Source organism: Flavobacterium ginsenosidimutans (assembly GCF_003254625.1).
Classification (GTDB): Bacteria; Bacteroidota; Bacteroidia; order Flavobacteriales; family Flavobacteriaceae; genus Flavobacterium; species Flavobacterium ginsenosidimutans.
This window is the reverse complement of record NZ_QJRJ01000070.1, coordinates 115344-173014: the sequence shown is the minus strand read 5'-3', so window position 1 is coordinate 173014 and position 57671 is coordinate 115344. Positions and strand designations below refer to the sequence as shown.

Below are 57671 nucleotides of genomic sequence, written 5' to 3'. Positions count from 1 at the left end.
ACTCTCAGCTCATAAGTAAAACCTGAGGGTTTCATCTTCTTAGCTAAAATCTTGTTTATTTCATAAGCTTGTTTAGCAGCTAATGCTCTGTTGTCATAAAGCCAACCCCCTGATGCTACTCCATATCCTACAGGTATAAGAACATCATCTACAGCTCCAAATCCCGTTACGTCATCAGCAACTAGAGCTGCTGCAAATACACTTGCTGATTTAAAAGCTCTATTATTGACCTTTTGTCCCTTAGCTGGAGGATCAATCCCTTCTTCTCCTGTCTCATTTGTTTCTCCTTGACCTTCAGGAACACTATTATGGATTTCTATTCATTTTGTTCATTTAAAGCAATATTAAAACAAAAAAGATGAGCCCTACTGCTCATCTTTAAATTGTCTATTCTTAAAATTCATTCAATCCCAAAAGGTTAGAGATCTTAAATCTTAAATCTCATATCACTAACTTTGAAACACTGCCTTTTAAATCGTGAATCTGCAAATGCAATATGGAATAATTGAGCCTCAACACATCTAATACGTTATAGACAAGCTTTTTCACCAGTCCCACGAAAAAGCAAATAACTTTATTCCAGTTAATTTACTATAATTTTATGCGTCTCTCTACTATTATCTTTTAAAAGAGTCAAAAAATACAAGCCCTTATTATAATCTCTCAAATTAAAAAGTACTATCGGATCTGAAACTTCTTGAGTATGCAATGTTTTACCTGATACATCAGTAATAATTATTTTAGAACCAATTAACGAAGAATTACTAACAACATTCAATACATCTGATGTAGGATTCGGGAAAAGTGCTATTGGTAAATTCGAAACTTCATTATAATCAACTCCAAGGGTAGTGTTTATTTTTCTAATCCTATGGTTTCCTTGATCTGCAACATACATTACACCACTTTTTAAAATACATATTCCTGACGGGTTATAAAATTCTGCATCACTCCCAATTCCATCTGAATCTCCTATAAATCCAAAGGATGATCCTGCATAATTAGAAACAGTACCATCAGGAGTAATTTTCCTAATTTTATTATAACCATTATCAGTAACATACAAGATATTATTTTCATCAATCACAATTCCATATGGATAATTAAATTTTGCATTGGTTCCTACACCGTTTGTAGAACCAGTATCTCCGGTAGGTGAGCCTGCAAATATTGTTACAACAGCATCAGGAGTAATTTTCCTAATATTATTATTATTTGTATCCGCAACATAAAGATTTCCAGCAGAATCCATGCACATCCCGAAAGGATTATAAAATCTGGCTTCGGGACCAGCACCGTTTGCCAATCCCTGATCACTACCGGCAAAAATTGATATTGTACCATCTGGTGCAACTTTATTAATTCTGCTGACATTAGTATCTGAGACATATAAATAACCTTTGCTGTCAATACAAATCCCTATTGGACTTTCAATTTCAACATATGTGCTTACCGTACCATCTGAAGTAATTTTCCTAATTTTATCATCCTCTGGATCCGTAACATAAATATTATCATTGCTATCAATACAAATTCCTCTAGGCTCCCTGAATTTTGCCTCTATACCGATTCCATCACTAAAACCATACGTTGATCCTGCAAAGGTACTCACAACCCCATCTGGCGTAATTTTTCTAATCATATAATTTGCCCAATCAGCCACATATAAATTACCTTTTGAATCAGCACAAATACCATCAGGCTGATTAAATTTTGCCGCAAGCCCGCTCGCATTTGCAAAACCGCGAGAACTCCCAGCAATGGTAGTAACTGTTTGAGCTTGCACCAAATTTATAAAGCAGATAATAGCGCCTAACAATATTTTTTTCACTTGGATTTTTTTTAATTTTTTAAAAAATAACTTATTTGTGCTCAAATATAGAAAAAAAAACAATCCGAAAACGTAATAAAAAGATTATGGAAATAAAAGTAACGCTGGTTATATTATCGTGACAATCTAGCTATGCTTTCGTTTACAAAATGAAAAAAGACAACTAAATAATACTTCCATTTAAATAAACATCATCCTTCCGAGCAACTCTCCCCTCACCGGCCAAAACAAAAACTAAAAATAATCTAAAAGAAAAAACAACTAACTAACTAACTAACTAACTAACTTTTAAACAGCCTGTCCTTTTAAACAAATTCCCTAACCTAATCAGTTTTACCGTGACCGGTCAAAATCATAATCAGAAGACATCTTTAGAAAGAAAGAAATCTTTACAGCAGAAGGCTCAGATCCACAGCGAAACGCATCGGTTCGAATCCCGTTAGGGCTACAACGATAAAAGCTTCAGAGAAATCTGAAGCTTTTTTTGTTTTCTAAACTTTAATATTCTTTATATAAGAATCAGAGGATAAAGTTAGAGCTTAGTTCTTAACTTGAAACTCGGTGTTAAATTATCGCATTAAGCTCATAACTAAAACATCTTCATAAGCAGAAAATATAAAAAATAAATAAATTTGCTTGTAGTTATTTGAAAACCTAATATTATTAATAGCTTACTATAAACTCATTAAAATAAACTCATGAATTTGAACTGTACACTTCTAAAACTAACTAATAATTCAAAGTACCATGCGTATTTTTTGTTTTTTTTCTTATTTTATAACAATCTAAATTGTTTTGCTCAAAATTTTGATCATGGTGAAATAATTAACGGGCCTGGTTTCGGATATGGGTACATTAAAACTTTTGACGCTGACCGAGATGGAGATTTAGATGTATTAGCTTTTCCATACTTGTATTTTAACGATGGTCATGGTAAAAACCAAAAAATGGAGATTATAGGAGACAGCAGAAAAGAGCATGAACACTATAGCGTTGAAGATATTGACGGAGATAAAGATCTAGACATTGTCGTGTTATATAAAAGTGGCGAAATAGCAATTTTCATAAATGGCCCGAAAGGTTTTTCTAAAAAAGAACAAAAAAACAAAATAACTTATTCCCCTTCTGAGTATGCCAAATTGTATTTATACGATGCTAATTCGGATGGTATTTGTGACATTATCATCTCTGGTTTGAAAGGGGTGCCAATTGCTTACATCGGCAATAAAAACCAACAATACAGCTATTTCAAAACTTTTATTGAATATTTCCCTAATCTAAATTTTGTTTTGGGACTTGATATAAATAAAGATGGAATTCAGGAATTGTTGGTGCCAGACTATTCAAATGAAAAAGATGAGCGCTTTTTAAAAATCTATTCTTTCAAAGGAAACAAGTATGTTTTAGTAGAAACCATTTCCATTACAACTTCTGGAATGGACAATATTAAATTATTTGATATGGATAAAGATGGTGATCTTGATTTAGTATATTCAGAAGATTATAAAAAACCTGGTATATATTGGATAGAAAGAAATAGTAAAGGCGGTTTTGATAAAATACATACACTAATTAGTTCTCTTGAAATGAGTGATTTTCAGCTTGGAGATTTTGACTCAGACGGAGATCTCGATATCGCTTATTTTAGGCGACAAAGCCAATACACCTTTGTTTTCTGGGCCGAGAATAAAGGAAATAATACTTTTATCAGAAACCAGAAAAGTTTATTACCAAATAGCAACGGATCTAAATCATTCGTTTTTGAAGATTTTGATGGTGACAAAATAAAAGATATATTGTTTTTAGATGGCGACAGAGAACATATCAGACCACGATACACCATGGTTTTACAGCAAAAAAATGGAACTGTAAAAGAAAAGAATGCATGGGTTGTAAAAGCTAATTGTTCTGGCTTTCTTTTTACTGATTTAGACAATAATGGCACCAAAGACATTGTTGGTCACTATGACAATGAATTGTTCTATATTTTGATAGATCATAAAGGAAAATATTCAAAAACATTGGAATTAGCAAGAAGTCCTTTTAAAATTGGGAGTCTCAAATGTGTCGATATTGATAATGATGGAAAAAACGATTTAATACTATCTTCTGAAGATAGCGAAAAGGGTAAACTTGGATGGTTTAAAAATGAAGGAAATATTAAATTTAACCATTTTACGATTATACATAACGAGGGAGATAGACTTATCAACTTTGAGATTATTGATTATGATAATGATGGCAATAAAGATGCGGCTGTTAACTATTGGACAGATGCAATACGAGGTTTTTATATCTATAAAAATACTGGAAATGGTATTTTCAGTAAAACCAGAACTATAGTTACAGAAACTAAAGATTCGTACCCTGAAATTGCTTTATGGGATGTGAATGGGGATAAGAAAGATGATTTACTCGATCTGAGATCAAAAACGTTGTTCAACTATTTGGGAAATGAAAAATGGGAGAAAAAACCTAGTCCGTTTGAAGGTCAATTTATCAAAGGCATTTATAAAGCAAAAATAGATGATAATAATTCATCTGATTGTATAATGCATTCAACCAGCAATCTCAAATGGTTAAAATACAGTAATGGACAATGGCAAAGTAAAGTTCTTCCTGTTGATTTTGGCATTGATATAATAAGAGTTGGTGATGTTAATGGAGACGGTTATGATGATATTGTATGCCTGGCTAATAAATATGATTTAGCCGATGGATTTAGTCAGGATATAGGTTTTAGCTATAAATATTCTATAATCTGTTTATTAAACGACAAGTTAGGTAATTTTACACCAAAAACATTATGCCTAGTTCCAGAGTTAAACAGTATCGAACTACAGGATATTGATAATGATGGCGATCTTGATGTTCTGGCTTGTGGCAAATGGGGAGGAGCTGGAATTACAGTATGGAGAAATTTACGCAATAATTAAAAGGACGATTTGCTTTTACATATTTACTTGTAAACTTGACAAGATTTGAACCCCGTGATTTATGTTAGTTTTAAAATATTAAATTACGATACTAATGCAAAATCATGTAATAATCTACAATAAACTGGTTAGATATTTGAATGCTTCCCGCTTTTACAAACCCCATGAATTTAGATTTCTTAGATTTGTATCTTATTCAGAAAAATTTATTTGATTCTAAACAAAATATTAGTGTTTTCAAGGGAGAAATGGTTTGGATTAAAATTTCATATCACTAATTCTACGCTCCCCTTTTATTACATAAGATAAGTTCTTCCAGTCTTTTCATATAGTTTAAGTAAAAAAACATTCTACATTGCCTGAAGATATTAAAATTAATTTTTATCGCTTCAAAGCAAAATGTCCTTTAAAAATTCGATTATCTTCTAATTTTATAACATACCAATAATCATCTGCTGGCATTTGGGAGCCAAGATAAGTGCCGTCCCAACCTTGACTCATTGGAGTAATTTGTTTTAATAATTTTCCGTATCTATCAAAAATCTCAATAGTGGTTTTTGAGTTTGATACTGGATCAACTCCTTCAATATTCCAATAATCGTTATAACTATCGTGATTAGGTGTAAAAAAATTAGGGATTCCAAAAACGGGCACTTCTTTCGGTACAGTTCCGCAACCATTTAGATCTTTGATGTAAACGGTATGTATACCGGCATGCACATTTTCAAATGTATTTCCTGTTTGGTAATCTCCATTTTGATCATCCAAGGCATAAACATAATCACCATTTCCTGTGGCAGAAACCGAAATCGTATTGGACTGGCCCACAACTGCTATAATATTTGAAGCGATATCAGATGCTGAGACTTTTATTGTTCTGGTTCTAGAGCAATTTGTTTGTTTATCAGTAACCTGAACAGTAAATATACCTTCTTTATTTACTGTCAAACTATAATTTGTTTGATCTGAAATGAGAAATCCATTAAAAAACCAAGTATAACCATAATCATTAACTAGACTAAGATCTAAAAGTCCGGCATCAATTTGTTTGGTAAAAGTTGTTAAATTACTACATACCAGTCCTTCTCCTTTTAAATTAATCTTAGGCACAGGATTTACAATGAAATTAACAAAGGTAGTCGCTGAACAACTAGTGTTGTTTGGGTTTATAACTTCAACTTTTACATTTTGTGAATTGGTTACAAATGGATTTGGAAGAGGACTTGACAATAAATTATTATTTGCATCATAGTATTTCACAGTCATTGCGGTTTGTCCACCTAATATAGTAGCTTCAAAAGAAGAAGTATCGAAAGCATATTTACCATCTTGTTTAAGCGGATCAGATTCATCATCACATACAGTTGTGAGCGAAGGATCAATTTCAAATACTTCCGGCAGATCATCTACAATAAAAGTAATTGTTGAATTAAACAAACATGCCGTTGTTGTATTGCTGGTTAAAATAGCTTTCACAATCTGAGAACCTGTAATAAAAGGATTTGGCAATGGACTTGAAAGTGGGGTATTATTTTGATCCAGATAAGAAACCGTCACATTAGTTAATCCATTAAGCAGCTCTTGTTCAATAGTTGAAGTATCAAACGCATATAATCCATCCTGATCATCATCACAATGGATTTTTTTTAAATTTTGTGTCACAGGAACCGGTTCGACTCTTAAAGTAATATAACCTCCTAATCCTAAACAATCATTATTTAATCTGCTGTCTACACGAATAAAGATTTTTTGACTATCAGGAGAACCTGTATTTCGATAATTAGAAATATCTGAAATAGCGTTCTTCTCTGCCAAAGCATCTTCTACGTTTTGATAATAACCGATGTCTAAAAGTTGCCCTGAAGGAAAAATAGCTTTAATTTCATTTGTTGCAGAGCTAAAATTAAACGCCGCAATACCATCTTTGTTAGTTCCTAAAACAGCATCATCACATTGTATAAAAACCTTAGAATAGGTTGATGGAATTTGTGTAGAAGAAACAATTAGATTTAATTGCGCAATTCGATAACAATTATTAGCATTTTCAACACGAACATATACTTTATCAGTACTAATAGTTTGGTTTCTATATGTTTTCGGATTTAAAATTGTATTACTGTTATTTTTAGCATCAGCAAGCGTTTTGTAAAAAGTAATAGTTTCATTTGCAGAATTAGAAGTTATTTTTGCTTTAGCTTCTTCTAAATTAAAAGCACTAAACCCATCAATATCATCATCACATTGTTTTAAATCAACTGAATTTACAATAATTGGCAAAGCAAAGACTTTTAAATTAAATGAAGTTGTAGCCATACAACTTGCGTTGTCTTTGTTTGTCACTTTTACAAAAATAGTTTCAGTAGCGGTTGCATTAGAATAACTTGTTGGCAAGACAATTGCCTGGGTAAATTCAGCATCTTTATAATAAGAAATTACAAATTGACTTGGAGATTGACCATTTAAAATACCTGCTTCCCTCTGGGTTAAATCAAAAATAATTTTACCATCTGTATCTGACCCTACAGTGGTATTATCACAACTAATCAAATCCGGAATATTGGCAGGTAAATTAGGTTTTGGACTATCAAATACATTTATATCAAATGTAGTGCTGCTTTTGCAGTCATTGTTGTTTTTATTTGAAACTTCAGCGGTAATTTTTTCTGCCTGATATGGGCTAGTATTTGAATACAATTTAGGCGAAATAATTTCAGTGCTTCCCTTGAAATAAGTCACATTATATAAAGCAGGATCCTGACCGTTTAAAACAGTAGCATTTTGGGCGGTCAGATCAAAAACAGCTATCCCGTCATTATTATCATCACAAACTAATATATTGGCTGCCTGCATTGCAACTGGTATCATTGAGATAGTGATGTCTTTAGTTTTAGTGCCTGATCCGCTGGAATTAATAGCTGTAACAGAAACAGTAAATGTTCCGGCTGAGAGATACGTATGAGAGGGATTTAAATCGGTTGAAGTGGTGCCATCTCCAAAATCCCATACCGCAGCATTAATATCTTGTGATGAATTTAATGAAAATGAAGTATTATCTCCTAAACACAAATTTTTAACATCAAAAAATGCATCAAAAAAAGAAGTAATAAATGGCGGAAGTCCTTTGTTATGAGTAGTTTCTCCAATTAAAGGCTGTCCAATTGGATCAAAATTACAACCTAAACCTACAACATTAGGATTATTAATAACTCCCAATGAACTTGGAAAATAACTGCTATAGTAAATTTTACCATTTGGAGCCAATTGCAATGCTCCGATGCCGTATGGAGCGTGAAAAAGAAGAACTTTAGAACTCTGAATATCATTGCTTAACAAATCAAACTGCCCCATCGATTGCGAAGTTTCATATGTATCAAAACTAGCATAAAGTACATTAGAATTATTGGAAAATTCAACACCATATGCTCTAACGTCTTTAACAACTAATTTAGGGTTACTGACTTTACCGGACAGATTATCAAAGTCATAAATATAAACAGATCCTTTATAATTATCATATGGAGTAGTTGGTGTGTCAATCTGGTCATAAGCAGCAGCTAATTTTTTCCCATCAGGCGATGCTTTAAAACAGCCGATAGCATTTCTGCGATATCCAAATGTTGGCACACTTGGCAACACTGCAGATTTAACCGGATTAGATGCAATTCCACTTGACGTCACTCTAAAGGAATAAAAATAATCTGTAAATTGAGTTATAACCCAAAAACCATTTCCTGATGCCTCTCTAACCGATGTTATTTTTTCAGAACATTTGTATTTTATTTCTTCGCCATTAGGATTAGTGTCGTAAGTAATTAAAGGATTATTACGGCTCACAATATCTCCTATACTGCCATTGTTTCCTATTTTACTTAAATCAACTATAGAATAATTTAAGCCATTATTTAATCCGTCGTCATTATCTGGAGTTTTACCGCTATCCTCGTCAAAATAGTTTCCGGAAAATGCTGCCGGATAAACTGTCGCATTTTCATGATGCGGTTCATCTAATGTAAAAATGTAATATATTTTGGAATTTCCTGGTTTGGGAACTATTATGGCGGAATTAGTGCTTGAAGGGTCTCCAAGAAGTCCGGTCCCTGCCCAATAATCGCCATTTGGCATAATGATATGATTTTTATCCCAGACAGTTCTCCCATCTGTATAAAACAGTAAATTCCCACTGCTATCAGCTATAGAGGCGCAACCTTCGTTGGTAACAAGTTTTCCATCGTTTAAAGAAGTCACAGAACCGTCGTTATGAAATTTAAGTCCCGCATTTTTTCCAAAATACCATACACTTGCTTCTTGTTGAGAAAAAGAAGTTGATGAGTAAAAAAATAATAGTAATAAATAAAAATTATGCTGCTTAAAATTCATAAAATAGTTAAAAGTAAATAAAACAAAAATGTTTCATTAGTATATTTTTACACGACTAATATGGAATTATTACGAAAGAAATACCATTATAACAATCTCACTTCTACAAATATCAAATTAAACAATATGTATATAAAAATGAATTTAAAGTCTTAAAATATGCTTCCACTGTAAATTTTAGTTTACACCAAAACGATAGATCACAATTTAATTGTGTGTCATTACGAATTTTAATGCAATAAATTTACCTTTCCGGTTAGCAGCATATAAATCTGAAAAACAGTCACCAAGATCGTAACAAGTATAACGTAATTAAAAATATTAAAATTTAAATTAGAAAGAATATTGTTCTTCTTGAAAGCGTTTTCCAAAATATTTTTATTGTTTCGTTTTATCAAATTAAGAATAGGTATAGCCAAACTAAAAAGTAAAAGAATGAAAAATCCAAATCCATTTATTACCTTATCGAGCCAGAAACGATTATAGCATTTAACAATAATATTAATAAATATAAATAGTGAAATCATAATTATCCACTGATGCTTTAAAGATTCTTTTTTATGTATTAAGAAATAAATTACACTGTTAAGAATGATAAAGAAGAATACAAAAAATGTCATAATTGTTTATTGAATGTTTAATTTTTAACTCTTTTATTCAAGGAAAAAGTAGTACCAAGCTCGCACTGGAAGTGCTACTTTTATTCCTGCTAACTCTCCTAAGCCAAATCCAGCATGTTCTAAGCCTGATACATGAAGGACACCGGTTTGATTGTTCCAATGGGCATCTATTTCACCTCCTGCATGAGCTGAAGCAAATGACCCGCCCACCGTATAACCAAATGTTGCTCCTAATATTTTTGCCTCTCCCGTTATATCTCCCTTAGCAGCGTAAGCACCAAGATCAAATCCTGAATTTATACCATATTTTCCATCTTTACCAAGTAAAGTTGAACCTTTTAAATTTGCTTCTGCAGAAAATATGGCTCCAGAAGCTGTAACTGTTTGCTTTAGTATTTCGTTTCCGTAACCTATACTTGCAGTTCCTTCAACACCAGTAACTTTTGCCCTAAGATCTAAATATCCTTGGCCGGAATAGTTGCCGAAATCTGCTTTAAATCCAGAAACATCAAAATTGGCACTCAATCCTCCTTGATTTTCATAATTCCCCCCAAAATTATAACCGCTTAAACCCCAAGTGTTATCGGTTGAATATGCTGTTAAACCTGTTCCATAAAAACCATTTTTAGCAGAAGCAGGAGTACTTGCAGGAATAAGGACTTCATTTAATGCAATAGCATTAAATATATCAGAAGCTCCATTCTGTCCAATCCATGTTTGGAGTTCTTTGTTATAAATCCATCTTCCATACCTATCGAGCCATTCAGTACCATCTATATAATCATAACCTAATTCAGGATCATCATCATCATAATTCTCTCCTGTTGGATCTGTATAACTTGTTGGGTTATTAAGACAATAGGCATATCGATTAAAATTCTGAGTATTAGCTGGATTTTGAACATTATTGTCCGGTTGTAAGAAACGATGAAGTTTATTATCATACAGTCGGCCATTCATGTTAATTAAGCCCACAGTCTGCAAATGTTCATGCCCAGTATACCCTCTGTCTAAGACTGTCAGAGCTGCTAAAGCATTACCTACCCCGTCCTGAACTTTTATTATTTCTCCCCAAGCATCAAAAAGGCGTTTTTCGACTACTGCACCCGCTTGATTTGTAATGGCTAATATTGATCCTTGATAATCTCGGTGCAAATATAAGTAATTAGGTACAGAGCCATTACTTTTAACCAACAAAGGTGCCGTATATGGATTCCCGCCAATGTAGGTTACAAATTCTAAAGCACCGTTAGTAATATCCTGTTTTATTTCCATATTACCGAAGGCTGAATAATATTTTCTATATTTCCTCAGTAATCGATCACTTTGTGTACCACCTAAAAACATTACACTTCTGGCATTATTATCATTGTAGAGGAAACTTACTTTATCAATTCCTAATTCATCAATCAGTATAGGGCTTTTGAAAGCATTATAAGTTATGTTTTGCGTTTGTCTGCCTTGATAGTAAATTAAAGCTTCAGGTGTCAAAGTAACTGACGTGTTTCTATACAATTTTTGTGGGTCTACATCCAAGTAATTATAATCGCCTATTGCATTTTTAAGTATTTTTCCACGATTATCATAATCCTGTTTGATTTTAACCGGTTTTGTTCCTACAACATTATCAATTATAAAAACGTTTAGTCCAGAGGTAGTGGCTTTCTCTATCTTTAAAATTATGGTTGTATTTTGCGTAACTGTATGGGTAAAAGAGATTAGTCCTGAAGAAGTGTTTAAGGCTGTTTTCAAATATTTAACAATTACTCCTGTACTGGGGTCTTGCTCTTGTATGTAAACATTTAAGACATCAGAACCCAATACCTTTTGCAGATTAAAACTTAAAGATATTTTATCACCTATCGATGCACCAATAGCCAATGTATTTTTAACTCCTGATCCCGCTGCTGTAGCTTGGGTAGATAATGCAGAACCTGAAACATTTGTAGTTGCCCCTCCATCAGAGGTAAAACCTTCGGTAGAACTTCCGCTATTAAAGTTATAGTTCATAAAGATATCATCCTTAGCTGTGGCGGTTAGCCTGTCTAATTCATCATAATCAAATGTCTCTTTAAGACCAAAAAAACTATTATTTCTATTTAATAAATTACCTCTTAAAGCATCGAAATTGGTTTCATGTTTCATTATATTAGTAGTACCTAAATCATGCTGCATTTTATTAACATATCCGTAACTGTCATATACATTAGACACTGAAATTCCATTTCCTAAGGTAGCACTTACAAGTTGCCCTCTAAGATTTGTCCCCTTATTTTCCCAAAGAATTTTGGTATTAGGATAATCTTTTATCTGCCATAAATAACCATTTTTATATGTCTTTTGAGTTTTTACTATACTACTGCTTCCTAATTGTGCAGTATCGGTTAATATATCTGGTCTCCCAAAGGAGTCAAACGTAATATTTTTTGTAAAAACTGAACCAATGGAATTTGTTTCTGTAACTTGGTTCAACCTTTTTTTATCATCATAGCTATACAATGTTGTTATTGTCATATTCGATATAGCATCAGTAAACTCAGATTTTGTTAATTGCTTATTGCTATCATAAGTATAAACAGTATTGCTATTGGTTTTGCCTGCTATTGGATCAGTAATTGTTTTACTATTCAATCTTCCAAGACTGCTTATATTATAACTTACTAATCCGTTGGGCGTTTCTTCTTTAATAACTTCATTGAAATCATTATATGTATATTTATAAATACCCGCTGAAGGGTCATTAAGCTGCGTTTTCCTTCCCCAACCATCTTGAATTAAGGTCGTTTTTACTCCACCATAATTAGATTCTTTTAAATTTCCATTAGCATAATAAGTATAATTCACAGTGCCTCCAGGTGTATCGGTCATAGAGACAACATTCCCAATTGCGTTCTTTGTAGTTGATTTTGATTTAACACCATCATTCTCAATTGTAGTTAGTCCATTGTAAGTAATATCAATTATTTTTCCAGTGTAAAGTTCTTTTTTTATTATTCTACCATACATATCATAAGTAAACCTATTAATATTTGACGATGATAAACCAGGCTCACTTATTATAGAAATTCTTCCAAAAGTATCATAAGTATAGTTTATACCGGTCATTACATCATTTAGATCATTTTCAAAAGAATAAAGCTTCAAACCTCTCGTATCAAATTGTTCTTCTGTACGTTTTCCATTATCACTAGTAGTCCTAATAAGTGACGTCAATCCATTATTTATATAACTTATTAAAGTATTCTTTTGAAGATAATCAGTTACTTTCACTTTTTTTAGCCATGAATCGTATTCATAAGACGTTTTTTGCCCTAATGCATTGGTTTCTGATTTTAAAGTCCCATTAGAATTGTATTCAGCTGAAGTAATTACCCCCTCCGGATCAGTTGTACTTATTAAAAACCTGCCTGTAGAATCGTAATTGTAATTACTGGTCCTAATATCTGTCCCCGCCGTTATCTTTTTCTGTGTAATATTCCCAAATCCATCATAAGAATTATCTTGGTAAACATAATTTGTAGTTGCATCACCTTTTTTCTTTACCTGAGAAAGAAGTTGGTTGGAATTGTACAAATAAGCCTCTTCACTTGATGTACTATTAACTCCCGGTAGTGATATGCTTTGTACTTTACCAGAAGGCCTACCCACAATGTAAGGCGATGAAGAAACAAGATTATAGGATATTGTATTAATTGATGTTTGAACAATAGTAGAGTTTTCTTTCGTATCTGTTGTTGTTTTTACTGGATTATTATATTGATCATAATCAATAGTAGTCTCATCATTAGTATTATACAAACTATTAGAGTTTTTAATACTAGCATTTTTCAGCTTAAACACCTTATTACTTTGTAATGCGTCAGAAAGGGAATTATAACTTAGAGTTGATTTTGAAATAAAAGTTGAAGGAGTTACACCTGTAGGGCTAACTATTCCTTTAACACTATAATTTTCAATGTTAGCCCCTCTTAAAGACATATCAAATTTGGAAATATTTGAAATTGCATTAGATAATAAATAGATCCCATCGGTTTTCATAGTTTCTTTAAAACCTAAAAATCCTAAGCCCTCTACATTACTCGTAGCTCCGTAATATGCAAAAATATTAGTAATGGAGCCATCTACACCTGACTCCGATATTTGAGACACCACTTTAAAATTGGGAGCTATAAGAATATTTAAATTGGGATACGTGTCAAGATTGATAACTGGCGTATAAATATTTGTATAAATATTTGATGAAGAATTTTGCTGAAGTGAGTTATATTTAATCTCGCTAAATCTACCATTGCCAAATTGAATCTTGTTCAATGTAGCATCGCTTTTAATATTTTTGGCAAATTGAAAATAATTGTAAGCACCTGCTCTTTTCGTTACAATTTCAAAACCGTAATTAGGATTGGCTGATTCATAAAACAGAGGAAAAGATTGAGTTTCTGCGCCAAGATAATAAGAGGCATATACAAAACTTTTTTCTATAGCAGATTCAAATCCCTGTCCGTTACTCTTAAAGATTCGAAAAAGAATAAATAATCCCTGTGAATTATAACTATTATATATTTCTACTATATCAGTTTTACCATCATTATCAACATCTTGTGCAGTCCTGCTACGTAAAGCATTTGTAGGGTAAAAATAGAGATTGTCTAATATTTTCTGAAACGTGTTCCCTGTTGACATAAATCTTACACCTTTGATTGTTGTTCCATCTGGGTTAAAAGCAAAAAAATCTGTTTTCTTATCTCCATTAAAATCTCCAATAATTACAGAGGCAGGAATTATTTCAGGACTAGAAAAATCATAAAGTACAATCAATTGATTATTATCACTTAAACTATAAACAATAACTCTTCCCTCATAGAAATGCAAAACATCTGTTTTACCATCCCCATTAACATCACCTGTTTCTATTCTATCTCCCGAAACTCCATTTTTATATATTGTTGAAACAAGACTGCCTAGATTATAACTGAAATTTGTTGTCTTGCGTCTATCAAGGTCAATAAAAAAAGCATTTTTATAATCCACACCATCCATATTGTTATCATCTTGCTGGAAGACCAATAAATCACTAAGACCATCTCCATTAAAATCTCCCCTTATATATTTTTTAGAACATTTTGATGGTATATCAGGCATAGCTGAAAAATTAGCCTGTTTCGAATATTGAAGTGTTATAGCATTGGCTGAAAGGGCATAAGTATTAAAAGAAACTGTCTGTGTACCTGACTGAGTTTGAACAACAGTAATTCCTTTTAAGGGAGAGATTTGATTATTTGCCGTCAACCAGGTTGTAACCACTATATCATCAAAAGCACCACAATTTACCTGCCAGTTTTTACTTAAGGCTTGCGAGTCAAGATTGGTGCAAACCCAAAATTTATTTTTAAAATTTACTGAAGTTGAGTCATTTGAATATGGAACAATATCTGTCCTTCCATTTCCATCAAAATCACCCGTGATTGTGTAAGTATCTGCCAATACATTAGATGGTATTAATGATGTTGACGGTGTGTATATTATATTGTCCGCTGTAGTATCATAAGTAAATATTACAGGATTATAGCTTTTAGTCTTATCACCATTTTTTTCTGTGATACTAATTAATCTCTCATACCTATTTGAAATTAAGTCATGTTCTAACAAATAGTTTCTGAAACCAGAAGTACTACTTAAAACATTAATCTCACTTAAAATATTACTTCTAATTATAGTCTCCCCTCCAATATACATCTGATCTTGCTTTGTTCTATTTTTATAGACAAACTTAATTTCATTGATTGGAAGTCCTGTTGTTATAGCTCCATACTTTATGGAAGTAACATTAAGAGTATTACCAGTTGATGAATAAGCATAACTTATGCGGACTCCTTGGGGATTATCCCAATTTGTAACAGACCAGCTTGCAATAGACCTAGAATCTAAAGAATTTCCATAATATGCTTTTGATCCATCTGGATATTCAACTAAAAAATAAGCGGGTCCATATTTTGCACCACTCGGATGAGTGCCGTAAGAAGTGACCTTAACATTTGAATAATTTTCAGTTTCATAAACGGTGCCATTTGCACCGTAAATACCAGTAGTCCCATTTTTAACAATTAATCTTTGGCCATCTATAGCAAATCGATCCAAATTATCAAAGTCAATTGGATCAATTATCCCATCATGAAATTTTGTCGCCGAAATTCTTGTAATTGAAGAAACTCCCGCTATATTCCAACCATATCCTGCAATTCCAATTCCTCCTTGGCTATTATATGATAAACTAATTTTTGGTATTACCCCATTTATTCCAGGAGGCACTTCAATTGGTACGGTATAATTAGCAGCACCTGTTAAAGAAACCGATAAATTACCTGAAGTTTTTCCAACTTCTGTAGAAGATCCTGTAGGACTTTGTGCCGTAACTGATAAATTAAGAAATATAAATATAAATGTAAAGTAAAGGTTCTTCATAAATTAGTTTTTAATAATTTTGATAGATTTTTGTTCTCCATTATTATACTTAAGAAGTACAATATAAAAACCTGTTGAATATTGTTGAAAAGGTATATTTTGAGTATCAGTATCTGAGGGAATCTGATATTGCTTTAATACTTCACCTGTTACAGAGATAATATTTATTGAACTAACATAGTTATCTGAAGAAAGTAACCATTTAAGAAATAATTCTTCTTTTACAGGATTAGGATAATATGAAATAGCATCTTCAGGATAGAATTTTTCCATATCTTCTTCTACGAGAGCTTCAATTTCTTTAATTTCTTTTGCGGGCTTTCCCGTACAGCCACTTATACATAAAGCTCGAATAATTTGATTGCCCGCAGCATCATATGTAAAATTTATTTTCTGCTGCGCATTACATATAGTAAATACAAAGAAGATTATAACTGTAAATATTTTTTTCATAATATAATTATTATTAAAAGTTTAAACACAAAAAGGAGGATATGGTCAATTTGACCGCAAGATTAATTATAAAAAAATTAATTAACAATTTATTTGAAGGAAAAAACACAAAAAAAATATTTTTTTTTGTGTTGAAATTACTTAATCATAACTAGTTTAAGATTCGCATTTTTATCTATTTTTTTAAGAAAAGGTCCCAGACTATGCCTAATATGATGAAATGCTTATTTCTAAGGCACTTTTTTTAGAATAAAGTGTGCAAATGACTGTAAAACAATTCTAAAAGTTTTAATTCTTTAGTATTCTTTTATATGCTTAATAATCCGCTCCAAAATTTTAATGGCAATTTCCTTATCGCTCTCCTCTGCAACATAAGATTTACTTCGCACCGAATCATATGAAAATTCAGCTTTATAAGAAGTTGAAAAATAAGGGAGGATAGTTTTAAAACTTCCTACATGCATCTTGCCTTTAATAATCGGGATTCATCGCCAGCTCGAAGAATAAGAGCCAACTGATCTGCCTATAAAATACATTTGAGTTTATTGAGAATAGCAACAGGTTTAGGTTCTTTTTAAACTTTTGAAATAATCTCGCATGCAATTGGCAATTCAATTTATCTTTCTGCATATCTAAAGCAAAGCAATTAGTCATCCATGGATAATATTACTTAATATAAAGAATATACATATGACAACACCACTATTTAAAATTTCGTTAGAGAAAATGGTAGAAATTAAAGAATTTATTTAATCTGAGATGCCGAAAAAAATTTTAGCTGTTGAGACAATTATTAACACATCATTAGAGCAAGACAATGATAGGTAAATTACAAGATAATGGATATACATTTTTAAGTAAAGTACTTGAAAATTGAAATCAACATGCAATTGCAAAAATCGCATAAAAATCTTTAAAAAATTGGTTAGATAATTGAATGCTTCCCGCTACAAGATAAAAGCTTCAGAGAAATCTGGAGCTTTTTTTTATTTTCTACGTGTTCTTGAGCGAGGCCGTTCGTTTCTTATATTTTTTGTCTTCGCGATTTAATTTCTACAAAATCTTCATATTTGGTAAAATACTCTAAGCCTAAAATTAAAAGGATCGAGCTTGCATTATATACTTTCTGCATGATAACGGCTAAACCCAAATAACCAAACCCAAATAGGAAAAAGAAACAGTAAAAAGTCAATAAGCAGATAATACAGCAAAATTTAAGCAAATGAAGCTTTGACTTTAAAATAAATATAGTAATGGTAAATAAACCAAACAATGTTAAAATGATCGATATTGTCCCTAAGTCATGTAAGGGAGTTGCAATTAAAAAAATAAACAATACATTGGCAAATCCTATAAATTTTAAAATACTACTCCATTGCCCTGAATCGATTTTTTTAGACATATTGATAAAAAAGACTCCATAACCAATAGACTGGAATGCCATTCCAATAATTGCCCAAATCCTGCCAGGATTTTCTGACCCATTTATAGCTTTTTCCGCAAACAAGTTGCTTATGAAATTTTTTGACCAACTAAATCCTATAGAGTTTTTGTCCAGCAATGATCCACCTGGGTAAAATAAGGTTGCTATTGCTATCAAAATCACGGAAATGACCAAACATATCAAAACCGAATATTTAATAACTATTTGCTTAATTGTTAAACTTTCCATTTATTAACTCAAGATTCATTATTTAAGCTTCAGATTACTCCAAAGCTTTTTTATTTTCTAAACTATTCCCTCTATACAACTATTTTTTTTCGAGTTCTGTTTCCGTATGCATCACACATGCCCATTTGTTATTTTCTTTAATCCAAGTGGATGTGCAGACACATTTTATAGGTTCTTTTAGATTTTGATCTAATATTTCAAAATCAAGACCATATCCGATTACGGCAGTATTTTCGGCAATTAGCTTTTCTTTTACATCATAAATGTTCAGCACTTTTATTTTATTGGTCTGCCCAGAGTCGAACATATTTTTGAAATCAGTCTCGCTGACACTTTGAATACCATTTTTTCCGGCAACTATACAAGGAAACAGTGTCAAGTTTTTTACCGTTTCATAATCATGATTTTCAACTCCGTGCCAGTATTTTTTCTCCAGTTCTATAATCTGTGTTTCCATACTATCTTGTTGTTAATTAGACATTTCACAAATTTCAAAATTAATATTGAAATAAAGCTGCTTATTTAACATAGATTTAATTTTTCGCAAAAAAAATTTCTTGATCATTGTCCACAAATAGTTTGGAATTTTGATAAATGAAAAAACACCACTTTTTAGAAATGGTGTTTTTAAATCAAGTTTAGAAAACCTCAAAACTGCGCAATTCTGCAACAGTAATGAGGCCCGCTAAAAACTATATTGTAGTCGATTCAAATTGCTTAAGATCTCTGGTGTTTTTTTGTACAGCAAGTGCAGAAAACAATCCTAACACAAATGACATTCCGAAAAATCCTTTTTCGCTTAGAAGTAAATCGGCATTCCAAAGACCAATTATTAATAATACGATCGAAGCAATCGTACTAAACCAACTTATACTATAATACAAATCGGTTACGGGAATACCTTCTAGTCTATCTCTTACACTTTTTTGAACTGATATTACTGAGAAAAGTCCAAAAAGAAGAATGGTAAAATAATATCCTTTTTCATTGTAAGCCATTGCCGAATTATAAAGACCAATACAATATGCGGTCATACCTATAATTAACGTCATCCAGGATGCACCAACGAAAGCGGTGCTTGGCTTTAAAGGATAAGCATTGTTTAATCTTGCATTTTTTGATTCTGAATTGTTGTTTGATTCATTTGATTTTAGCGGTTCCATAATTTTATGTTTTATAATTATGAAGCAAATGTCCGAATGAAATAGAAGTTGTAAAAGTCAATTTATTTACAAAACTGACGATATAAAAATACATTTTACTATTTTTATCCTGATAAAATCGCACTTATGAATGCACTTCAAGAAATAGCAAATATGATGAATGAAACTGAAAAAAAGGCATTCATACATTATCTATCAAAAAAGAACAAACGAAAAGATACAGGAAATATAGAATTATTCAATTCTTTAAAAACTGACGATATAAAAATTACAAAAAATATTACAAAAGATAAAAAAAGCGCTGATGCGTATCATGCGCTAAGAAAAAGACTTTACGACAACATGATTGATTTCATGGCTAATCGAAGTTTTGAAAATGATACTTCGCAAGAAAATGCAGTACTTCGTCTTATTGTAGTAAGCCGTTTATTCTTTGAACATAAATTGACAAAAACAGCTTTCAAATGTCTGGCAAAAGCCGAAGAGATTGCATTAAGCATAGAACATTTTAGTCTTCTTAACGAAATCTATCTGACTCAGATTCAATTTGCTCATTTCAATCTTTCGGAACCAATCGAAAAAATAATACAGAAGTTTAAATCGAACAAAAAAAAGCTCGAATATGAGGAACAGCTTAATTTAGGTTATGCTGTATTGCGTAGGGAACTTGCTGCTATTTATCACGAAGGCCGAATAGTCGATTTTCAGGCTCTCATAAAAAGCACTATTGAGACAAATGGAATATCATTAAAACAAGGATTGACTTTTAAATCACTGTATCAAATTTTATTTATTGCCAATGAATATGCTTCCATAAATAACAATTACGCGCTTATACAACCTTTTGTTCTCAAAAGTTATCGGTTCATTAGCAGGAAAAACGATTTGACGGATAGGCATTTATATTATCATATTTACATCTTGTATTTTATAGCTAATTTCTATTTTAGAAATGGCCAGTTTACTGAATCTTTGAGTTATCTTGATTTGATGTTTACAGAACTTCAGAAACAATCTGGCAAATATTATCAGCGTTTCTGCCTTCGCTATTTTTTATTATTGGCTTTCAATGAAAATTATCTTGGACATTCGCAAAAAGCAATAGAAATTGCTGAAAAAGCACTTTCTTCCAACAAAAAAGCAGATCCAAACGACAGCAATGACATTCGGCTTATGCTTATCGTTTTTTACATTCAGCAAAATGCTGGACGTAATGCCGTAAAAGAAATGGCAAAATTAAATCATACAGATAACTGGTACGAAAAAAAAATGGGAATGGATTGGACAATAAAAAAATGTCTTGTCGAGATTCTTTTACATGCACAGCAAGAAAACACAGAACTAGCATTATCTAGAATAAAAAGTTTTAAACGACGTTATAAAAAATATCTTTTAACGGTAGACGAAGAACGTGTTGTTCAATATCTTTTGTTTGCAGAACAATATGTTATGAAACCCGAAATTATACAAACTCAAAAGTTCCAAAAAGAAATAGAAGATTTTATAATCTCAGCACAAAACGGGCCTAAAGATATTTTTATTATGAGTTTCTTATCTTGGTTAGTTGCAAAAGTGAGGAGAAAAACGATCTATGAAACAACTCTAAATCTCCTTACAACATATTTTCCTGGCATGCATTCTTCATAACTCTCATCTATTTTTTTTCTATATTTGACACTTGCATCAGTTTCATTTTTTTTGATCGTAAAACATTAAAAAATAAAACACTTTGCTAATATTTAATCTATCTTTTTTACGTTAAATAGTTATATTTTTCAGCTCAAATAATTGCCTCAAATCACATTATAAAACCTAAATCTTAAAAATGAAAAGACAACTAATAACTTTTTTACTTGTATTTGCTGTTCTAGATATGTTCGGACAGGTGCCTGCAGCTGCAAAACCAGATAAAACTGTTTCTAACACTAAGGCAGAAACAGTCGTTAACAAATCCCTTCGTCCGCTTAAAAAAGTTTCTTTAGATGAAGCGTCAATCTTAATTTATGATTATGATGGTTCTCTTTTTTCATACGATTTAGAATCTGAATCAATCGTCTGGACTGTAAAAGCAGCCGACTCTTTTACTGAAATGTGTGCCAATAAAGTAACAATAGCTGATGGTGTTGTATATGTTCCATTTATAAATGGCGAAATTCTAGCAGTAGACAATCAAACTGGAGATATTTTCTGGAAATCGAGATTAGGAAATGTTACCGATCAGATTGTTTTAAAAGATCAAACTCCAATTATACAAAATGGAAAATTGTATATAACGGCTCAAAATCAGAATCAAAGCAGTAATCTATATGCGCTTAATATAAAAGACGGAAGTTTAGCATGGAGCTACAAATTTGAAACTCCAACTAACGACATTCCGCCTTTGTTTTTTGGCAACAAAATTTTCACGCAAAGCGGAATGAATGTTTATAGTTTTGATGCAAATACAGGAAAAGTCCTTAACCAAAAAACCTTCGAGGAAGTAATGAGCGGACAACCTATAACTGATGGCGAAAATGTATTTATTACAAGCGAAAAAAACACGCTTTTTGCTCTAAGCCCTCAACTTGATGTTGTATGGCAATTTAAATTTGATGAAAATCAATACAATAGCAAGGAACGTATAGTTAGTAAAGACAAAAACATCTATTTTGCTACGCAAGGTTCAACAACTACTTCTATTTATGCTGTAGATTCAAAAACAGGAACTCAGTTGTGGAAAACCGATATTAATGGTGACAATATCGAATACATTACAAGAGAAAATGACAATCTTTGGGGATATACCCGTAAAAAGAAACTTTTTGAATTGGATTTATCAAATGGTGAAATCGCATATGAGTTAAAATTAACCACTTTGCCTGTTTCAAATATTGAATTTCCAAATGATGACAACTTATTGTATTACTATTGTGATGCAGGTTTAATTCAGTTTGATTTAAAGGAAAAAGACGAAAACGTATATTATATGCGAACTTCTCTAAAAGAAGATATTTATAGTGCTTATTTAAAAATAATCAGATAACAAAAAAGACCATTTTTTCAAATGGTCTTTTTTAATTTCATGTTTTGAGAAAAATTATGCTCTAAACAAAGCATATTTATTGTAATTGTACAAAACTTTATCGTAAGGAACATAAAGCGAAACGATCTTCTCAGTTGATTCATTGAATTTGATTCCGTTATGTTTTCTGAACAAGTAAATTTCTTTTAAACAATTAGAAAGACTTTGGTGAATTTCACTTGTAAAAGTTGGTACTTTTTTATCGCCAACCAAAAGATCAATTTGATAATTTGAACTACTTTTTGATAAGTTATTACCAATAATTCTGATGGTAAAGGTTGTTGGCTTTCCGTATTGTTCACCTTGATATTGTAGTGTCATAATTTTTGCTTATTAAGTGATTAGTAATAGGCGCTGATGACTCAGCTTTTGCTTTTTAAACGGATATTAAAGTTATAAAATTTTTAGACAAACATAACAAAATAAAGTCTAAATTAAATGTTATTTTTTGTGAAACGAAAGGTCTAGAAACCAGAAAACCGTAACGAATTACGGTTTTGGCAATTAACTAAATATATTTAATCAACTTGTTTAACGAGTGTAAAATTCATTCATAAGCATCGATTAATTTTGGGTAAACTATTGTAATTTATTTTCTTGGTTTATTTCTAATAAAAACGGATTTCCATTTTCGTCTATCATTGTCATATTCAAAGCATCTAACAATGCTGTTTTCTTTGAAACTTCTCCTGTAAATTTATTGTACGAAAGATTTAATTCGGACAGATTTACAAGTTTTTCAATTGCTTTCGGAACTCCGCCATTAAAATTATTGTCAAATAAGCTTAAATTCTGCAAAGCTGTAAAGTTACTTATTTCTTCTGTCAAACTTCCGCATAACTTATTATTGTTCAACAAAAGCACTTTTAAACCTGAAATCTTATAAATCGAAACAGGCAATTTTCCTTGAATTTCATTATTGAAAACGGCTAAGATTTCTAACTGATTTAATTTTCCAATTTCTGATGGAAGTTCTCCTGAAATTTTATTCGCAAAAAGCTCCAAATCTTTCAATTTACTCAATTGGCAAATCGAAGATGGAATCATTCCTGACAATCTGTTATCTGAAATATTAAGCGTTTCTAATTCTTTTAAATTAAAAACAGAAGAAGACAAATTCCCTTCAATTTTATTCTTTTCAAGATTTACGGTTTCTAAATTGACAAGATCAAAAAAAGCTTCAGGCAATTTTCCCTGCAAATTATTGTTGGCCAAATCCAATGCAATGACTTTTCCATTTTCAGCTCGAACACCGTACCAAGTTGAAACAGACAAACTTAAATCCCATTTCTTTTTCCACTGTGATCCATTTGTTGCATGATACAATTGTATGAGCGCCTCTTTTTCTTTGTCCGAAACAGTATCTGCCAGCACACTTAGCGAAAACAGAAATGTATAAAGAAAAATAACTAAAACTTTCATAATCGATTTTGCAACTTAATCTGTCGCCTAAATTATACATTTCGCAGATAAAATGCACTATCTCTCGGCAAAGTGTTGATAAAAAATTATCTTGAAAGATTTATACTACTTTTAATATTTCTAAATTCTATTTTATTTTTGATTACATTTGATCAACTAATTCTAAAAACCTCATATTATGGAAATTAACTTCGCTGCATTGTTTCTTGCCGCAATTGTAACATTGGTAACTGGCTTTATTTGGTACAACCCAAAAGTATTCGGAACGATCTGGATGAGAGAAAACAATTTCACTCAAGAAGAGTTACGAAAAGGAAACATGCTTAAAATCTTCGGATTAACGTACATTTTTTCTTTAATGATTACAATGACTTTAATGTCGTTAACCATTCATCAGTCTGGAGCAATCGGAATGGTTGGCGGACCGCCTTTGATCGAAAGCGCAAAACCTTCTTTTGCCGCTTTTATGGCAGATTACGGAATGGCATATAGAACTTTTAAACACGGAGCACTTCACGGATTTATGTCTGGATTATTTTTCGCATTTCCAATTATCGGAATCAATGGTTTGTTCGAAAGAAAATCTTGGAAATATATTTTCATTCATGCTGGATATTGGATGCTAACCTTAACTCTTATGGGCGGAATCATCTGCGGATTCGCTTAATAAAATTCATATATAAACCCGTTTGAAAACTAAATTTCAGGCGGGTTTTCTTAATAATAGCTTAAACCCCATAAGTTATTATAAATATTATCTAATTTTGAAGAAATTAGCTGACTCTTTTGAATACAACATATTCTTTCCAGATTTACAAAAGCGCTTCATTACTGCCTTTAGAATGGAACTCGCTGGCAACAAATAACATTTTTTTGACACGAGAATATCTCGAAGTACTGGAAAACTCTTGTCCAGTAAACATGACTTGTCATTTTATCGGTCTTTTTGAAGAAGAAAAACTAATTGGGATTGTTTTGACTCAATTCTTATTTGCTGAAAAACTCGAATCTTTCGGGGAGCGTGATAAATGCTTAAAAACTTCTGTACGTAATTTTGCTTTAAAGAATTTTGCTTCGCATGTTTTGTTTATTGGAAATAATATGCTTACAGGGCAAAATGCTTTTATTTTTGACAAAGACGTCAAAGAATCTAAAGCTGTCAAAATACTTCATAAAGCTATTAATCAGCTAAAAAAAGACTTAAAAGAAAGCGGAAAGAAAGTACACATTACGAGTATTAAAGATTTTACGGCAAAAGAAATCGAACCTCTTCAAGCTGAATTTAAAAACAATTATACGTTTTCTACCCAGCCAAATATGGTTTTCGAAATCAATGAAAACTGGAAATTAGAACAAGATTATATCGATGCTTTATCTAAAAAATATCGCGATCAATACAAACGTGCACGTAAAAAATCGGAAGGAATTGTAAAACAGCAAATGTCACTTTCTGACATTAAACAGTATGAAGATGTGATTTACGACTTGTATTTTCATGTTGCAAAAAATGCGCCTTTCAATACTTTTTTTCTAGCACGAAATCATTTTAGCTTTTTTAAAGAAATAATGGGAGAAAACTTTCTTCTTTATGGATATTTCTTAGACGAAAAATTAATTGGTTTCAATACTTTAATCAAAAATGGCGATGTCATGGATACTTATTTTCTTGGTTACGACGAAAGTGTTCAGCGCGAAAAAATGCTGTATTTAAATATGCTCTACGATATGATTGCTTATTCTATTAAGAAAGGTTTCAAAGAAATTGTTTTTGCCAGAACAGCTCTTGAAATTAAAAGTTCGGTTGGAGCAAAACCAGTTAAAATGTATGGTTTAATCACACATAGCAATGCTTTAATCAATCATAACATTTCGAGATTTTTCAATTATTTGGAACCAAAAACGGAATGGCAGGAGAGAAATCCGTTTAAATAAAAATGTGTCGCTCCGCTGGAGCTTTTATGATTTGTGAATCAAATATTTTCTACAAATATTTCGCTCCTAATGGAGCTTTCTATAGCTCTGGAAGAGCGACATATTTATAGAAAAATTAGCTATAAAACAAAAAGCTCCAGCGGAGCGACATAATTCAACACCAATATTTCTTCAATAAAGCATCAATCACAATCACGGAACAGCAATTTTCATTTGTTTATGCAAAATATCAATTTCTAAAGAAGTCTGTGCTCCGCAATATTCCCCATCAATTTGAAAATTAACGGGATAATCAGTTTTTATTTCAGCTTTATCTGTCGAAATAATCACAATATCATCTGAATCAATTGGCATATTTCCTGTGATAATTTTTCCAATTAAAAGCAAATCAAGGCTTTTTAAAATTACCAATTCAAACTTTCCATCATTCATAGAACCATTTGGATTTATAATTACACCCGTTCCATATTTCTGCGAATTGGCAATAACGATCATTCTTGCAATATGTTCCACTGTTTTATTATTTGCCGAAATAGTAGCTACAAAAGGTTCTTCAGATTCTTTGAGTGTTGTAAAAGCCTGCAATGCATATCCCCAGAAGCCACGAATATCGCTTTGCTCGTAATTCTTTACCAAATTGGCATTCAATCCAAGGTCGCTTAAATGGATGCTTTTTTTGCCGTTGATGCAAATCATATCCATTTCGATATAATGGTGCAAAAACGCTATTTTAAGGTTCTCCTCTATTCCTGGAGGAAGATTTAAGTCTACTGAAAGTCCGTTTGCTGATCCTGCAGGCAAAATCCCGATTACAACATCTTGATCTTCCATTGCCTCAGCTACCATCTTTATCGTTCCGTCGCCTCCAGCAACAATAATTCGTTCTGGCAGATATTCATCGTATAAATATTGTATCGCTCTTAAATCATTCTTTCCAGTTGTTTCATAAACTTCTAAATCGAAATGATTGGTTGTCGCAAATTCTTGAACAGCATCAATCAAATCAGATTTATCCAAGTCTCCAGAAATAGGATTTACAACAAACAGAATATTCTTTTTCAAAATTTTATTTTTAAAACCAATTAAAATTGAGTAAATTACAGTTACATAAATATACGTAATTAATGAAACCAATTCTACAATTATATCGAGGTTATGCAAATGAGCAAGAGTTAATTGTAATGGGACACGTTTTAAAAAGAGAAAACAAGTACAATTTTGAGAGAAAAAAATTAAAAAATGCTACTTCGATTCTCAAATTGTTCAGAATAAAAACCATTAAAAATTTTGATGTTTATTTGCATTACAACAATGAAGTAATTCATACCAAAACACTCGATGATGGTTATTTTAATTTCTGTATTCCACTAGAAAAAGAAACTCATTTTGGATGGATGCCTTACGAAGTCAGTTTAAAATATAAAAACCAGACCGTAACTTGCGAAGGCAGTTTTATAAGGCCTCACAAAGGAAAACTTGGTATTATATCGGATATTGATGATACTTTTTTGATTTCGCATACGAACAATTTCTTTCGAAAACTTTATATTTTATTATTTAGAAATGTAAATGACCGAAAAGTTTTCAAAGATGTTGTGCCACACTACCAAGCGTTAAGTTCTGCTGGAAGAGATAATGTAGAAGAAGTAAACGCTTTTTTCTACATCTCGAGCAGCGAATGGAATTTGTATCGATTTATTGCCAAATTTACCCGAATTAATAAATTGCCAAAAGCGGTTTTTCTGCTAAAAGATATCAAAAGAGGAATTACCGATTTCTTCATGAGCGGAAGAGGAAATCACGATCATAAATTCGAAAAAATAAGACATGTTGTAGAATTTTATCCGACTTTAAAATATGTTTTAATGGGCGATGATTCTCAACACGATCCAATGTTGTACGAAAGAATCTGCAAAATATTTCCTGTAACAGTAATTGCAGTTTACATTAGGCAAACTGGCAAAAATCAGAAAAAAGAAGTAATAAAGATTTTAAATAATTTAGAAAGTCTGAATGTGTCCGTTTGCTATTTTAAAGAAAGCAGTAAAGCAATTGAACATTCTAGATCGATTGGGATTATTAAGTAGTTTTTCTAGTTATAAGTCACAGTCGCAGTTTTCAGTCACTTATACATGCTTTAATTTGGATTGTCAGAAAATTAAAAACCTTTGTCAAAGGATTAAACTTTGACAAAGGTTTTTAATATAAGTCCCACTGAGACTGTAAACCGCGACTGCGACTAAAAACTACGCATTAAAACTATCAATCTCTTCCGAAACAACTTCCCAATCGATTAATAATTGTTCTAAATCTTCTTTCTTTTTATTATAAGCTGTAAAGAACGAAGCGTCTTCGATATGCTTGTCATAATTGGTTTCCAACATTTTATCGTCATGCTGAATTTGTTTTTCCAATTGCTGAATCTGGCTTTCGATTTTACTTAATCTATTTTGAAGTGCTTTTGTTTTCTTCTGGTCTTCATAAGATATTTTAGCAACCTCTTTTTCTTTTGGAGCCGCTGCTTTTACAACATCTTTTTTCTCAACCTCGCGCATGTTTTCCAAATTACGCTGTTCCAAGAAAAAGTTGATGTCTCCTAAATATTCTTTAATCTTCTGATCTTTAAATTCATAAACGATATTTGACATTCCTTGAAGAAAATCCCTGTCGTGAGAAACTAATAGTAAAGTTCCACCGAATTTTTGAAGGGCCGCTTTTAAAACGTTTTTAGATTTAATATCTAAGTGGTTCGTAGGCTCATCCATTAGCAAGACGTTAATGGGCTGTAACAGCAATTTACAAAGTGCCAAACGGTTACGTTCACCTCCAGAAAGCACTTTCACTTTTTTCTCCACATCATCTCCACGGAACAAAAACGAACCTAACATATCACGCACCTTCATACGATTTGTATCAGTCGCCGCATCTTCCATTGTTTGAAGCAAAGTAATTTCTCCGTCTAAATATTCAGCTTGATTTTGAGCAAAATATCCTAATTGTACATTATGTCCTAATTTGATATTTCCTTGGTATTCAAATTCGTTTACAAGAGCTTTAATGAAAGTAGATTTTCCTTGTCCGTTTTGTCCAACAAAAGCAATTTTACTTCCTCTTTCAACCAGTAAACTAATATCTTTCAGAATCGTTTTGTCTCCGTAAGCTTTCGTTACATGTTCAGCTTCAATAACCACTTTTCCTGGTTCTTTTGAAACTGGAAACGAGATATTCATTACTGAGTTATCATCTTCGTCAACTTCGATTCTTTCTACTTTATCTAATTTTTTAATCAACGATTGCGCCATCGAAGCTTTTGAAGCTTTTGCACGGAATTTCTCGATTAATTTTTCTGTTTCTTCAATCTTTTTCTGCTGATTCTTTTGAGTAGCTAATTGCTTTTCGCGAATTTCATGGCGCAGTTCTAAATATTGAGAATATGGTTTATTGAAGTCATAGGCTTTCCCTAACGAAATTTCGATTGTTCTATTCGTTACATTATCCAAGAACATTTTATCGTGAGATACAATTACGACAACTCCAGGATAATTACGAAGGAAATTTTCTAACCAAATGATACTTTCGATATCTAAGTGGTTAGTAGGCTCATCCAGAAGCAATACATCATTTGATTGTAATAACAGTTTTGCAAGCTCGATACGCATTCTCCATCCTCCAGAGAACGTTTCTGTTTGGTTATTGAAAACTTCTCTTTTAAAACCTAGACCCAAAAGAATTTTCTCTGTGTCTCCCACATAATTATAACCTCCAAGAAGTTCAAAACGATGTGTGTAATCAGATAAATCTTCAATGATTTGCCCGTATTCTTCACTTTCATAATCGGTTCTAGTAACCAATTGATGATTGATTTCTTCCAGTTTTTTCTCTACAACTTTAATCTCTGTAAAAGCTTCATATGCTTCTTCCAAAACGGTTCTTCCTTGTTCAAAATCAATATCCTGACGTAGAAAACCCATTCTGATATCTTTCTCTTGAGAAATAACTCCTGAGTCTGGTTTAAAATCTCCTGCTAGCATTTTTAGCATTGTAGATTTACCTGCTCCGTTTTTACCAACAAGACCAACTCGGTCTCCGGCTCCTAGACGGAAAGTAACTTCTTCAAATAAATATGTTCCTCCAAAAGAAACCGAAAGATTGTGTATATTAAGCATAATTTGTGACTGTTGTTACAAGAAATAAAGGTGTAAAAATGTACCTTTGATAAAATTTTTGCAAATGTTAAAAAAAGGATCGAAACTAAATAGCATTTTAACAGGAAGTTGTCCTAAATGCCAAAAAGAAAGCATGTATGAAGACAAAAACCCGCTTCATTTGAGTAAAGTTCTAAAAATGAATGATAATTGCAGCCATTGCGGATTCAAATATCAAATTGAACCATCTTTTTTTTATGGCGCCATGTATGTAAGCTACGGATTAAATGTTGCTGTTGGAATTGCTGCTTTTATTGTTTCTTTTGTCTTTTTTGGAGCAACAATCGAGCAAGCTTTTATTGCAATTATTTTGACTTTAGTTGTTTTATTCCCTTTTGTGCTTCGTCTCTCAAGAAACTTATATATTAATATGTTTGTTTCTTATGATCCTAAGGCTGGTGAGAACTAAGACTTTTCAAGTATCTTTTATGGAATCGCTTAATATCGGCTTCACGATCTAGCGGAATATTATTTTCAATATGATCGTATAATGCTTTTGCCATCGCTGGACCAAGCATTACGCCACGAGTTCCTAATCCATTTAAGATATGAAGAGATTTATAAACTTCGTGAGTTCCAAGTAAAGGTCTTCTATCTGAAACCGTTGGACGCACTCCGCCAAAATGCTTAACGATTTCAAAATCGCATGTAATAATTTCTTTTATGCGGTCTAAAAGTTCTTGTTTTCCTTCCTCTGTTGGTATATCGGTTTTGTCTTGCCAATTATAAGTTGCACCAACTTTAAATAAATTGTCGCCAAGAGGTAAAATAAAAACGCTCGTGTTTACAATTACATCCAGATTTAAATCAGGTGCTTTTATTATAAACAATTCTCCTTTTGTACCGTCTAACGGAAGATAATTGAAAAAAGGATTTTTATGCATTCCAAAACCTTCTGCAAAAATGATATGACGCGCTTGAATGTTTTTATATTGAATTCCAGAGTCTAAAAATTCGATAAGAGCGCTGTCAAAAGATTCTTCGAGTAACAAATCATTCTGAAGTAAATATTCCCGATAAGTGTCAAGAAGTAAAGCAGTATTTACATATCCCGTATGCAAGACTTCTCCGTAATCGTAAGGAGAATCAATACTTTTATATTTTTGGGTAATTAATTTAGTTGACAAAAAAGGAGCTAAGTTTATTTTATCAGAAGCTGCGAACCAGTTATTTTGTTCTTCAATTGAAAAGAACTTTCTCAAAACCGGCATTTTAAAATTGAATTTTTCTTTCAATTTATCCTCAATCTGATTGTAAAAATCATTCATTAAAACCAACTGTTCTTGTGCTTTCCAAACTTCACTAAAGCGTTTTAAAATGACAGGATTATACAGACCGCCAGCAACTCTAGAAGAATGCTGCGATTTATTATCAACAAGTAAAATAGTTTTATTGTTTTTAAGGGCAACTTCAGCGAAAGAAATTCCAGCCAAACCAGATCCGACGATTAAATAATCAAGCATTGTGCAGTGTATAGATAAAATAAAAAAACTCTTACTACAAAGGTAGCAAGAGTTTTTCTTATAATGTCGTTTGAGAACTTAGTAATTCCACATATCTTCTTCAAAATTACGAATCTTCTCTTTTACTCTCTCAGATTCTAACAACTGATTCTGAGCATTGTCTTTCATGTAATCTTTAATATCACGATCACCATACATATTTTCTTCTCTGTAAATAATCGCATTGAATCTTCTCGAATTCAAAATCTGGTCAAATGAAATAGGAAGTGCCGAGTTTTGATCGTTGAAAGCTTTTGCCTCGTGCAAGACTTCACGCGCATTGGGGAAGAAAACCCAGAATAACTCAATATAATCTTTCTCGTCACTATTCATCGTGTAGACATCAGGAGTTACGGGACATATACCAAGCAAACGATATTTCAATTCACTTTGTCTCTTATCAAAATACCAGTATCCTTTAATTTTATACTGACTTACATCAGCAGATGTAAGATCTTGCTTTAAAATGTATTCAGCCGGAACTGTTCTTTTTGGTCCAACCGTTTCTTCAACGTAGTTTACTTTTTTGTTTTTACCGAAACCAGTAACCACTTTCTTTTTAACGACGCGCGATCTATAATCGTCCGGATATTGATTGATAAGTTCTCGACCGCCATCTGTTGTATCAACACGTGATAATGCTCCTTCTATATCTTTCAAAGATTTTTTGGTATTAAAATAACTATCCGCATACACTTCAGTTATTCTACCATTTTTTATCCCCTTGGTTAAGACATCATAAAGAGAACGTCTATCTGCACCAATGTTTGCAGTGTCTACAGGAAAATACAATGGAAAATTAATTTTCTCATTCAGGTCAATAATTTCCCAAACTGTTTTTCCCATTAAAATATCGCGATCATCTACATAACCATAAGCTAGTGGCTTATCATTATCAGATATCATCTGAGCGGGTGTCTTCATGCCAATTTGGTCAGCAGTTTTGGCATTAAGTAAATTAGACTGTGCGTTAGAAGCAAAGCTTGAAGCAACAGTAACAATAACAACTAAAAAATTTCTTACTTTCATCATGATAACTTTTACAAGACATTAAACGAAATTTTATTAAAAATATTGCTTTATTTTTCTTACATAAATAAAATTATTTTTACTTGCCGAAGTTATTCTCGCAAAAGCTACAATCTAATTCTGTTTTATCCACATAAAAAAAACTCTTACTACAAAGGTAGTAAGAGTTTTTCAGATATTTTGTTATGTATCAACTTAGTAGTTCCACATATCTTGTTCGAAATTGCGAATTTTTTCTTTCACTCTTTCAGATTCTAACAACTGATTTTGAGCGTTGTCTTTCATGTAGTCGCTAATTGCTCTGTCTCCATAAAGATTTTCCTCTTTGTAAACAACAGCATTAAAACGTCTAGAATTTAAAATCTGATCAAATGAAATCGGAAGAGCTGAGTTGTTATCATTGAAAGCTTTTGCTTCATGCAATGCTTCTCTAGAATTTGGGAAGAATACCCAAAACAATTCAATATAATCCTTTTCATCACTATTCATTGTATAAACGTCAGGAGTTACAGGACAAATTCCTAGTAAACGATATTTCAATTCACTTTGACGTTTGTCAAAATACCAGTATCCTTTAATTTTATACTGAGTAACATCTGCAGCAGTAAGGTCTTGTTTCAAGATATATTCAGCAGGAACTGTTCTTGATGGTCCAACTGTTTCTTCAACATAATTAACCTTTTTGTTTTTACCGCTACCAGTAACTACTTTTTTCTTCACAACACGTGATTTGTAGTCGTCTGGATATTGGTTGATTAACTCTCTACCAGCATCTGTTGTATCAATACGAGATAATGATCCTTCGATATCTTTCATAGATTTTTTAGTATTGAAATAACTATCAGTATATACTTCAGTTACTTTCCCACCTTTAATAGCCTTAGTAAGGACGTCATATAAAGAACGTCTGTTAGGACCAATATTAGCTGTATCTACCGGAAAATATAATGGAAAGTTAATTTTTTCATTCAAATCAATGATTTCCCATGTAGTTTTCCCCATCAAAATATCTCTATCATCTACGTAACCGTAAGCCAATGGCTTATCATTATCAGATATTAATTGAGCAGGAGTTTTAAGTCCGATCTGAGCAGGAGTTTTAGCGTTAAGCAAATTAGATTGCGCATTAGAAGCAAAACCTCCAGCGATAGAAACAATAGCTATTAAAAAATTTCTTACTTTCATCGTGGTATCGTTATAAGATATTGAATGTAGTTTACACTACCTTTATTATTGTATTTCGTAAATTACTGGAGCAGTTCTTGGCAATAAATAACTACCAGCTCCAACAAGTTTAGTTTTAATTTCAGAAATAGTAACTTGGTCTCCTTTACCTGCTCTTGAAAGTACTTGTTTACATTGTGCATTCATTTTGTTTCCTGTAACAACAACTGTAGGCTGTCCAGCAATTTTCATATTGAATCCAACAACATCTAAACCAACTTCAAAATCAAAATCAAGAAGTTTAGCACCAATAGTAGCAATCTCTAAGTTAGATTTAGGACCTTTAACAACTCCCATTTCTCCTCTGATTGTTCCTGTTGGACCAGGAATACCTTTAATTCTAAATGTTTTCTTATCAGTTACTTTATCACCGTTTGGCAATGTACCAGTTACAGAAATTGTAGTTTCAGTACCTTGACCTGGGCTCATGTTATATTTTCCTGGTTTTCCAGCAGAAGCTAAACCTGGCGCACTAGCAACAATTTTGTTAGCATCAACACCAGCGAAAGATACAGAGATTGGGTTAACAACACCTCTATATACAACGTTCATTTTATCTGCAGAAATTGTAGCAGCGTTTGGTCTAGGAACTACAACATATTTTCCAGAGAATTTCAAAGGAATGTTTTTACCATCTTCTAAGAAAGTAAATTGTCCGTTGATGTCTTGTTCTCCAACTCCACCTGCAGTTAAAGAGATAACAGCTTGTCCGTTAACAATTTGTCCAGGACCTTGGAATGAAGTAGGTGTAGTGTTTTCATCATAACGACCTAAAACAACTTTACCAGTAACTTTTTCTCCTTGGAAGTAAGCGTTTTTGTCTAAAACAACAATCGCTTGGTAGTTGCTGTAAGAAGCAGCAGCAACTGCAGCTTTTCCTAATGCACTGTTGTAAACGTCAGTTTCTGCTTTTTTAACGTCATTTTGCCAAGCTGAAAGCTTTGCAGCTGATGCAATTGCAGGGAACCCTTTAAAGTGGTAAGCTAAGTATTTTTCTTTTATACCTTCTTTGTTTTTCACGTCAGAAACATCAAATTTCTTTTCAATCTCTGCGATAATTGGACCATATTTTTTATCACTTAAAGCAGCTTTCATGTCCGCTTTATATTTTTCGATTTTAGCGATAATTTCGTTACCTTTTTTAGTGTAACCGTCTCCTGTAAACCAGTCGTCGATATTATCACCTCTATCCATTGCCTCGTAAGGTAATTTTCCAGTTTCTTTTTCAACTTCGAAACCTTTGATAGATTGAGCTTTTAAGCTTCCGATATAATCATAAAATTCTTTAGAAATAGTTTCAACTTTGTGAGCAGTAACTGCAGCAATAGCGAATTCACCTTTTGCTTCAGCAGCTTTCTGATCTAATGATTGAAGCAAAGAAGTATTTGTTGTTACTGATGAAGTATTTGCAGCTTCAAACTTTTCATTCATCAAACCAAAAGCAGAAATAACTTCTTTTGATACGTTCATTGCTAACATTGCGATGAAAACCAGATACATCAGGTTGATCATCTTCTGTCTAGGGGTTAATTTTCCTCCTGCCATTTTTTTCTAATTAGTTCTTTATTAATAAAATTTAATATTTAGTTAAAAACTAATTATCCTTTGTTACTCATTGCAGAAAGCATACCACCGTAAACACTGTTTAAAGAAGCAATGTTTGCAGTCATAGACGCCATTTGTTCTTTTAATTTAGAAGCGTTTTCAGCGATTTCTTTGTTAGCTTCAGCGTTTCTAGAAGCGCTTTCTAACTGTACTTTATATAAACTGTTTAATGATTCCATTTGAGCAGCAGCCAATGATAATTCTTCACCATATTTTTTAGTAGAAGCGATAGAATCAACAGTTGGAGCAATTCCTTTAGCAGCAGATTCGAAGTTTTTGATGCTGTTTCCTAAACTTGACATTAATTCACCGTCAATTTTAGCTTCTTTTAATAATGAATCAAGTTTTTGAGATAATAATCCTTGTGCATCAGTTGGAGTTTCAGATTTAGCTTTTTTCTCTCTAGCTTGTCCGTTAGCTAATTCTGGGTAAACTAAAGTCCAATCTAATTCGTCTTCAACTGGTTCAAAAGCAGAAAGCGCAAAAATTAATGCTTCAGTTAATAATCCTACTGAAAGCATAACTGTTCCTGTTAATGGTCCAATCTCAAAGTGAGTAATTTTGAATAAAGCTCCAACGATTACCACTGCCGCTCCCATACCATAAGCGAAATTCATTGCTTTTTTACTTAATAATGCCATAATACTTTTTTTTTAGGTTTTAAAATAGATTTGTTGGATATTGATAAAATTATAAATTACTTTTTTCTGTTTCCGGTAACTTGCGTTCCCATGTAATCTTGTACAGTTCTGAATCCGATGTAACTTCTAGCTGAATCAGCATATTCGTGGTCACGAGTACTTACCTGTAGGAAATAAGCAACGTCTTTCCAAGAACCTCCACGAACAACTTTTCTTTGATTTTTACCATCAATTACGTTTGGATTCATTGTTGATACATATTCGTAAGCATTTGGATTGTAAGCTGAATCTGTCCACTCTGAAACGTTTCCTGCCATGTTGTATAATCCGTAACCATTTACGTCATATGATTTTGCTTCAACTGTATATAAAGCTTCGTCAGCAGCATAATCTCCTCTACTTGGTTTAAAGTTTGCTAAGAAACAACCTCTATCACTCTTAGTATAAGGACCTCCCCAAGGGTAAGTAGCAGACTCCAGACCTCCTCTAGCAGCGTACTCCCACTCTGCCTCAGTTGGTAATCTGAAAGAGTTTACAAGATCACGTCCTTTTTTCTTAGATTTAATATAACTGTTTTTGTTTAAAGTTCTCCAAGCACAGAATGCTTTAGCTTGTTTCCAAGTTACACCAACTACTGGATAATCTCCATAAGCCTTGTGCCAGAAATAATCATTGTGCATTGGCTCATTATATGAATAAGCGAAATCTTTAATCCAAACTGCAGTATCAGGATAAACGTTTACCTGCTCAGTTTTTACGAAGTCACTTCTTTTTCCAACTTTTGCTTTTGCAGCAGCTTGAATATCCATCCAAGAATAACGGAATTTCAATTTATTTACATCAATTGTTCTTAAACCATTGTATGATTCTTCAATTGGCAAATACATAGAATCCATTACTTCAGCGTAATACTCATCTGGATATGCTTTTGTATCTTTAATTAACTTAACTTTTCTGTTTAGTTTTCTTCCAGCATATGGATCATCTTTTGTACCAACACTATAATAGTTGTCGTACATATATTTATCATAAGCTGTCATTTTTTCTGGATCAGAATCATTAAAAGCGTAGTCAGCAATGCTTCCGCCTTTTTTACCTTTTCCATCAGTAGCTTTTTGCCCTGTTTCGTCAGCTAAAATTGCTAAACGAACTCTCATTGTAGAGTCTTTTACCCACTCCACAAATTGACGATACTCACTATTTGTAATCTCAGTTTCATCCATGTAAAATGAACGAACTGTTACAGTTTTAGTTGGAGCATCTTCTACGTTAGCTAAATCAGCATCTGATTTACCCATAATAAAAGATCCACCCGGAACTAATGTCATTCCATAAGGCTTCTCAGGATGCCATTTCCCTCCTGTAACACCGACTAATTCACCTTTGTCACCAGACTTACCACAGCCGATTACTAGTGTTAACATTGCTGCAAATGCAATAAACTTCTTCATATAAATTTGGGATTATCTATTCATTATTAAAAGTCCGTAAACGTATTTATTATTTATCTAAAAAACAATACTACTTGCGAATTTATTTTACCGTTCAAAAATAATGTTAAATAAAATAAAAAAAAAATATTTCATCGATAAACTGTTTTAAAAAATCGATGTAGGACGTTAATTTTTATATTTTATATTCTTTTTCCTACTAAACTATTTTAACCTTTTTTTGCAAATTTTAAAAAGTTAAGATTTCACTTATCTTTTTATCTTACAAAGAATTTTTTCTTTGCGCTTTCCACCATCTTTCTGGCAATTCTTGATTGCAAGCCGACAAATATTCGTCGTACGAACAGGGTAATAACGTATTTCTTTTTAATTTATTGCTGCCGTTTGATTCAAATGGAATTTCGATCCACCAGCGATCTGTTTTATCACTTTTATAAAATATTAATTCCTCTTCATCCAGCGGAACTATATACTTTAAATAATTTGCTCGACTTCCAAATGGATATTCTTTCGAACGATAATGATAGCCTTCTATAAAATACCATACAATCTGAGAAATAATAACTGACTCAGCCATTGTACTGTTGTGATTAAACACTCCAAAAGCAGAAACTTTATCACTAATTCCGGCATATCTTGCTAAAGCGCAAATCTCTTTTCCATTAAATCCGTTAGGTTCAAACGTAACTGTATTTCCTGAAGCCGAAGATTTTACCGAGTTTAAATCAATACTCACTAAATCTGCATCTCTAAAAACAGGCTCGGCTAAAGTAATTTTATTTGAAATTTCTCCCAAACGATAAGCATCAAAAAACAGTTTTTCGATCAAATCGATTTCTTCCTGTGAATTATAATAGGTTTGATATCCTATATTACAGTAATTAAAAAGATTGTTTGGTTCGTCGATAATGATTTTTGTCAAGTAAGAATTGGCAGAAACTGACTCATTTTCTTTTCCAAAATCAAATTTATTATCAACAGCAACTAGATTTACCATTTGCTCTAAATCATCATAAGCACGATATAAAGCATAAGTCAAATCCTGTGAACCCCCTAGGACTATAGGAATGATTTTATTCTTGATTAATGCAGCCGTAACTTTCTTTAATGCAAAATAAGTATCTTCTACAGAATCTCCAGCAAGTATATCTCCTAAGTCTGCAATTGAAGCATCCCAGTTGCCAGGAAACATGCTATATAGTTTTTTACGAACAGCAGTAAGATTAACTTCATTAATCATATTGATGTTTGTACGATCTTCTAAAACACCAATTATAGCGATATTAATTTGCTCAATATCAGGAAACTGATCTTGTGTATGAAAGACAACTTTGCTTCCAAGTTCTTGCGAAGACAGCGAACTGACAAATTTCACAATTGTATCGTTAACTGGTTCTAGAAAATCAAATCCCATCTATATTTATTTCTTTTTAGCAGCCGTTTTTTTAGCTGGAGCTTTTTTTGTTGTCGTTGTCTTTTTTGCTGCAGTTTTCTTTGCAGGTGTTTTTGCCTCAATCATTTCTTGAACTTGACTTAATGTCAATTTTGTAGCATCAACATCTTTACTCAATTCAATTTTGATTTTACCTTTTAGAATTACAGAACGTCCCCAACGAGCTTTTTCTACTACAATTCCTTCTTCTTCCCAGTTATGAATAACTTTATCGATGTTTTTCTGAAGTTTGTCTTCAATCAATTCTTCAACATCCGCTTGTGATAAATTGTCGAAATTGTATTTTTTACTCACATTCACAAAAAGTCCGTTCCATTTGATGAATGGTCCAAAACGTCCCACACCTTTTTGAACGCCTTCACCTTTATAAACTGCAATTGGCGCATCAGCAAGTGCTTTTTCGTCAATTAATTCCTGAGCTCTTTCTTTAGAAACATTCAGCGGATCTTCTCCTCTTGGCAATGAAATAAAAACGCTTCCGTGACGAACATAAGGGCCATAACGACCGTTGTTTACTTCAACTTCTTCTCCTTTATATTCACCTAAACTTTTAGGAAGTAAAAATAAATTTAAAGCTTCTTCAAGTGTAATGTTTCCTATATTTTGGTCCGCCATTAAGCTGGCAAACTTTTTATCCTCATCATCTGCTTCTCCAATCTGTGCCATTGGCCCAAATTTTCCTAAACGAACAGAAACTTGTCTTCCGTCTGCGTCTTTTCCTAAAATTCTTTCCCCACTTTCGCGTTCAGCATTTGCCTCAACCTCTTTTACATTTGGATGAAATTGATTGTAGAAATCTTGCATCATTATTGCCCAGTCGATATTTCCTTCGGCAATTTCGTCAAAGTCTTGCTCTACTTTTGCAGTGAAATTATAATCTAAAATGTTTCCGAAATTCTTCACCAAGAAATCAGTAACAATAGTTCCAATATCTGTAGGAACTAATTTTCCTTTATCAGAACCTGTATTTTCTTTTAGAAGTTTTTCTCCTACTTTATTATTCTGTAAAGTAAGTTGTGTATAATTACGTTCTACACCTTCAAGCGTTCCTTTTTCAACATAATTTCTATTGATAATTGTTGAAATAGTTGGCGCATAAGTAGAAGGACGCCCAATTCCAAGTTCTTCCAGTTTTTTAACCAAAGATGCCTCCGTATAACGTGCAGGCGGTCTTGAATATCTTTCAGTAGCCGTAATATAGTTACTAGATAATTTTTCGTTAACTTTTAATGCAGGAAGCATTCCCTCTTGTTCTTCTTCATCGTCATCATGACCTTCCAAATACACTTTTAAGAAACCTTCAAAAAGTAAAACTTCACCAGAAGCTGTAAAAACTTCGCTATGATTATCTGCTTCGATTTTTACGTTTGTTCTTTCAAGCTGTGCGTCGCTCATTTGCGAAGCTAAAGTTCTTTTCCAGATTAAATCGTATAAACGAGCTTGATCACGGTCGATATTCACGGTATGACGCGACATATCTGTTGGACGAATTGCTTCGTGCGCTTCTTGAGCTCCTTTGTTTTTATTAGCAAAAACACGAGGTTTTGAATATTCTTTTCCGTAAGATTTGATAATTTCTGCTTCTGCAGCATGCATTGCTTCTTTAGAAAGATTCACAGAATCAGTTCTCATATAAGTAATAAGTCCTGCTTCGTATAAACGCTGTGCTAACTGCATCGTGATTCCAACTGGCAAGTATAATTTTCTTGCCGCCTCTTGTTGCAACGTAGAAGTTGTAAAAGGTGATGTTGGCGATTTTTTGGTAGGTTTAGTTTCTAAATCTGCTACCTTATATTTAGAACCGATATTTTGATTTAAGAAATCTTCGGCTTCTTTTTTAGTATTGAAGTTTTTAGGCAGTTTTGCTTTGAAAACTTTTCCAGCTTCATTTACAAATTCTGCAACAATAGAATAAGTTGCAACTGCATTAAAACTTTGAATTTCACGTTCTCTCTCTACAATTAAACGAACAGAAACCGATTGTACACGACCAGCAGAAAGTCCGCCTTTGATTTTTCTCCATAAAACTGGAGACAATTCGTAACCTACTAAACGGTCTAATACTCTTCTCGCCTGCTGTGCATTAACTAAATTATAATCAATTTCTCTTGGATTATCGATTGCTTTTAGAATAGCAGACTTTGTAATTTCGTGAAAAACAATTCTTTTGGTCTTTTTTCTATCTAGTTTTAATTCTTCCGCCAAGTGCCATGAAATAGCTTCTCCCTCGCGGTCCTCATCGCTTGCTAACCAAACCGTTTCGGCATTCTTAGAAAGTGATTTTAGTTTCGTTACCAAGGCTTTTTTATCCGGGGAAACTTCATATTTAGGTTTAAAACCATTCTCTACATCTACCCCTATTTCCTTTGATGGTAAGTCGGCTATGTGACCATAACTCGACTCCACCTGAAAATCACTCCCGAGGAATTTCTCGATCGTTTTCGCCTTTGCAGGTGACTCCACTATTACTAAATTCTTTGCCATTGCTCTATTTTTCTGCAACAAAAGTATTTATTTTTTTTAAATATTAACCTTACGAATGCATTTTTGAAGTATTTTGATATTATGAAACTTAAAATTGCAGATTTATCTGTAATATTCTCTATAATATATATAGGTATAACTTTTAATGATTTCTGACAGAGAAATTCCTTTATTTTAGATTTCAGAGTTTAGATTTTAGATTATAAAACTAACTGCGAATCTTTATTTAAGGATATAAGACGTACAACTTGTATATTCTATTTACAATCTAAAATCTAAAATCAGAAATCTAAAATTCTTTTCTGCCATCTTGTCATAATAGATTCAATTACGCTATCTTTGCACTTTGAATTTTTACAATGGAAAAGATTATTGAAGAAAGCAAACAGGGCGAAAGTCTTGTTTTAGAAAATAAACCTGAGAATACTAAAAAACTATTTATAGAAAGTTACGGTTGTGCGATGAACTTTTCGGACAGTGAAGTCGTAGCTTCCATTTTATCTGACGGTGGTTACAATACTACTTCGGTTTTAGAAGAAGCCGATTTGGTTTTGGTAAACACTTGCTCGATTCGTGACAAAGCGGAACAAACAATTCGTAAACGTCTTGAAAAATACAATGCCGTAAAACGTACGAACCCAAAAATGAAAGTGGGTGTTTTAGGCTGTATGGCCGAACGTTTGAAAAGTCAATTTTTAGAAGAAGAAAAAATCGTTGACTTGGTTGTTGGTCCAGATGCTTATAAAGATCTTCCGAATTTATTAGCTGAAGTTGAAGAAGGACGTGATGCTATTAATGTAATTTTATCAAAAGAGGAAACTTACGGAGATATTTCGCCTGTTCGTTTAATGAGTAATGGAATCACAGCTTTGGTTTCGATTACTCGTGGCTGCGATAATATGTGTACATTTTGCGTTGTTCCTTTTACACGCGGTCGTGAAAGAAGTCGTGAACCTCAAAGTATCATGGCTGAAATTCAGGATTTATGGAGCAAAGGTTTTAAAGAAATTACACTTCTTGGGCAAAATGTTGACAGTTACCTTTGGTACGGAGGCGGTTTGAAAAAAGATTTTGTAAACGCTTCTGAAATGCAAAAAGCAACTGCCGTTGATTTTGATCAATTGCTTGAAATGGTTGCGATTGGTTTTCCTAAAATGCGTATTCGTTTTTCGACTTCAAATCCGCAGGATATGCACGAAAGTATTTTGCATGTTATAGCAAAATATCCAAATATCTGTAAACACATTCACTTGCCGGTTCAATCTGGAAGTAACAGAATTTTAAAAGAAATGAATCGTCTGCACACTCGCGAAGAATACATGGCTTTGATTGATAAAATTAGAGCGATTGTTCCAGATGCTTCAATTTCGCAAGATATGATTGCTGGTTTCCCAACAGAAACGGAAGAAGATCATCAAGACACAATGAGTTTAATGGAATACGTAAAATATAATTTCGGTTATATGTATTCGTATTCTGAACGTCCTGGAACTCTTGCTGGAAGAAAAATGAAAGATGATGTCGAGGAAGAAACCAAAGCAAGAAGATTACAAGAAATTGTCGATTTACAGCAAAAACACGCTTGGTTTAGAAGTGAAGAATTTGTTGGCAAAACAGTTGAAGTTTTAGTTGAGAAAGTTTCTAAGAAATCAAAAGATGAATTCTCTGGAAGAAACTCTCAAAGTATTACGGTTGTTTTTCCAAAAGAAAATTACAAAATTGGAGATTTCGTAAACGTAAAAATCACAAGCTGTACCAGCGGAACTTTAAAAGGCGAAGCGGTTGGATTGAGTGAAATGAATTAAAATTGTTTGAAGTTTCAAGTTTCAGGTTATTTCTGTAACTTCAAACTTGAAACAAAATTATAAGCCAAATTTTAAAGTTTAAGGTCAAAGTTGTAAAACCTGAAACCTGAAACAAACAAAAACTTGAAACAAAACTATATGGAAACAGTTCAAGCAATAAAACAACGATTTGAGATTATTGGAAATGATCCGAAATTAAATCGTGCCATTGAAAAAGCCATTCAGGTTGCTCCAACTGATATTTCGGTTATGGTAACTGGGGAAAGTGGTGTTGGTAAAGAAAATATTCCTAGAATTATACATTCGCTTTCGCACAGAAAGCATGGTAAATATATTGCCGTAAACTGCGGTGCAATTCCGGAAGGAACAATTGATAGTGAACTTTTTGGACACGAAAAAGGAGCTTTTACAGGTGCAACAAGTACACGTGAAGGTTATTTTGAAGTGGCCGACGGCGGAACAATCTTCTTAGATGAAGTTGGAGAATTACCATTAACAACTCAAGTAAGATTGCTTCGTGTTTTGGAAAATGGTGAGTTTATAAAAGTAGGTTCATCTCAGGTTCAAAAAACAAATGTTCGTATCGTTGCAGCAACAAACGTGAATTTATTTAATGCTATTGAAAAAGGTAAATTCCGTGAAGATTTGTATTATCGTTTAAGTACTGTAGAAATTACTTTACCGCCTTTACGAGAAAGAAATGATGATATTCATTTATTGTTCAGAAAATTTGTAGCCGATTTTGCTCATAAATATAAAATGCCACCTTTAAGACTGGACGATGATGCAGTACAGCTTTTACAGAAATTCAGATGGAGCGGAAATATTCGTCAACTTCGAAATGTAGCCGAGCAGATTTCTGTTTTAGAAACCAATCGCGATATCACTCTGGCAACTTTAAAATCTTATTTGCCAGCAGAAGGAAGCAATTTACCTTCTGTAATTAGCGACAGTAAAAAAGAAAGTGATTTCAGTACAGAAAGAGACATATTATATAAAGTCCTTTTTGATATGAAAAGCGATTTGAACGATTTGAAAAAACTGACTTTGGAATTGATGAAAAACGGCACTTCTAAAGTACAAGATATTAATCCGAATTTGATTCAGAAAATTTACGGAAACCAGCAAAACGACAGCGAAATTGATTTTGAAGAAGAACCAAGAACAGCTGTTATGACAACTCCCGCGGTTCGTGAAGAAAATTATCAAATGCAAGACGATAATTATTTATTTGCCGAAACTATTGAGGAAGAAGAAATTTTACGTTTGGAACAAAAAGAAATCGAAATGATCAAAAAATCATTAGAAAAAAACAAAGGGAAACGTAAAGCTGCTGCAGATGAATTAGGTATTTCTGAAAGAACTTTATACCGAAAAATCAAACAATTCAATTTATAAAAATAATTAAATTACAATTTTTAAATTCCAAATTCCAATCATTATATTTGGCCAGATTTGGAATTTTAAAACCATTGGAATTTTTCCAACAAACATTATGAAAAAAATATATTCTCTTTTCGCATTCTTAAGTCTTTTAATGTTGAGTGGCTGTGGATATTACAACTTTACAGGAAGAACTGGACAAATTGATGCAAAGACTTTTCAGGTTAATTTCTTCCAGAATAATGCTGATTTAGTTGAACCAGGTATTGACCGAACTTTTACTTTGGCTTTGCAGGATTTGATTATGAATCAAACCAACCTAAACTTAGTAAGTAATGGCGGAGATCTAGTTTACGAAGGAGAAATTACAGATTACAGAATTACTCCAATGACAGCAACTGCAGATCAGCAGGCTGCTCAAAACCGTTTATCTATTCGTGTCAATGTACGATTTATGAATAAAAAGAAAGAAACGGACGATTTTGAAAAATCTTTTGAATTCTATTATGACTTTGCCGGAACATCTTTGCCGACAGGATCAGTTTTAAATACAGCTATCACAACGATTTTTGAAAGAATTACGCAGGATATCTTTAATGAATCATTGGCAAAATGGTAATTTGTTTGCTGAGTCGTTTAATCGTAAAACCGTTTAATCGATTAAACAGTTAGACAAAAAAAGCGAATAAGCGATTAAACGAAATAAACGATTAAACAAAAAATAAATGAACGTTACCGATTATACCTACTTAATGAACAAACCCGATGCTATTACAGAAAAGCAGGCGGATGCATTAGGAAGTGTTTTGAATGAATTTCCATATTTTCAAAGTGCGCGAGCATTACGATTAAAAGGACTTTATAATCAGAACAGTTTTAAGTATAATTATGCGTTGAAAGTAGCTGCTGCACATACATCTGATCGTTCAGTTTTGTTTGATTTCATTACTTCGGAAACGTTTACTTCTATCCAAAATGATTTCTACGAACAAAAACTGAGAGATCTTCTTGAAATTACTGTTTTCGATAGTGAGATAATTTCTACCGAACAAATTCAGAAAGCACTTGAAGTAAAACCTGATGCAGTTGAAGAATCAATTTCAGTTTCTATTCAAGAGCCTGAAACTCCTTCTAGACCAGAACCTGTAAAGGTTGAAGAAATAGAAATGCCAGAAATTGATCTATCGATTTTTAATGCATTGAAAAAAGCTCAGACAGTAGTTTTTGAAGAACCAGTAAAAATTGAAGAACCAAAAACTCTTCCTATAATTGACGAATCGATTTTTGCAACTCTTAAAGAAGCTCAATCAGTAACTTATGAAAAACCGATCGCTGAAGAGGAAAAGAAAATTGATCCAATTGAACAACCTATTATTGATTCTGTAAAAGAAACAGAAACCGTTTCGTTTATTGAACCAACAGAAACAGAAGAACCTAAAATTGATCGCATTGAAAATTCTATTTTAAGTTCTATAAAAGTTTCTGAAACTCCTTCAGTACTAGAATCTGTAGAAGCTATAGAACCTGTAAAAACGGAAGAACCTAAAATTGATTCAGCAATCGAACGTTCTATTCTGAATTCAATTAAAGAAGCAGAAGCTGCAATTCCTGAAGAACCAATAAAAGCTGACGAACCAGAAGCTGAACTTATAATTGAAGAACCAATTTTAAATTCGGTTGAAGAAGACGAAGACGATAGTGTTATCGAAGAAATGATTATTCCAGAATTTAAAATGAATTCTGTTGAACGATCTATACTTTCTTCTATCAAAGAAGCTGAAGCAAAAAAATCCGAAGAACCAAAAGAAGAGATTCAAGAGGTTATCAAAACTGAGGAAAAAGAAGAAGAAGAAGAAGAAGAAATCAAAGGAGAAATCAAAGAAGAAAATGAAGAGCCGATTGAAGAAATAATCGAAGAGGAAGAACTTAATGAACCTGCAAAAACCGCTGCGGAACATTTAGAAATTGGAAAACCTTTAGATTTTTCTCTTAGAGAAAAACATTCCTTTCAAGAATGGCTACAATTATCTAGAACAGAACCAATTGATCGTTCGAATGACGCTTCTTCAGAAGAAAAAATTGAAAAAACTGCTGCTGAAATAGAAAAAGAAGAGCAGTTAGCTATAGAAGAGAAGCAAAAGAAGGCTGAAATTATCGATAAATTTATCGAAAACAATCCGAAAATCTCGCCAATAAAACCTGGAAATAACACGCCAGCAGTTCAAATTGAGAGCCCAATAGAGGACAATTCTTATTTGATGACCGAGACTTTAGCCAGAGTATATCTGGAACAAAAGAAATATACAAAGGCAATTCAGGCATATGAAATATTAATTTTGAAATATCCAGAAAAAATTACTTTCTTTGCAGACCGCATATCGGATATAAAGATTTTACAACAAAATAACAATAACAATAATTAAGTAATGAGCACATTTTCAATTTTTTTAGTTTTAATTACAATAGTTTGTTTTCTATTGATCGTAGTTATCATGGTACAAAACCCTAAAGGAGGCGGATTGTCTTCTACTATCAGCGGAACGCAGATGTTAGGTGGAGTACAAAAAACAACTGACTTTTTAGATAAAAGTACTTGGACTTTAGCTACTGTTTTAATTGTGTTAATTTTACTTTCAAGCTTAAGCTTCTCTGGATCTTTAAGCGATACAGAATCTAAAATCATTGACAAAACTGAAGCTCCTGTAAATACACCAGCAGCTCCAGCACAAGGAACTACTCCTGCTCCTGCTACACCAGCACCTGCAGCAAAATAATAGTAGCTCGATATAAAATCTAATGCCAGCCTGTCAAAGCTGGCATTTTTTTTAAGAAATAATGTCAGTTTTACTAGCATGGCACAATTTCTGAAAGTTTATAGAACAGAAAAAAAACGTATAACTTATAATAATATAAAATCATGGCTTTAAACATTAAACCGCTTTCAGACCGCGTACTTATTGAGCCTGTTGCAGCTGAAACTAAAACTGCCTCAGGTATTTTTATTCCAGATACTGCCAAAGAGAAACCACAAAAAGGAACTGTAGTTGCAGTAGGAAACGGAACTAAAGATCACACAATGACTGTAAAAGTTGGAGATACTGTTCTTTATGGTAAATATGCAGGAACCGAGTTAAAACTGGAAGGCACTGATTATCTAATCATGCGCGAGGATGATATTTTAGCGATTATCTAAAAAATATTGTGTTAAGTACGAAGTATCAAGAATTAAGAACTTCAATAACTTGAAACAAATCAAACTTTAAACAAAAATTAAAATGGCAAAAGATATAAAATTTGATATTGAAGCACGTGACGGATTAAAACGTGGTGTTGATGCATTAGCAAATGCTGTAAAAGTAACTCTTGGACCAAAAGGTCGTAATGTAATTATCGGAAAATCATTTGGTGGGCCAACTGTTACTAAAGATGGTGTTTCTGTTGCAAAAGAAATCGAATTAAAAGACCCATTAGAAAATATGGGCGCACAAATGGTTAAAGAAGTTGCTTCTAAAACCAATGATTTAGCTGGAGACGGAACTACAACTGCTACAGTTTTAGCACAAGCTATCGTAAAAGAAGGTTTGAAAAACGTTGCTGCGGGTGCAAATCCAATGGACTTGAAACGTGGTATCGACAAAGCGGTTGAAACTATTGTTGCTGACTTAGCAAAACAAGCTAAAGTGGTTGGAAGTGATTCTGACAAAATCAAACAAATTGCTTCTATCTCTGCTAACAATGACGAAGTTATTGGTGAATTAATCGCTACAGCTTTCGCTAAAGTTGGAAAAGAAGGTGTAATTACTGTTGAAGAAGCTAAAGGAACAGATACTTTCGTTGACGTTGTTGAAGGAATGCAGTTTGACAGAGGATACCTTTCTCCTTACTTTGTAACAAATCCAGAGAAAATGGAAGTTGAATTAGATTCTCCTTACATTTTATTATACGACAAAAAAGTATCTTCTTTAAAAGAATTACTTCCGGTTTTAGAGCCAGTTGCTCAATCAGGAAAACCATTATTGATTATCGCTGAAGATGTTGACGGTGAAGCTCTTTCTACATTAGTAGTAAACAAATTAAGAGGCGCTCTTAAAATTGCTGCTGTAAAAGCTCCAGGTTTTGGAGACAGAAGAAAAGCAATGTTAGAAGATATCGCAATCTTAACTGGAGGTACTGTTATCTCTGAAGAAAGAGGATATACTCTTGAAAATACAACTATCGAAATGTTAGGAAACGCAAAAAGAGTTTCTATCGATAAAGACAATACAACTATCGTAAGCGGTGCTGGTGAGGCTGATATCATCAAAAATCGTGTAAACCAAATTAAAGGTCAGATGGAAACTACTACATCTGATTACGATAAAGAAAAATTACAAGAGCGTTTGGCTAAATTAGCTGGCGGTGTTGCAGTTCTTTATGTTGGTGCAGCTTCTGAAGTTGAAATGAAAGAGAAAAAAGACAGAGTAGACGACGCTTTACACGCAACTCGTGCTGCTGTAGAAGAAGGAATCGTTGCTGGTGGTGGTGTTGCTTTATTAAGAGCTAAACTTGCTTTAGCTGACTTAAAAGCAGATAACGCTGACGAGGCTACTGGAATCCAAATCGTTTCTCGCGCTGTTGAAGCTCCATTAAGAACTATCGTTGAAAATGCTGGTCTTGAAGGTTCTGTTGTTGTGGCTAAAGTTGCTGAAGGTTCAGGAGATTTTGGATACAATGCAAAAACTGACGAATACGTAGATATGCTTAAAGCTGGAATTATTGATCCTAAAAAAGTAACTCGTGTTGCATTAGAAAATGCTGCATCTGTTTCTGGAATGATCTTAACTACAGAATGTGCATTAATTGATATTAAAGAAGAAAACGCTGGCGGAATGCCAATGGGTGGCGGAATGCCTGGAATGATGTAATTTATTCTCTTCTTAAAACTTAAAAGCGCTAGATTTACTTCTGGCGCTTTTTTTATAGCCACGAATTCACGAATTATTTTTTCAAATCTGTGGTTAATAAAAATATAGATAAAGATTATAAAAAAATAATTCGTGAATTACTTCGTCTATTCCCTTCAGTCGGGTCGTGGCTATCTTTTTTATTTAACATTCTCTTTTTCTTTAAAAAATCTGTTATCTCTACCTTTGCAGTTCTATTTAAAATTGCACAATGAGAAAATTCACAACTCACTTTTTATCTTTTACATTTTTACTTCTTACTACTTTTTTACAAGCCCAAAATAGCAAAGACAATTATGTTGTTTTAATTTCGATGGATGGATTTCGCTGGGATTACGGCAAAATGTATAATCTTCCGAATTTAAAGCAGATTGAAAAAGAAGGCGTTCATGCCAAATCAATGAAACCTTCTTATCCGAGTAAAACCTTCCCGAATCATTATTCAATTGTAACGGGACTTTATCCAGATCATCACGGAATTATCAATAACGTTTTTTACGATGCTTCTTTAAATCAGTCTTTTTCATTGTCAAGTAATGCTAAAAATGATTCTCGTTTTTATGGCGGAAATCCAATTTGGAATTTAGCCGAACAGCAAGGTGTAAAAACAGCTTCTTTCTTTTGGCCAGGTTCTGATATTGACAAAAGAAATCCTAGTTATTTCAAAAATTATGATGGTAAAGTTCCGTACGGAGCTAGAATCGATACGGTTATGAAATGGCTGCAACTTCCAGAAAAACAAAGACCTCATTTGGTTACTTTATATTTTGACGAACCAGATCACACGGGTCATAATTTTGGTCCGCATTCGCCAAAAACTGAAAAAACAGTGATCAAAATGGATTCTATTATGGGCGAAATATCTAGAAGATTAGATCAATTGCCTATTGGAAAACAAATTAATTTAATCATTGTTTCTGACCACGGAATGGCCAATATCAGTAATGATAGAAAAGTAGCCGTTCTAGATTACTTAAAACCAGAATGGCTGGGTTACAAAGATGTTGTTAACCCGATTATGAGTTTGCAGGCAAAACCAGGTTATCAAGATTCTATTGCCAATGCTTTGAAAAAAGTCCCTCATATTAAATTCTGGAAATCAACCGAAGTTCCGAAAAGATTACATTACGGAACAAATCCGCGTGTACATGATTTTGTTATTGAAGCCGACAAAGGATGGAGTTTAGTAAGCAAAGAAAGCACACATATAAACGGCGGAACTCATGGTTATGATAATAATGAAAAAGATATGCACGCCATTTTTTATGCAAAAGGTCCTGCTTTTAAAGTCAATAAAAAAGTAAAAACGTTTCAGAATGTTTCTGTTTATCCTTTAATCGCTCATATTTTAGGTTTACAAATTGGAGAAATTGATGGAAAATTGAGTGATGTTGAGGATGCGCTGCGATAAATTAGATAATGTGGCAATTTGATAATTAGAAAATTTGATGATGATTGTCACCCTGAGCGAAGTCGAAGGGCGTTCCAATTGGCACGTGGGCTTCGACTTCGCTCAGTCTGACAAACCTATAAACAAAAACAAACCCGACAGGTTTTAAAAACCTGTCGGGTTTAACTTTTGAGATACTTTGCGCAGACGCACAGCAGTGCGTCTCTACAGAAAATCGATTTGAATTAATTCACAATTAATAATTTACAATTAACAATTATCAAGACACTACCTTATACGTCGGATCTTCAATCACATTTACATTAATAACCGCATCTGCATTTTTTAATAATTGTCTGCAATCGGCACTTAAATGCTGTAACTCCACTGTTTTATTTAACTGATTGTATTTTTTCGTCAGATTATTTAAAGCTTCAATTGCCGACATATCAGAAACGCGACTTTCTTTAAAATCAATTATAATATGGTTTGGATCGTTTTGAATATCAAATTTTTCTAAAAAAGTAGTGGTTGAACCAAAGAATAAAGGTCCGTAAATTTCATAATGTTTTACTCCGCTTTCGTTGATATAATGTCTAGCACGGATTCTTTTGGCACTTTCCCAAGCAAAAACCAATGCCGAAATAATCACTCCAATTAAAACAGCCAAAGCCAGATTATGCAGTACAATTGTGATTAAAGCCACTAGAATTCCAACAAAAATATCATGTCTCGGCATTTTATTAATAATCCTGAAACTTGCCCATTCAAAAGTGGTAATGGCAACCATCATCATAACGCCAACCAAAGCTGCCATTGGTAATTTACCGATTACAGGAGCTCCGAAAAGAATGATCAGTAAAATAGTCAAAGCACCAATAATTCCAGAAAGTCTAGCTCTTGAACCTGCACCAAGATTTACTAAAGTCTGCGCAATCATTGGGCAGCCTCCCATTCCGTAGAAAAAACCGTTTAGAATATTTGAACTTCCTTGCGCAATGCATTCTCTATTGCTATTTCCTCTTGTGCCAGTGATTTCGTCTACTAAATTTAGCGTAAGCAAACCTTCCGTTAAACCAACAGCAGCGACAATTACAGAATAAGGAAAAATTACTTTTAAAGTTTCAAAAGAAAACGGAATATTTGGAATATGAAATGGAGGAAATCCGCCTTGAACCGATGCGATGTCTTCTACTGTTTTGGTTTCAATATTAAAAATAATTACGACTGCAAAAACAACCATAATCGCCACCAAAGATGCTGGAACAGCTTTTGTAATCTTTGGAAAAATTAAAACAATCGCAATGGTCAAAGCGACCAAACCAAGCATAATATATAAGGGAGTTCCTTGAAGCCAAGAAACCTGACCATCTATAACTGTTTTAAACTGCTCCAATTGCGACATAAAAATCACAACCGCTAATCCGTTTACGAAACCAAACATAACGGGTTGTGGAACCAATCGAATAAATTTTCCGAGTTTAAAAAGTCCGATACAAATTTGAACAACACCGCCAAGAGCAACAGCAGCAAAGACATATTCTATTCCGTGCGATTTCATCAAAGCAATTAAAACAATCACGGTTGCTCCCGCTCCACCTGAAATCATTCCTGGTCTTCCTCCAAAAATTGCTGTTACTAAACCTGCAATAAACGCTGCGTATAATCCGACTAGTGGTGGAAATCCAGCTAAAATTGCAAAAGACAAAGATTCTGGAATCATCGTCATTGCAACAGTTAATCCCGCTAAAATTTCATTTTTGTAATTGACTTTCTGGCTAAAATCGAAGAGTTGGAATGCTTTTTTCATAGGGCACAAAATTAGAAAAATAATATGCAAAAAAAGGATAAACCTTTTCGTAATGAAAAAGCAGCAATAACAATATGAGTAATTAAACAGTTCGGACTATGCCAACTGTTCTAAAAGAAATAGAAAAATGGAAAGAATAAAAGCTATCATTTTGGTTTTTAATTTAATTAAAACATCACGCAAAATACTTACAAATAAACCAAATACAGCTACGTATTTTTACCTGATTTCAAACAGTAAAATGTTAATTATTCTAATCTCACACAAGTATATCCGAGACAGCGAACATAATCCATAATATTATCACACTGAAGATCAATTCCTTCTACCCTTAAAATCTTGTCGCAATCTTCCAAATCAAAATTAATTTTATAATCTGGAAACTGATTTTGTATAACGGCAACAACATAATCTCTATCAGATTCTTTCTGAACATTTGTTTTAAAAACTTCCACAATCATCTCTGCTTCTTTTAATTCTTCTAACTTGTACATATTACTTTCGATTAAAAAGATTGTATGAAACTCCAAACCTAAAATATCCTTGCGTATCTTCTTTTTGATCGTAAACATATCGGTTTGTTCGTTCTCCTTTTTCTGTAAGTCGGGCGCTCACAACGTTGTTAAAACCGCCTTTTACAAATGCAATTAGTTTCGGAGTAAAACTGTATTCATAAGTAATTCCAGATTTTAATTCTAACTGGTTCAGCTCATAAACGCCTTTTAAATTTGAGGTGTTTAAATTTAAGTAAAAACTTTCAGTATTTAATTCCGTACCTAAGGAAATTCTTCCATTTTCTAATAATTCTCTTCTAAACAATATACGCTGAGGCAAAATAAAGTCCATATCCCATTTCGATTGTTTGAATTTATGGTTTATAGAAAAAAGCGGCGTAACAGGCACAATCGAAGATGGATCGAGCAATACTAAAGCCCCAGCGGTAATGGTTGTTGATGGTGTTCTTTTAAGGACTAAAACTGCCGAAGCAAAACCTTTTAAACGCTGCAGCTTTTCTTCGTCTCCGTCAATTGTTGCGGTGGCGTTGTAAATAACAGGTTTCTTAAAAAGTGTCGCCATATAAGTTGCTGTCAATGCTCCAGCCCAATAATGAAATTCCTGATTTTCTTTTGTATAGGTTTGATTGGTTTGATAATTATAAATATCTCCAAAACCAAAATTTTCATATTTATAGCGAAGTGAAGTCGTCAAAACTAATCTTTTTGATTCTGTAGCATAAAAAGGCAAATTGAAAGCCGCTTTAAAACGATTGTGCTCTTCTATTCTTCCCTTTTCAAGTTTATTTCCAAACAATCTTGAATCGTAATTTGATGGCCCTAAAGCTTCATATTGGACATCAAAAGTTCGTGTGTTTGGGAATTTATCAACCACGGCTTTTACAAAGGTTTTTACACCTGGCTCCTTTTCTTGAGCTATTACTTGTAAAGTGGAAAAAACAAACACAAACGACATGATTTTAGATTTCATAAATTAGAATAAAAGATTACGGAGTATAGATAAAATTTGAATCCAAAAATACTCTAGGCATCTTTATTTTAATAGCAATTTTATACCAGTGGCGTATGATTTATACGAATGGCGTTTGTATAAATTATTGCTTTCAAATGATTATAAACTATACGATTATAGTATTTTTGCCGTTATGACAATCACAAAAATCTATCAAAACTTTTTTCTTCGAAATCTTCTCGTCAATGCACTTGTTTATCTCGTAATTCTGGCTTGTGTTTATGACGAAATAAAACTAGACGGACACAGCTGGTCGTATATTCTCAGCAAAATAGCTGTAGGTTATTTTCCGTGTATTGTCTGGATCACGATTTTCAATATTTGCATTATCAAACCTTTTCTGTTTCATAAAAAATTTAAAATCTTCTTTACGCTTCTTGCTGTTTATTGGACTGGTTTTTACTTTTTTATGAATTGGTTTTTCCCACTTGTCGGATTAGGAAATTTTAAGACACTTCAAATTTTATCGCTTATTATAAACGGCTCTTTCTTTTATTTTCTTCATATTGTGATTACCAAAAAAATGAGTCAGGCTGATAAAGATATTATGAATTTCAAGTCGGAACTTTCATTTTTAAAACAGCAATTGAATCCGCATTTTTTATTGAATGCAATGAATAATCTTTACGGAGAAGCCTTAGCAGAACCCGATAAAGTTCCTGACCGAATCTTGAATCTTTCGGATATGCTGCGTTACCAAATTGAAGCTTCTAAAAAAGATTATGTTTTAATGATCGAAGAAATCGCATTTATTAAAAAATACATCGAATATTACACGTTTAGAAACGAAAGATTGGCTGTAAACCAGAATATTGAAGGCTTGCACGATCAAATTGAAATTCCGCCTTTATTCTTTCTTCCTTTGGTTGAAAATGCTGTAAAGTTTTCTGCTGAAACTCCAGAACCTTTTATTAATTTGGATTTGAAAGTAAGATGCCGAGGCGTTATTTTTACATTGAAAAACAATTATCTCGATTCGGGTTCGCGACTTTCGAGCACAGGAATCGGAATTGAAAATCTAAAAAGACGTTTGGAAGTTTATGGCTTAAAACACAATTTGAGCTGTAAAAAAGATAAAAATATATTTACCGTAAAATTGACGATATGGCACTTACCTACCGCTGTCTGATAATTGATGACGAATCGCCGGCGCACAAAGCCTTGATTTCGCACATCTCCAAATTTGACGAACTGGAGCATTCTGGCAGTGCTTTTAATGGTATGGAAGCTATAAAACTGCTCAACGAAAACCAATACGATATTATTTTTCTCGACATTAATATGCCTGTAATTTCAGGTGTCGAATTAATGGAACTTCAGCCCAATCGTCCGCTTACGATTGTAACAACCGCTTATTCTGATTTTGCGCTTTCGGCGTACCAAAATGATGCAATTGATTATCTCTTAAAACCCATTTCTCCTGATAAATTTGCCAAAGCCATAGAAAAAGCCAAAACGTATTTTTCTGGAAATAGTCTTAAAAAAGAAATCCAAACTAACAAAAAAGTATTTTCTTACCGCTCCAACGGACAAGTAATTGAAACGCCTCTTTCTGATATTTTATACATCGAAAGTCTGGGCAATTATATGAAATTATACAACTGTAAATTAAAATCCCCAATTGTTATTTACGGTTCGCTTGCGAGTATAAGCGCAGAAATTGATTGTGCACATTTCGTACAAGTTCACAGATCTTATATTGTAAATACAACCAAAATTTCTGCTGTTACAACCAAAAATCTTACGATCTCTAACGGAGATATTATTCCTGTTGGAAGAAAGTATCAGATTTTGTTGGATAATTTGCCTATTCGGTAATTCTAATTTATTTGGGGTGTAGGTGTAATATCTGGTTTCCCAAAGAATGCAGAAATTCTAATTGATGAAAATAATTTACCTTTTTCTGAAGGAAATGATTTCATTTGGGAGTATGGAAATTTTCAGATTCCTTATTCTACAATTGAAATTATTGCATTTGATAGTTCTTATTCAATAATTAAATTTAAAGACACAAATCTATCAGATAGATTTAAAAACTACTTCAATGAAGCAATAGAATTAGAAAAATTAAACTCTTAAATCATTATTCTTATTTGTTTTAAATCTGTCGAAATTATCCAAATTAGCGATTTTGTGAATTATTTTCTTAAAAAAAATGGCGAACTGAATAACTTTTCTTACTTATTTATTTAAATTCGCAGCACAACAAAAACCACTAAGATTTTTTTTAACCAATGCGCATTTTTAATTTATTTAGAAGATCAAATGTCAAATGTCCGAGATGTCAAGGAAAAGGATTTGTTGACTGGGATGATATTCGTCGTTTAAACAGACAGCTAAAATGGGTTCCTGCTCCTTGCGCATACTGCGATGCAACTGGAAAAGTAGAAAAAGAACTACTTTCTAAAGTTGCTGTTGATTGTATGTACCTCACGATCGATTTACCAGAATCTGTAATCGAAAAAATTAAAGAAGGCGACAAAGAAACAATCGAAAAAGGAAAACAACGCGAACTTTTTGTAGATCATCTTATTCAATATGCAGAGCATCATTACCTTACTCAAAACATGGATGCCGAAAGTATTGCCACTTTATACCTAAACACCGAAGCTGAAAAAGCCAATTTTTCGGTAACAAAAGAAGAATTAATAAAATACATTCAAGGCGTTATCAATCTCAAAAAGTCGACTTTAAACTAAACAAAACCTTTGCAACTTTGTCCCTTTGCAACTTTTCACCTTTTAAAAAAAACAGGTATAAATACGTATAGCCATAATCTTATTTTGTGGTAACATTGTAGTGAATAATTTTTAGTTAATAATAAAGTTGTCTTCTAGAGAGCTTTTAATTTTTGTCACTTTTTTTTGGAGCACAAAGTGAGATTTCGAGTCGCTGGTACCGATTGGAAATTTCACTTTTTTTTGTGCTTATTCTAAACGCAAAAAACACTCACCTACTTTGTCATCCTGAGGAACGAAGGATCTCACGCGGGAATCGACAAAGTATAGAATTACTGTGCGGAGTTTCTCGTGTGATACTTCGTTCCTCAGGATGACAAAGCCAAACAGACTATTCAAAATGATGATTTAAAAATTCAAATGTTGGGTTAAAATCTCTTATTAATTCGATTTTCTTTGCCCTAATCCATCCTTTTAGTTCCTTTTCTCTTGCAATTGCCTCTTGTATCCAAGTGAATTTTTCGTAATAAACCAAAAACTCGATTCCGTATTTAGACGCAAACGTCTTAATGTTATTCTCAATATTTTCTTTATGTTGCTTAAGTCTTTCTTTTA

At 32.8% G+C, this 57671-nt stretch carries 42 protein-coding genes (2 of these 42 cut by a window edge); 18 read left to right on the top strand and 24 right to left on the bottom strand.

The genetic code is table 11. The features are described from left to right. Together DM444_RS05565 and DM444_RS05560 are read right to left on the bottom strand one after the other, a co-directional pair. On the bottom strand, positions 1-35 hold the 5' portion of the coding sequence (locus DM444_RS05565) for a hypothetical protein (RefSeq protein WP_111284791.1). The gene continues 256 nt to the left of window position 1, outside the view; only the first 35 of its 291 coding nucleotides appear in the window; its start codon is at positions 33-35; its stop codon lies beyond the left edge, outside the window. Positions 36-583: 548 nt separating this feature from the next. Continuing rightward, on the bottom strand, positions 584-1831 hold the full coding sequence (locus tag DM444_RS05560; protein WP_162614923.1) for a T9SS type A sorting domain-containing protein: 1248 nt from the start codon (positions 1829-1831) through the stop codon (positions 584-586). Positions 1832-2529: 698 nt separating this feature from the next. Between DM444_RS05560 and DM444_RS05555 the strand changes: the two genes are divergently transcribed. After that, entirely contained in the window at positions 2530-4767 is a 2238-nt protein-coding gene (locus tag DM444_RS05555; protein ID WP_111284787.1) for an FG-GAP repeat domain-containing protein, read from the top strand. 381 nt (positions 4768-5148) lie between these two features. On the opposite strand, the gene DM444_RS05550 is transcribed toward DM444_RS05555, so the two are convergent. From DM444_RS05550 to yiaA, 6 genes are all read right to left on the bottom strand, one after another. Then, the gene (locus DM444_RS05550; protein ID WP_111284785.1) at positions 5149-9144 is read right to left on the bottom strand and encodes a T9SS type B sorting domain-containing protein; all 3996 of its coding nucleotides are present in this window, start codon (positions 9142-9144) and stop codon (positions 5149-5151) included. A gap of 653 nt (positions 9145-9797) precedes the next feature. Next, on the bottom strand, positions 9798-16223 hold the full coding sequence (locus DM444_RS05540) for an RHS repeat-associated core domain-containing protein (protein WP_111284781.1): 6426 nt from the start codon (positions 16221-16223) through the stop codon (positions 9798-9800). 3 nt (positions 16224-16226) lie between these two features. Beyond that, positions 16227-16676: a T9SS type A sorting domain-containing protein gene (locus DM444_RS05535; RefSeq protein WP_111284779.1), complete on the bottom strand. Its 450-nt coding sequence runs from the start codon at positions 16674-16676 to the stop codon at positions 16227-16229. Between the two features lie 1024 nt (positions 16677-17700). Next, positions 17701-18348 carry a hypothetical protein gene (locus DM444_RS05530; protein ID WP_111284777.1) on the bottom strand — a complete coding sequence of 216 codons (648 nt, stop codon included), beginning with the start codon at positions 18346-18348 and terminating at the stop codon, positions 17701-17703. A gap of 79 nt (positions 18349-18427) precedes the next feature. Continuing rightward, positions 18428-18805, bottom strand: coding sequence for a DUF4440 domain-containing protein (locus DM444_RS05525; RefSeq protein ID WP_111284775.1), 378 nt, complete (start codon positions 18803-18805; stop codon positions 18428-18430). 235 nt (positions 18806-19040) lie between these two features. After that, positions 19041-19511, bottom strand: coding sequence for an inner membrane protein YiaA (gene yiaA, locus DM444_RS05520; protein WP_111284774.1), 471 nt, complete (start codon positions 19509-19511; stop codon positions 19041-19043). Positions 19512-19637: 126 nt separating this feature from the next. Here yiaA and DM444_RS05515 point away from each other — a divergent pair, with 126 nt between their 5' ends. Both DM444_RS05515 and DM444_RS05510 read left to right on the top strand, forming a co-directional pair. Then, complete coding sequence (locus tag DM444_RS05515) at positions 19638-21158, top strand: hypothetical protein (protein WP_111284773.1); 1521 nt, start codon at positions 19638-19640, stop codon at positions 21156-21158. A gap of 178 nt (positions 21159-21336) precedes the next feature. Continuing rightward, entirely contained in the window at positions 21337-22533 is a 1197-nt protein-coding gene (locus tag DM444_RS05510) for an outer membrane protein assembly factor BamB family protein (RefSeq protein ID WP_111284772.1), read from the top strand. A 54-nt stretch (positions 22534-22587) separates the two neighbouring features. Here DM444_RS05510 and DM444_RS05505 read toward each other — a convergent pair whose 3' ends face one another. Continuing rightward, the gene (locus DM444_RS05505) at positions 22588-22893 is read right to left on the bottom strand and encodes a hypothetical protein (RefSeq protein ID WP_111284771.1); all 306 of its coding nucleotides are present in this window, start codon (positions 22891-22893) and stop codon (positions 22588-22590) included. 258 nt (positions 22894-23151) lie between these two features. Continuing rightward, positions 23152-23994: a leucine-rich repeat domain-containing protein gene (locus DM444_RS05500; protein WP_111284770.1), complete on the bottom strand. Its 843-nt coding sequence runs from the start codon at positions 23992-23994 to the stop codon at positions 23152-23154. 178 nt (positions 23995-24172) lie between these two features. On the opposite strand from DM444_RS05500, the gene DM444_RS05495 reads away from it, so the two are divergent. Continuing rightward, a complete protein-coding gene (locus DM444_RS05495; protein ID WP_111284769.1) occupies positions 24173-24661 on the top strand; it encodes a DUF1761 domain-containing protein in 489 nt (162 codons plus the stop codon). Between the two features lie 119 nt (positions 24662-24780). Further along, entirely contained in the window at positions 24781-25926 is a 1146-nt protein-coding gene (locus tag DM444_RS05490; RefSeq protein ID WP_111284768.1) for a GNAT family N-acetyltransferase, read from the top strand. Positions 25927-26118: 192 nt separating this feature from the next. Here DM444_RS05490 and DM444_RS05485 read toward each other — a convergent pair whose 3' ends face one another. Further along, positions 26119-26988: a diacylglycerol/lipid kinase family protein gene (locus tag DM444_RS05485; protein WP_111284818.1), complete on the bottom strand. Its 870-nt coding sequence runs from the start codon at positions 26986-26988 to the stop codon at positions 26119-26121. Positions 26989-27050: 62 nt separating this feature from the next. On the opposite strand from DM444_RS05485, the gene DM444_RS05480 reads away from it, so the two are divergent. Next, positions 27051-28013, top strand: a complete 963-nt coding sequence (locus tag DM444_RS05480) for an App1 family protein (protein ID WP_111284767.1) — start codon at positions 27051-27053, stop codon at positions 28011-28013. Positions 28014-28172: 159 nt separating this feature from the next. Here the strand turns inward: DM444_RS05480 and DM444_RS05475 are convergent, their stop codons facing one another. Further along, on the bottom strand, positions 28173-30092 hold the full coding sequence (locus DM444_RS05475) for an ABC-F family ATP-binding cassette domain-containing protein (protein WP_111284766.1): 1920 nt from the start codon (positions 30090-30092) through the stop codon (positions 28173-28175). A 64-nt stretch (positions 30093-30156) separates the two neighbouring features. Here DM444_RS05475 and DM444_RS05470 point away from each other — a divergent pair, with 64 nt between their 5' ends. After that, positions 30157-30540, top strand: a complete 384-nt coding sequence (locus tag DM444_RS05470; protein WP_111284765.1) for a DUF983 domain-containing protein — start codon at positions 30157-30159, stop codon at positions 30538-30540. Here the strand turns inward: DM444_RS05470 and DM444_RS05465 are convergent. The 8 genes from DM444_RS05465 to topA form a co-directional block, all read right to left on the bottom strand. After that, a complete protein-coding gene (locus tag DM444_RS05465) occupies positions 30521-31594 on the bottom strand; it encodes an NAD(P)/FAD-dependent oxidoreductase (protein ID WP_111284764.1) in 1074 nt (357 codons plus the stop codon). The genes DM444_RS05470 and DM444_RS05465 overlap by 20 nt on opposite strands. A 78-nt stretch (positions 31595-31672) precedes the next feature. Further along, positions 31673-32662, bottom strand: a complete 990-nt coding sequence (gene porN / locus DM444_RS05460) for a type IX secretion system ring subunit PorN/GldN (protein ID WP_111284817.1) — start codon at positions 32660-32662, stop codon at positions 31673-31675. 195 nt (positions 32663-32857) lie between these two features. Next, positions 32858-33847, bottom strand: a complete 990-nt coding sequence (gene porN, locus DM444_RS05455) for a type IX secretion system ring subunit PorN/GldN (protein ID WP_111284762.1) — start codon at positions 33845-33847, stop codon at positions 32858-32860. A gap of 45 nt (positions 33848-33892) precedes the next feature. Then, positions 33893-35431 carry a type IX secretion system motor protein PorM/GldM gene (gene porM, locus DM444_RS05450; protein ID WP_111284760.1) on the bottom strand — a complete coding sequence of 513 codons (1539 nt, stop codon included), beginning with the start codon at positions 35429-35431 and terminating at the stop codon, positions 33893-33895. Between the two features lie 53 nt (positions 35432-35484). Next, on the bottom strand, positions 35485-36132 hold the full coding sequence (gene porL, locus DM444_RS05445; protein ID WP_111284758.1) for a type IX secretion system motor protein PorL/GldL: 648 nt from the start codon (positions 36130-36132) through the stop codon (positions 35485-35487). A 56-nt stretch (positions 36133-36188) separates the two neighbouring features. Further along, on the bottom strand, positions 36189-37583 hold the full coding sequence (gene porK / locus DM444_RS05440; protein WP_095928630.1) for a T9SS ring complex lipoprotein PorK/GldK: 1395 nt from the start codon (positions 37581-37583) through the stop codon (positions 36189-36191). 262 nt (positions 37584-37845) lie between these two features. Then, positions 37846-38997 carry a formimidoylglutamase gene (locus tag DM444_RS05435; protein WP_111284756.1) on the bottom strand — a complete coding sequence of 384 codons (1152 nt, stop codon included), beginning with the start codon at positions 38995-38997 and terminating at the stop codon, positions 37846-37848. Between the two features lie 6 nt (positions 38998-39003). Then, entirely contained in the window at positions 39004-41520 is a 2517-nt protein-coding gene (gene topA / locus DM444_RS05430) for a type I DNA topoisomerase (RefSeq protein WP_111284754.1), read from the bottom strand. Between the two features lie 359 nt (positions 41521-41879). On the opposite strand from topA, the gene miaB reads away from it, so the two are divergent. From miaB to DM444_RS05390, 8 genes are all read left to right on the top strand, one after another. Continuing rightward, complete coding sequence (gene miaB, locus DM444_RS05425) at positions 41880-43325, top strand: tRNA (N6-isopentenyl adenosine(37)-C2)-methylthiotransferase MiaB (RefSeq protein ID WP_111284752.1); 1446 nt, start codon at positions 41880-41882, stop codon at positions 43323-43325. A gap of 138 nt (positions 43326-43463) precedes the next feature. Further along, positions 43464-44723 carry a sigma-54 interaction domain-containing protein gene (locus DM444_RS05420; protein WP_111284750.1) on the top strand — a complete coding sequence of 420 codons (1260 nt, stop codon included), beginning with the start codon at positions 43464-43466 and terminating at the stop codon, positions 44721-44723. A gap of 97 nt (positions 44724-44820) precedes the next feature. Continuing rightward, positions 44821-45327 carry an LptE family protein gene (locus tag DM444_RS05415; protein WP_111284748.1) on the top strand — a complete coding sequence of 169 codons (507 nt, stop codon included), beginning with the start codon at positions 44821-44823 and terminating at the stop codon, positions 45325-45327. A 106-nt stretch (positions 45328-45433) separates the two neighbouring features. After that, complete coding sequence (locus DM444_RS23580) at positions 45434-47131, top strand: tetratricopeptide repeat protein (protein ID WP_162614922.1); 1698 nt, start codon at positions 45434-45436, stop codon at positions 47129-47131. 3 nt (positions 47132-47134) lie between these two features. Then, on the top strand, positions 47135-47482 hold the full coding sequence (gene secG / locus DM444_RS05405; RefSeq protein WP_111284746.1) for a preprotein translocase subunit SecG: 348 nt from the start codon (positions 47135-47137) through the stop codon (positions 47480-47482). Between the two features lie 143 nt (positions 47483-47625). After that, positions 47626-47901, top strand: coding sequence for a co-chaperone GroES (locus DM444_RS05400; RefSeq protein WP_008467105.1), 276 nt, complete (start codon positions 47626-47628; stop codon positions 47899-47901). Between the two features lie 82 nt (positions 47902-47983). Continuing rightward, positions 47984-49612 carry a chaperonin GroEL gene (gene groL / locus DM444_RS05395; RefSeq protein ID WP_111284745.1) on the top strand — a complete coding sequence of 543 codons (1629 nt, stop codon included), beginning with the start codon at positions 47984-47986 and terminating at the stop codon, positions 49610-49612. Between the two features lie 250 nt (positions 49613-49862). Beyond that, complete coding sequence (locus DM444_RS05390; RefSeq protein ID WP_111284743.1) at positions 49863-51062, top strand: alkaline phosphatase family protein; 1200 nt, start codon at positions 49863-49865, stop codon at positions 51060-51062. A 259-nt stretch (positions 51063-51321) separates the two neighbouring features. Here DM444_RS05390 and DM444_RS05385 read toward each other — a convergent pair whose 3' ends face one another. The 3 genes from DM444_RS05385 to DM444_RS05375 form a co-directional block, all read right to left on the bottom strand. Continuing rightward, positions 51322-52851 (bottom strand): SulP family inorganic anion transporter, encoded by a 1530-nt coding sequence (locus DM444_RS05385; protein ID WP_111284738.1) that lies wholly within the window; start codon positions 52849-52851, stop codon positions 51322-51324. 248 nt (positions 52852-53099) lie between these two features. After that, the gene (locus DM444_RS05380) at positions 53100-53345 is read right to left on the bottom strand and encodes a hypothetical protein (RefSeq protein WP_239455594.1); all 246 of its coding nucleotides are present in this window, start codon (positions 53343-53345) and stop codon (positions 53100-53102) included. 1 nt (position 53346) lies between these two features. After that, positions 53347-54336, bottom strand: coding sequence for a DUF6268 family outer membrane beta-barrel protein (locus DM444_RS05375; RefSeq protein ID WP_111284736.1), 990 nt, complete (start codon positions 54334-54336; stop codon positions 53347-53349). 88 nt (positions 54337-54424) lie between these two features. Here DM444_RS05375 and DM444_RS05370 point away from each other — a divergent pair, with 88 nt between their 5' ends. The 3 genes from DM444_RS05370 to DM444_RS05360 all read left to right on the top strand — a co-directional run bounded on the left by DM444_RS05370 (position 54425) and on the right by DM444_RS05360 (position 57077). Next, complete coding sequence (locus tag DM444_RS05370; RefSeq protein ID WP_239455593.1) at positions 54425-55507, top strand: sensor histidine kinase; 1083 nt, start codon at positions 54425-54427, stop codon at positions 55505-55507. Continuing rightward, positions 55483-56196 carry a LytR/AlgR family response regulator transcription factor gene (locus DM444_RS05365; RefSeq protein WP_111284734.1) on the top strand — a complete coding sequence of 238 codons (714 nt, stop codon included), beginning with the start codon at positions 55483-55485 and terminating at the stop codon, positions 56194-56196. Before DM444_RS05370 ends, DM444_RS05365 begins: the two co-directional genes overlap by 25 nt. A 416-nt stretch (positions 56197-56612) precedes the next feature. Further along, positions 56613-57077, top strand: coding sequence for a hypothetical protein (locus DM444_RS05360; RefSeq protein WP_111284732.1), 465 nt, complete (start codon positions 56613-56615; stop codon positions 57075-57077). Between the two features lie 370 nt (positions 57078-57447). Here DM444_RS05360 and DM444_RS05355 read toward each other — a convergent pair whose 3' ends face one another. Further along, positions 57448-57671 carry the 3' portion of a GIY-YIG nuclease family protein gene (locus DM444_RS05355; RefSeq protein WP_111284730.1) on the bottom strand. Its footprint extends 94 nt past the window's final position, so 224 of the gene's 318 nt are visible here — the last part of the coding sequence; its start codon lies off the right edge, out of view; it ends in the stop codon at positions 57448-57450.

Bases quoted from the DNA above. Each gene is read 5' to 3' on its own strand.
- DM444_RS05555 (WP_111284787.1), top strand. From the start codon at position 2,530: ATGAATTTGAACTGTACACTTCTAAAACTAACTAATAATTCAAAGTAC.
- DM444_RS05550 (WP_111284785.1), bottom strand. From the start codon at position 9,144: ATGAATTTTAAGCAGCATAATTTTTATTTATTACTATTATTTTTTTAC.
- DM444_RS05540 (WP_111284781.1), bottom strand. From the start codon at position 16,223: ATGAAGAACCTTTACTTTACATTTATATTTATATTTCTTAATTTATCA.
- DM444_RS05535 (WP_111284779.1), bottom strand. From the start codon at position 16,676: ATGAAAAAAATATTTACAGTTATAATCTTCTTTGTATTTACTATATGT.
- DM444_RS05530 (WP_111284777.1), bottom strand. From the start codon at position 18,348: ATGGAAAGTTTAACAATTAAGCAAATAGTTATTAAATATTCGGTTTTG.
- DM444_RS05525 (WP_111284775.1), bottom strand. From the start codon at position 18,805: ATGGAAACACAGATTATAGAACTGGAGAAAAAATACTGGCACGGAGTT.
- yiaA (WP_111284774.1), bottom strand. From the start codon at position 19,511: ATGGAACCGCTAAAATCAAATGAATCAAACAACAATTCAGAATCAAAA.
- DM444_RS05515 (WP_111284773.1), top strand. From the start codon at position 19,638: ATGAATGCACTTCAAGAAATAGCAAATATGATGAATGAAACTGAAAAA.
- DM444_RS05510 (WP_111284772.1), top strand. From the start codon at position 21,337: ATGAAAAGACAACTAATAACTTTTTTACTTGTATTTGCTGTTCTAGAT.
- DM444_RS05505 (WP_111284771.1), bottom strand. From the start codon at position 22,893: ATGACACTACAATATCAAGGTGAACAATACGGAAAGCCAACAACCTTT.
- DM444_RS05500 (WP_111284770.1), bottom strand. From the start codon at position 23,994: ATGAAAGTTTTAGTTATTTTTCTTTATACATTTCTGTTTTCGCTAAGT.
- DM444_RS05495 (WP_111284769.1), top strand. From the start codon at position 24,173: ATGGAAATTAACTTCGCTGCATTGTTTCTTGCCGCAATTGTAACATTG.
- DM444_RS05480 (WP_111284767.1), top strand. From the start codon at position 27,051: ATGAAACCAATTCTACAATTATATCGAGGTTATGCAAATGAGCAAGAG.
- DM444_RS05475 (WP_111284766.1), bottom strand. From the start codon at position 30,092: ATGCTTAATATACACAATCTTTCGGTTTCTTTTGGAGGAACATATTTA.
- DM444_RS05470 (WP_111284765.1), top strand. From the start codon at position 30,157: ATGTTAAAAAAAGGATCGAAACTAAATAGCATTTTAACAGGAAGTTGT.
- DM444_RS05465 (WP_111284764.1), bottom strand. From the start codon at position 31,594: ATGCTTGATTATTTAATCGTCGGATCTGGTTTGGCTGGAATTTCTTTC.
- porN (WP_111284817.1), bottom strand. From the start codon at position 32,662: ATGAAAGTAAGAAATTTTTTAGTTGTTATTGTTACTGTTGCTTCAAGC.
- porN (WP_111284762.1), bottom strand. From the start codon at position 33,847: ATGAAAGTAAGAAATTTTTTAATAGCTATTGTTTCTATCGCTGGAGGT.
- porM (WP_111284760.1), bottom strand. From the start codon at position 35,431: ATGGCAGGAGGAAAATTAACCCCTAGACAGAAGATGATCAACCTGATG.
- porL (WP_111284758.1), bottom strand. From the start codon at position 36,132: ATGGCATTATTAAGTAAAAAAGCAATGAATTTCGCTTATGGTATGGGA.
- porK (WP_095928630.1), bottom strand. From the start codon at position 37,583: ATGAAGAAGTTTATTGCATTTGCAGCAATGTTAACACTAGTAATCGGC.
- DM444_RS05435 (WP_111284756.1), bottom strand. From the start codon at position 38,997: ATGGGATTTGATTTTCTAGAACCAGTTAACGATACAATTGTGAAATTT.
- topA (WP_111284754.1), bottom strand. From the start codon at position 41,520: ATGGCAAAGAATTTAGTAATAGTGGAGTCACCTGCAAAGGCGAAAACG.
- miaB (WP_111284752.1), top strand. From the start codon at position 41,880: ATGGAAAAGATTATTGAAGAAAGCAAACAGGGCGAAAGTCTTGTTTTA.
- DM444_RS05420 (WP_111284750.1), top strand. From the start codon at position 43,464: ATGGAAACAGTTCAAGCAATAAAACAACGATTTGAGATTATTGGAAAT.
- DM444_RS05415 (WP_111284748.1), top strand. From the start codon at position 44,821: ATGAAAAAAATATATTCTCTTTTCGCATTCTTAAGTCTTTTAATGTTG.
- DM444_RS23580 (WP_162614922.1), top strand. From the start codon at position 45,434: ATGAACGTTACCGATTATACCTACTTAATGAACAAACCCGATGCTATT.
- secG (WP_111284746.1), top strand. From the start codon at position 47,135: ATGAGCACATTTTCAATTTTTTTAGTTTTAATTACAATAGTTTGTTTT.
- DM444_RS05400 (WP_008467105.1), top strand. From the start codon at position 47,626: ATGGCTTTAAACATTAAACCGCTTTCAGACCGCGTACTTATTGAGCCT.
- groL (WP_111284745.1), top strand. From the start codon at position 47,984: ATGGCAAAAGATATAAAATTTGATATTGAAGCACGTGACGGATTAAAA.
- DM444_RS05390 (WP_111284743.1), top strand. From the start codon at position 49,863: ATGAGAAAATTCACAACTCACTTTTTATCTTTTACATTTTTACTTCTT.
- DM444_RS05385 (WP_111284738.1), bottom strand. From the start codon at position 52,851: ATGAAAAAAGCATTCCAACTCTTCGATTTTAGCCAGAAAGTCAATTAC.
- DM444_RS05380 (WP_239455594.1), bottom strand. From the start codon at position 53,345: ATGTACAAGTTAGAAGAATTAAAAGAAGCAGAGATGATTGTGGAAGTT.
- DM444_RS05375 (WP_111284736.1), bottom strand. From the start codon at position 54,336: ATGAAATCTAAAATCATGTCGTTTGTGTTTGTTTTTTCCACTTTACAA.
- DM444_RS05365 (WP_111284734.1), top strand. From the start codon at position 55,483: ATGGCACTTACCTACCGCTGTCTGATAATTGATGACGAATCGCCGGCG.
- DM444_RS05360 (WP_111284732.1), top strand. From the start codon at position 56,613: ATGCGCATTTTTAATTTATTTAGAAGATCAAATGTCAAATGTCCGAGA.